Below are 51,360 nucleotides of genomic sequence, written 5' to 3' on the forward strand. Positions count from 1 at the left end.
GGCCTGACCCGCCGCGACCTCACCGAATTCCACTCGCGCTACAAATACCTGCTGATGGCGCATAACCCGGTGCAGTACAAAACCCTGGGCAATCTACTGGGCAACATGGGCCAGTCCGATCCTGAAGAACTCGGCCCGCGCTATTTCAGCGAACTGATGGCGGCCTTGAAAAAATGCGCCACGCGGCGCACCCATACCAACGTCCTGCAACACATCAGCGGCTACCTCAAGCAGGTCATCAGCCCTGAAGACAAACAGGAAATGCAGCACGTCATCGGCCAATACCGCCGAGGCATCGTGCCGCTGGTGGTGCCATTGACCCTGCTCAAGCACTACTTCCGCCAGTATCCGGATCCTTACATTGCGCAACAGGTTTACCTGCAACCGCATCCGGAAAACCTCAGCCTGCGAAACGCGATCTAAATGAAATCCAAACTCGACACCAGCGCCAGCGAAGACCTCGGCGACGACTTTAAAAAGGCGCTGGACGACGGCTGGCTGCCGATCCGTGAGGTGGCGCGTCAGACCGGTGTCAACGCCGTGACACTGCGCGCCTGGGAACGGCGCTATGGCCTGATCGTTCCGCATCGCACACCCAAGGGCCATCGGCTGTTCTCTGCCGAACACGTTCAACGCATCCTGACGATCCTCACGTGGCTCAACCGCGGCGTGGCCGTCAGCCAGGTCAAGCAACTGCTGGACACGCCGCAAGCGTTTAGCGAACCCGTTGAAAACGACTGGCAGGTGCTGCGCCAGTCGCTGCTGCACGCGGTGTCGCACCTGAACGAACGCACCCTCGATGACACCGTCAATCAAGCCATGGCGCTGTACCCACCGCGCACCTTGTGCGAGCTCCTGCTGATGCCATTGCTGGCAGAACTGGACCAGCGCTGGCAGGGCCAATTCGGCGCGCAGATGGAGCGGGCATTCTTTTATTCCTGGTTGCGCAGCAAATTCGGCGCGCGCATCTACCATAACAACCGTCAGTTGCGCGCCGCGCCACTGCTGTTGATCAATCACTCCGATGTGCCACTGGAACCTCAACTGTGGCTCACCGCCTGGCTGGTCAGCAGCGCCGATTGCCCGGTGGAGGTGTTCGACTGGCCGCTACCCGCCGGCGAACTCGCGTTGGCGGTCGATCACCTGCAAGCCCGCGGCGTACTGCTGTATTCCAGCAAAGCCATGAACCTTTCGCAGCTGCCGAAACTATTGAATGGTGTCAGTTGCCCAAAAATGATTGCCGGACCAACGGTATGCATCCACCACGCCGAGTTGTCCGTAAAAACTACCGACATCGTTGATTTGTCCTTCGCCGAAGACCCGTTATCGGCGCATCAGGACCTGGTTCAGCGTGGGCTAATTTAATGAAACGTGCGGACGCCACCATGCAATTGATCTGGCTGCGCAGCGACCTGCGCCTACACGACAACACCGCCCTCTCGGCCGCCGCAGCGCGCGGCCCGACGGTGGCGGTGTATCTGTTGAGTGCGCAGCAGTGGCTGGAACACGATGATGCACCGTGCAAAGTCGATTTCTGGCTACGCAATCTGGCCGAACTGAGCCGTGCCTTGGGCGAGTTGAACATTCCCTTGCTCATCCGCAAGGCATCGCGCTGGGATGAAGCGCCGCAAGCGTTGCTCGACCTGTGCCAGCAGCTGAAGATTGATGCCGTGCACGTCAACGAGGAATACGGTATTCACGAAAGCCGTCGTGACGCGGCGGTGGCCGAAACGCTGAAAGCCCAAGGCATCGATTTCTACAGCTACCTCGATCAACTGCTGTTCAAACCGAGCACCGTGCTGACCAAGACCGGCACCTATTTCCAGGTTTTCAGCCAGTTTCGCAAGGTCTGCTACGACCGATTGCGCGGGTCATTGCCGAGCCTGATCGCTGCACCGGCCATGCAGGCGCCATTGGCGGTCAGCAGCGACAGCATCCCATCAAGCGTTGATGGTTTCGAAACGCCGAGCGACAACTTGCGCAACCTCTGGCCCGCCGGTGAAACCGAAGCCCGACGGCGCCTCGACACCTTCGCCGACGCCCAGATCGACTACTACAAAGACGAACGCGACTTCCCGGCCAAGCCCGGCACCAGCCAGCTCTCGGCTTATCTCGCCGCCGGGGTGATTTCCCCGCGCCAATGCCTGCATGCCGCCCTGCAAACCAATCAGGGCGAATTCGAAAGCGGCAAGGTCGGCGCTGTCACCTGGATCAACGAATTGCTCTGGCGCGAGTTCTACAAACACATTCTGGTGGGTTATCCACGGGTCTCCCGCCATCGTGCCTTTCGCCCCGAAACCGAAGCCCTGGCCTGGCGCGCCGCCCCGGAAGAACTGTTGGCCTGGCAACAAGCGCGCACCGGCCTGCCAATCATCGACGCGGCCATGCGCCAACTGCTCGAAACCGGCTGGATGCACAACCGGCTGCGCATGGTGGTGGCGATGTTCCTGACCAAGAACCTGCTGATCGACTGGCGTGAAGGCGAGCGCTTTTTCATGCGGCATTTGATCGACGGCGATCTGGCGGCGAACAACGGTGGCTGGCAGTGGAGCTCGTCCACCGGCACCGATTCGGCGCCCTACTTCCGGATTTTCAACCCGTTGAGCCAGTCGGAGAAATTCGACGCCGAAGGCGTGTTCATCAAGCACTGGCTGCCAGAACTGGCCGGGCTCGATAAAAAGGAAGTTCACAACCCGGCCAACCTCAGCGGGCTGTTCGGCGTGGCGGATTATCCCTCGCCGATCGTCAATCTGAGTACGTCGCGGCAACGGGCGCTGGCCGCATTCAAGGACCTGCCATCGCGACAGCAAGCAGGTGGTTTCCATGAGTGATTTCCTGCGGCGTTTTGCCCAGCAGTTTGCGACCTTGGACAAGGACAATCTGCAGCACCTCAATCAGCTCTACAGCCATGACGTGCACTTCACCGATCCGCTGCATGAAGTACAGGGTCTGGTGCAACTGCGCAGCTACTTCACCGAGCTCTATAGCAATGTCTCTGAACTGCGCTTCGATTTTCACGGTTTCGACCAGATCCGTGAAGGCGAAGGGTATCTGCGCTGGGTCATGAGTTACCGCCACCCGCGCCTGGCCAACGGCCAGTTGATACGCGTGGACGGCTGTTCGCACCTGCTTTGGCGCGACAAGGTTTATCGCCATCGGGATTACTTCGATGCCGGGGCGCTGATTTACGAACATCTACCGGTTTTGGGTCGGGCAATTGCCTGGCTGAAAAGGAGAATGGGATGAGCCTTACGCCTCCGCGTCGCTATTGGTTAACCGGCGCCAGCAGCGGAATTGGCGCCTCGCTGGCCGAAGAAATACTGAAAACCGGCGCTCACTTGGCCGTCAGTTCTCGCTCGGCAGCGGTGCTGAAAGTCTTGTCCCTGCGCTATCCCGGACAAGTGCTGGTGGTGCCAGGGGACCTGACCAACAGCCAGCGCGTTCGCGAGATCGGCGAACAGATCGCTGCAGATTGGGGCTCGCTGGATACGGTGATTCTCAACGCGGGCACCTGCGAATACGTCGACGTCCAGCAATTTGATTCTTCGATTGTCGAGCACGTGGTGCGCACCAATTTGCTCGCCAGCGCCTACTGCATCGAGGCGGCGTTACCGCTGCTGCGCAAAGGCACCGCGCCACACCTTGTGGGCGTTGCCAGTACCGTGACGTACTTGCCGCTGCCGCGCGCCGAAGCCTATGGCGCGTCGAAGGCCGGGCTGCGTTACCTGTTTGAATCGCTGCGCATTGATCTCGCGCCGGAAGGCATCGAAGTCACTGTCGTCAGCCCGGGCTTCGTCGAAACACCGCTGACCGCCAAGAATGACTTCCCGATGCCGCTCAGTTGGCCGGTGGGTAAAGCGGCTCGGCACATCTTCGCCAAACTCAAGAACCGGCCATTGGAGATCGCTTTTCCGGGACTGTTCATGGCGGTGCTATGGCCGCTGTCGAAAATGCCCAACGCGGTCAAACTGGCCATCGGCAAACGCATGGTACGCAGCCCTGCGCCGATCCAGGATCGCCCATGAACATCGCCATCATCGGCAGTGGCATCTCGGGGCTGACCTGCGCCTACCTGCTCAATCGCAGGCATGAGATCACCCTGTTCGAGGCCAGCGACCGGGCGGGCGGTCACACCCACACGGTCGACGTGGCGGTCGATGGCCAGCGCTATTCGGTAGACACCGGTTTCATCGTATTCAACGACAGGACCTACCCGAATTTCATCCGCCTGCTGGGCCAGCTCGGGGTGGGTTTCAAACCGACTGAAATGAGTTTCTCGGTGACGGACCCGGACACCGGTCTTGAGTACAACGGCAATAACCTCAACAGCCTGTTCGCCCAACGCCGTAACCTGTTGTCGCCAGGATTCTGGGGCATGGTGCGCGACATTCTGCGCTTCAATAAAGAAGCCCAGAGCGACCTGGCCCAAGGGCGCATCACCGCCGACACCACGCTGGACGATTACTTGAAGGCCGGACACTACGGCGAGCGTTTTATCCTGCATTACATCGTGCCAATGGGTGCGGCGATCTGGTCGATGTCCATGGCGGACATGCTCGCTTTCCCGTTGCAGTTTTTTCTGCGGTTTTTCAAGAATCACGGGCTGCTGTCCATCAGCAATCGCCCGCAATGGTGCGTGATTGAAGGCGGATCCCATGCCTACGTCGGACCGCTGACCGCCTCGTTTCGCGAGAAAATTCGTCTCAACTGCCCCGTGACGCGCGTCGAGCGTGATGACGCCGGTGTGGTTATCCACAGCGCCGTGGGCAGCGAGCGCTTCGATAAAGTCGTGTTTGCCTGCCACAGCGATCAGGCGCTGAAACTGTTGGCCCGGCCGAGCGATGCCGAACAGTCGATCCTCGGCGCCCTGCCCTACGCCGATAACGAAGTCGTGCTGCACACTGATACGCGCTTGCTGCCCGTGCGCAAACGGGCCTGGGCCAGCTGGAATTATCGCCTCGGGGGCGCCGGTCACACACTGGCGGCAGTCACCTACGACATGAACATCCTGCAAGGTTTGCAGAGCGATACCACATTTTGCGTCAGCCTCAACCAGAGCGCCGGCATCCGCCCTGACAAAGTGCTCGGCACTTTTACCTACGCCCATCCGCAATACAGCCTGGCCGCCGTCGCTGCACAAGCGCGCTGGGGTGAACTGGATGGCATGCAGCACAGCCATTTTTGCGGCGCTTACTGGGCCAACGGTTTCCATGAGGACGGCGTGGTCAGCGCCTTGCGAGTTGCCCGCTCCTTTGGAGAAGTGTTGTGAACAGCGCCCTTTACAGTGGCTGGATTGCCCACCGGCGGTTTGCCCCAAGGCACCACCAATTCCGTTATCGGATCGGCCTGCTGTACCTCGACCTCGACGAGCAAGACACCGTGCTCGGCTTGTCGCCCCTGTCCGGCAACAGCCGCTTTGCGCCCTTCTCGTTTCGCGAAACGGACTACCTGAAAACCTTTACTGGCAAGGGCATGCGCTTGATCGATGCGGTTCGCCAGCAAGTCAGCGAAGCCATCGGTCACGCGCCACAAGGGCCGATCTGCCTGCTGACACAAGCCCGCAGTTGGGGCCTGTCGTTCAACCCGGTGAGTTTCTTCTATTGCCATGAAGCTGATGGGCAATTGGCGGCAATTGTCTGCGAAGTCACGAACACGCCATGGCGAGAACGTTTTCTCTATGTATTGCCGGCGAGGTCGCCGGAGAACCGGTTCGATTGCCATCAGCATTTCGTCGTGACCAAGGCTTTTGATGTGTCGCCATTTTTGCCGCGGGATATCGAATACCGCATGAGTTTCAGCCCTGTCGCCAAAACGCTCGGGGTGCACATGGCGGATTGGCAGGGCGAACTGAAACTGTTCGACGCCACGCTGAACCTGCATCGCGAAGCGTTAAACCGCAGCAGCCTGCACCGTTACCTGCGGCAGTTTCCGTGGATGACCGCGAAAACCTGCCTGGCGATTTACTGGCAGGCGCTGCGCCTTTTTCTCAAACGTGCCCCGGTCTTTGCACATCGGGTTGCCGTTGGCAGCTTTCAAACCGCCACAGCTTCCTCCAAGGATCGCCGTCATGAAATCCCCTAGCATTTTCGCCAAAGCCACTCTACCCGGCACCCACGGCTTGACCGGCGCGTTACTGCGCCGCGGCGTGCTACGGCAACTGGCTGCGCTCAAACACGGGCAATTGGTGGTTATAGAAGACAGCGAACGTCATGTCTTCGGCATGGCCGGCAGTCATTTGATCGGGGAGATTCATATCCTCGACACTGCGGCATGGGGACTGGTGGCGAGTGGCGGTTCAATTGGGGCCGGGGAGGCGTTTATCCACGGGTACTGGAGTTCGCCGGACCTGACGGCCGTGGTGCGCGTCTTCGTCAGCAACCTCGAGGTGCTGGATGCGCTGGAAGGCGGCCTGGCAAAACTCGGGCGGCCGTTCGTTCAAGGGTTGCACTGGCTCAATCGCAACACCCGCAAGGGCTCGCAAAAAAACATCGCCGCCCATTACGACCTGGGCAATGACCTGTTCGAGCAGTTTCTCGATCCGACCATGATGTATTCCGCCGCGCAGTTTCTCAGCCCCGAAGACAGCCTCGAACAGGCGCAATTGAACAAACTCGAACGGATCTGCCAGAAACTCGCGTTGCAACCCAGTGATCACCTGCTGGAAATCGGCACTGGCTGGGGCAGCATGGCGCTGTACGCCGCGCAGCATTACGGCTGCAAGGTCACCACCACCACGCTCTCGAAAGAGCAATTCGCGTTTACCGCTCAACGAATCGAAAACCTTGGCCTGCAAGACCAGGTCACGCTGCTGCTCAAGGATTACCGCGACCTCACCGGCCAGTACGACAAACTGGTGTCGATCGAAATGATCGAAGCGGTCGGTCACCGCTTTCTGCCGACTTACTTCAAGCAATGCGCGCACCTACTCAAGAGCAACGGATTGATGCTGCTGCAGGCCATCACCATTCGTGAACAACGCTACGAACAGGCCAAGGGCAATGTCGACTTCATCCAGCGTTACATCTTCCCCGGCGGTGCCCTGCCCTGCGTGCAGAAAATGCTCGAGATCGTCAGTCGCGACACCGACATGAACCTGCTGCACATGGAAGATTTCGGTTTGCACTACGCCCGGACCCTGCGCCTGTGGCATGAAAACTTTCGACGCGCCCAAGGCCGCTTGAGCGAGTTGGGCTACGACGACTATTTCCTGCGACTGTGGGAGTTTTACCTGTGCTACTGCGAAGGCGGCTTTCTGGAGCGCACCATCGGCACGGCGCAATTGCTGTTGGCCAAACCGTCGGCGATCACCGCGCCGCTGCTGGGTCGTTTCGATGCTTGAACGCGTGGCGAATGCCGTATTGTTTCAGTTCGGCTGGTTTGCCTGCGTGCTCGGCGGCAACAGCGCGTGGTTGCTGGTGGCACTCGCGGTACTGGTAATTCATCTGCTGTGGATAAGTCGCTGGACCGATGAAGGTCGATTGATCCTCAGCGTGATGCTGCTGGGCACCACCGTCGACAGTACCTTGCGCTGGCTGGGCGTATTCGATTTCAACGACGCCGCGCCATTGATTCCGTTGTGGCTAATGCTGTTGTGGGCACTGCTGGCAACCACGTTGCGCCATTGCCTGGCGTGGACCGCCAACCCCTGGTGGCTCGGCAGCGTGCTCGGTGCCGTCGGCGGGCCACTGTCGTATTACGCAGGCGGACAACTGGCGGGGGTGCAGTTTCCTTATGGACAATGGCTGACCCTGACCGGCATCGGACTACTCTGGGCGGCACTGTTTCCTGCACTTCACTTCATGGCCCAGCGGCTAGCCTCAGACACCCGCGACTGAGCGTCCGTCCGGCCTTTCACACAGCATCGACCCACTGCCTTACACTGCGCGCCATGAAAACCATTCCCCACACGCAAATCGCCGAACCGGCCGTGACGTGCTCAACCTGCGCGGCTTGCTGCTGTCAGCTTGAAGTGATGCTGATCACCGACACGGGCGTGCCCGAACGTTTTATCGATACCGATGATTGGGGCGGGGAAGTCATGCTGCGTCTGGACGACGGCTGGTGCGCGGCGCTGGATCGCAACAGCATGATGTGCACCATCTACGAAAAGCGCCCGCTGATCTGCCGGGAGTTCGAGATGGGCGCACCGGAGTGCATCGAAGAGCGCCAAGGGATCAGCACGGCGTATCGCTGAGTCCGAAGTCACCGAAGATCTAATGTGGGAGCGGGCTTGCTCGCGAATGCGGTGTGTCATTCAGCTAAATTGTTGACTGACACACCGCATTCGCGAGCAAGCCCGCTCCTACATTGACCGTGTTTACAACGGCATTGTGTAGTGCAGCGAGTAGCTTTCTACGCCGTCGTTGTGACTGCTCATACCGGCATTGGAATAGTGCGTCGCACGAATCCCGACTTCATGCCCACCGGTAAAGCGCAGGCCAAAGCCGAATCGGTCTTCAAACTGGAAGGCCTGGCCAAGGTTGTTGTCTTCAACTTCAGTGTGGGAGAACACCGCCACACCAATACCCGCCTCAAGGTAAGGTTTGACGGACTGGCCGGCAAACTCGTAAACGAACACCGGCGAGAATGACAGGCTGTTGTTGCCGGAGCTCTTGTCGCCATCCCAATAGGTATAGGCGCCACTCCAGTAACCGGTCAGGCGACCCACGTCGCTTTGCCACCAACTCTGATCCCAATCGAAGACCATGCCCAGTCGATAGGTCATGGTTGATTCGGTGGTCTGACCGACCCCGAACTCCACGCCTGCCGCCTGTGCGGTGAAACTTTGCCCCATCAAAGCGGCCGCAATCGCGGCCAAGCAGAATAGTCGCTTCACTAGAAACATCCTTTTCCGAACGATTTCGTATGGTTTTTTTGTTACGCAACGCTATAGAAGTCGACGCTTAATCAGAAGTTCACCCCAATTACCCGCACTGCCCCAACTTTTTGGTCAACGCTCGAAGCTTCTCACAACGCCGGACGTATTCCACAGTATCGGCAAGATATTTCTGAAATGAACCGGATCGGCACTCGTCCAGAACTCGGCAGCACGCGCCGGCCCGTCAGCGAAGAGTTCACGCTCGGCCAACAGACGCTGAAGTTGTCGCGCTACCGCCGCCCCGGTGTCGATCAGGCTGATGTCATCCGGGATCATCTGCTTAAGCATAGGCTTCAGGAAGGGATAATGGGTACAGCCGAGAATCAAGGTATCGCAGCCGGCGCCGAGCAGCGGCTCGACATAGCTGGCCAGCAACTGGCGCAAGGCCTCGCTGTGCAAATCGCCGTTTTCAATCAGCTCGACCAGGCCGGGACACGGCTGAGTGATGACGCGCACATCGGTGGCGAAACGGTCGAGCAAGGCGGCGAACTTGGCACTCTGCAAGGTGCCGGTGGTGGCGAGCACGCCGACCACGCCGCTGCGGGTCGCGGCGGCGGCCGGTTTGACCGCCGGCTCCATGCCGACGATGGGCCACTGCGGATAATCGCGACGCAAGTCGGCAACGCCGGCGACGGTCGCGGTGTTACACGCCAGCACCAGGGCTTTGGCGCCCTGCTGCTGGAAAAAGTCGGCCATGACGCTGCAGCGCTGGCGGATGAATTCCGGGGTTTTCTCGCCGTAGGGAATGTTCCCGCAGTCGGCGACGTACAGCAGTGACTCGTTGGGCAGCAACCGCTGGATCTCGGCCAGCACCGAGAGCCCACCGACGCCGGAGTCGAACATGCCAATCGGCGCTTCACGCATGTGTCGAACCACAGACGCTGCAACCCGGATCACGCTTGACCCGCAATTCACGGAAGCGCGAGCCCAACGCATCGATCAGCAACAGACGCCCCACCAGCGGCTCGCCGAAACCGACCAACAGTTTCAGGGCTTCCAGTGCCTGAAGGCTTCCGACCAGCCCCACCAACGGCCCGACCACGCCGGCCTCGCTGCACGTCAGTTCGGCTTCGCTGCCATGCCCGTATAAACAGTGGTAGCACGGGCTTTCCGGGCGGCGCGGGTCGAACACCGACAATTGCCCTTCGAGACGAATCGCCGCGCCACTGACCAGCGGTTTGCGGGCGACCACACAGGCCGCATTGACCGCTTCGCGGGTGGAGAAATTGTCGGAGCAGTCCAGCACCAGATCCACCGCGGCAACCGCTGCCGCGAGGGAGTCTTCGTCCAGCGCAGTGCGGTGGGCGATCAATTGAATCTCGGGATTGATGGCGGTCAAACGGCGAATCGCCGAATCAACCTTGCTCAGGCCGACGCTATCGGTGTCGTGAACGATCTGGCGTTGCAGGTTGGTCAGGTCGACCGTGTCGAAGTCGGCGAGGTGCAGCTCACCGACACCTGCCGCGGCCAGGTACAGCGCAACCGGCGAGCCGAGCCCGCCGAGGCCGACGATCAATACGCGGCTTTCCTTCAGTCGCAACTGGCCGTCGATGTCGACATGCTGCAACAGAATCTGCCGACTGTAACGCAACAATTCCTGATCATTCAGCACGGCAGGCGCCCCAGGCTGATACGTTCGTGCCCACCCAGATCAATTCGGCTGTGGACGTTTTCAAAGCCGCGGGTCAGCAACAAATCGCGCACGGCACTGGCTTGATCGTAGCCGTGTTCGAGCATCAGCCAGCCGCCCGCTTCCAGATAATCCGGCGCCTGGGCGACGATCAAGCGCAGATCGTCGAGCCCGTCGACCCCGGCCACCAAGGCACTGGCCGGCTCGAAGCGCACGTCACCCTCCACCAGATGCGGATCGGAAGAAGGGATGTAAGGCGGGTTGCTGATGATCAGTTGGAAACGCTGACCGGCCAGGGCGCTGAACCAATGACTACTCAGCACCGTGGCGTTATTGAGGTGCAGGCGCTGGCGATTGCGTTCGGCCAGGGCCACCGCTTCCAGCACGCGATCCACTGCCGTGACCTGCCAGGCCGGATGCTCGCTGGCCAGGGCCAGGGCGATGGCGCCACTGCCGGTGCCGAGGTCGAGGACCTTGGCGGGTGTGGCCGGCAACAGCTCAAGCGCGGCCTCCACCAGCAATTCAGTGTCCGGGCGCGGGATCAGCGTGTGCGGCGCCACTTCCAGGTCGAGCTTCCAGAACCCTTGCTGCCCCAGAATGTAGGCCACAGGCTCACCGCCGCGACGACGCTGCAAGTAGCTGGCAAACGTCAGCGCCGCTTCGCTGGGAACGATGCGCTCCGGCCAGGTATGGAGAAAACTGCGCGGCTTGCCCAATGCGGCAGCCAGCAACAACTCGGCATCCAGACGCGCAGTGGGCGAGTCGGGCAAGTCGGCGGCGCGCAGTAAACTGGCAATGATCGTCATTTACTCACCTATCGCTGCCAATTGATCGGCCTGGTATTCGGCCAGCAACGGCTCGATCACCGCATCGACGCCACCGGCAAGGATTTCGTCGAGCGAGTACAGCGTCAGGTTGACCCGATGGTCGGTAACCCGGCCCTGGGCAAAGTTATAGGTACGAATCCGCTCCGAGCGATCACCGGAACCGACCAGCAACTTACGCTCGCTGGCGATGGCATTGGCCGCGGCGCTGGTTTGCTGATCATTGAGTTTGGCCGACAGCCAGGACATCGCCCGGGCACGGTTCTTGTGCTGGGAGCGTTCTTCCTGGCACTCCACGACAATGCCGGACGGCAAGTGCGTGATGCGGATCGCCGAGTCGGTCTTGTTGACGTGCTGACCACCAGCGCCGGAAGAACGATAGGTATCGACCCGCAGGTCCGCCGGGTTGATCTCGATCGCTTCCTGCTCGTCCGGCTCGGGTAACACCGCCACGGTGCAGGCCGAGGTGTGGATGCGGCCCTGGGATTCAGTGGCCGGCACCCGTTGCACGCGGTGCGCGCCGGATTCGAATTTCAGCTTGCCGTAAACGTTGTCGCCTTCGACCCGGGCAATGACTTCTTTATAGCCACCGTGTTCGCCCTCGTTCTCGGAAAGGATTTCCACCCGCCAGCCACGACGCTCGGCGTAACGCGAATACATGCGGAACAGGTCGCCGGAGAAAATCGCCGCCTCGTCGCCGCCGGTGCCGGCACGGATTTCGAGGAACACGTTGCGCCCGTCGTTCGGGTCTTTCGGCAGCAGCATGCGTTGCAGGCTGGCTTCGAGTTCGATCAGTTGCTCCTTGGCTTCGCGGACTTCTTCCACGGCCATTTCGCGCATGTCCGGGTCGCTGTCCTTGAGCAGTGCCTGGGCGCCTTCGAGGTCGCCTTGCACTTTGAGCAACTGTTTATAGGTGCCGACAATCGGCTCGACTTCCGCGTATTCCTTGGAATAGGTGCGGAACTTGGCCTGATCGGAAATGACTTCGCCATCGCCAAGCAAGGCGGTCAATTCCTCGAAACGGTCCTGGAGGATGTCCAGCTTATTGAGCAGTGACGCTTTCATTGCGGTTTTTTATCCGAAAAGCTATCCGATGAGCCCTCATTCAGGGCAAAGAGCTCTTGAGCCATGGCCAGCGCATCGAGGCGGCCTTCGGCAGAGAGCTTTTTCAGTTGCACGCTGGGCGCGTGCAACAGTTTGTTGGTCAGGCCGCGCGCCAGTTGCACCAGCACGTCTTCGGCGCTGGTGCCGTTGGCCAGCAGGCGCTGGGCCTTTTGTAATTCTTCGTCGCGCATGCGCTCGCTTTGCTGACGATAAGCCTTGAGCACATCCACCGCCGCCAGTTCCCGCAGGCGCACCATGAAATCTTCGGCGCCGACCGAGACCATCTCTTCCGCCGCCTGGGCGGCGCCCTGGCGACTCTTGAGGTTCTCGGCGACCACTTCGTGGAGATCGTCGACGCTGTACAGGTAAACGTCGTCGAGTTCACCGACTTCCGGCTCGATATCGCGCGGAACGGCGATGTCCACCATGAAGATCGGCTTGTGCTTGCGCAGTTTCAGCGCGCTTTCCACCGCGCCTTTGCCCAGGATCGGCAACTGGCTCGCGGTGGAGCTGATGACGATGTCGCTGCGCACCAGTTCGGCCGGGATGTCCGAAAGCAACACGGCGTGAGCACCGAACTGCTCGGCCAGAATGCTCGCGCGCTCCAGCGTGCGGTTGGCGACGACGATGCGCTTCACACCCAATTCATGCAGATGACGGGCGACCAGGGTGATGGTTTCACCGGCGCCGATCAACAGGGCCTGGCTGCGTTGCAGGTCGCTGAAAATCTGTTTGGCCAGGCTGACCGCGGCAAACGCCACGGACACCGGGTTTTCGCCGATGGCGGTGTCGGTGCGCACTTGTTTGGCCGCGTTGAACGTCGCCTGAAACAAACGCCCGAGCAAAGGACCGATGGTGCCGGCCTCACGCGCCACGGCGTAAGCGGATTTCATCTGGCCGAGAATCTGCGGTTCGCCCAACACCAGCGAATCGAGCCCGGAGGCGACCCGCATCATGTGACGAACTGCCGCATCATCTTCGTGCACATAACTGCTCGCACGCAGCTCTTCGAGGCTCAAATGGTGATAATCGGCCAGCCAGCGCAACACGATGTCAGCCGAAAGGTGATCCTGTTCTATATAGAGCTCACTGCGATTGCAGGTGGAGAGGATCGCAGCTTCGCGGCTGTCGGTGAGGCGGCAGAGCTGCTGCAAGGCCTCCACCAGCTGCTCAGGGGTAAAGGCCACGCGCTCGCGGACGTCTACTGACGCAGTCTTGTGGTTGATACCGAGTGCAAGGAAGGCCATTCAAGGTCGCTGATGGTGACGTGAAGCCGGCAATTGTCCTACTTCGCCACAGACAGAACAACTACCGCTGACTATTGTCCCAATGTCCTGCCTCTATAAAGGCCTCGATTGAGACTCGGTTATGTTTGGCCGAAGGCTTGTGTCATGATGATCCGACCGCAGGTTAGTCGTCCTCTTCCTATATGAATAGATCTTCCGCGTTGCTCCTCGCTTTTGTCTTCCTCAGCGGCTGCCAGGCCTTGGCACCCTCGTCGCCGGACGGTACGTCGCCGGTTGAAGACAGCACTCCGGCCCCTGAAAAGCCCAAGGTTTACAGCTCATTCAGTGAAGAAACCGTCTTCAGTCTGTTGAGTGCCGAACTGGCTGGCCAACGCAATCGTTTCGACATTGCGCTGGACAACTACGTGACCCAGGCCATCAACACCCAGGATCCGGGCATCTCCGAGCGGGCATTTCGCATTGCCGAGTACCTGGGCGCCGATCAGGCCGCCCTGGACACCGCGCTGATCTGGGCAAAAAACGCCCCGAACGACCTCGAAGCGCAACGCGCAGCTGCCGTACAACTGGCGCGCGCCGGTCGTTATGACGACTCCATGGTCTACATGGAGAAAGTCCTGCAAGGCAAAGGCGACACACATTTCGACTTCCTTGCCCTGTCCGCCGCCGATACCGACCAGGACACGCGCAACGGCTTGATGAAAAGTTTCGACCGTTTGTTGCAGCGCCATCCGAAAAACAGCCAGCTGATTTTTGGCAAGGCCCTGTTGATGCAACAGGACGGCGACGCCAAAGGTGCGCTGACCCTGCTGGAAGACAACCCACCAGACGACGGCGAAATCGCCCCGATCCTTTTGCGCGCGCGCCTGTTACAGGTGCTCAACCGTGGCGACGAAGCCTTGCCGCTGCTGCAAAAAAGCATCAAGAAATACCCGGACGACAAGCGCCTGCGCCTGACTTACGCGCGGATGCTGGTTGAGCAGGACCGCATAGCAGACGCCAAAGCCGAGTTTTCCAGCCTGGTGCAGCAATACCCGGAAGACGACGAGTTGCGTTATTCCCTGGCACTGGTCTGCCTGGAAGCCAAGGACTGGGACGAGGCCAAGAATCTGCTTGAAGACCTGATCGCCCGCGAAAGCCACGTCGACTCTGCTCACCTGAACCTTGGCCGTATCGCCGAAGAACGCAACGACCCTCAAGGTGCGCTGATCGAGTACGCCAAAGTCGGGCCGGGTAACGACTACCTGCCGGCCCAATTGCGTCAGACCGACATTCTGATCAACAACGGCAAGACCGCCGAAGCTCAACGCCGCCTGGCCGCAGAGCGCGACGAGCAGCCGGATTACGCGATTCAGTTGTACCTGATCGAAGCCGAAACCCTGTCCGCCAATAATCAGGGCGACAAGGCCTGGGCTGTCCTGGACAAAGCCTTGCAGCAGTACCCGGACGATCTGAACCTGCTGTACACCCGCGCCATGCAGGCGGAAAAACGCAATGACCTGGCGCAGATGGAAAAAGACCTGCGCCTGATCATCAAGCGCGACCCGGACAACGCCATGGCACTCAATGCGCTCGGCTACACCCTGTCCGACCGCACCACGCGCTATGCCGAAGCCAAGGCCTTGATCGAACAGGCCCACCAGATCAATCCGGAAGACCCGGCGGTGCTCGACAGCCTCGGCTGGGTGAACTTCCGCCTGGGTAATCTCGATGAAGCCGAGCGCTATCTGCGCCAGGCACTGGAGCGTTTCCCCGATCAGGAAGTCGCCGCCCATCTGGGTGAAGTGCTGTGGGCCAATGGCAAACAGCGCGAAGCCAAACAAGTCTGGGGAAAATTCCTCAAGGAACAACCCGACAGCCCTACCCTGCGCGCTACCATCAAGCGCCTGACCGGATCAGAGACTCTTTAAGATTATGTTTTTGCGCCACGTTATCGTTTTCAGTTTCATCGCCCTGCTCGCCGGTTGCGCGGGTTTCGGCGCTCGCGAATCCGTCGAAGGCCACGGTAACCCGGCCCAATGGCGTGAACACAAACAGCAATTGACCGCCCTCGACGGCTGGCAGATCAACGGCAAGATCGGCATCCGCGCGCCCAAGGATTCGGGCAGCGGCACGTTGTTCTGGCTGCAACGTCAGGATTACTACGACATCCGCCTGTCCGGCCCGCTGGGTCGCGGCGCCGCACGCCTGACCGGCCGACCTGGCAAGGTTTCGCTGGAAGTGGCCAATCAGGGACGCTTTGACGCACCGAACCCGGAAATCCTGCTGGAAGAGCAACTGGGCTGGAAATTGCCAGTATCGAATCTGGCCTGGTGGGTCCGCGGGCTCCCGGCGCCAGACAGCAAAAGCAAGCTGAACCTGGATGCCGACAGCCGCCTGGCCAGCCTCGAACAGGACGGCTGGCAGGTCGAATACACCAGTTACACGCAACAAAACGGTTTTTGGCTGCCTGAGAAAATCAAGCTGCACGGCACCGACCTTGATGTCACGCTGGTGATCAAGGAATGGCAACCACGCAAGCTGGGGCAGTGAACATGACCACCCCTCGCTTGACGCTGCCCTCCCCGGCCAAACTCAATCTGATGCTGCACATCCTCGGTCGCCGTGAAGACGGTTACCACGAGTTGCAGACGATTTTTCAGTTCCTCGACTACGGCGATGAAATCTCCTTCGCCGTACGCGACGACGGCGTGATCCGGTTGCACACCGAATTCGACGGCGTTCCCCACGACAGCAATCTGATCGTCAAGGCTGCGAAGCAACTTCAGGAGCAATCCGGTTGTGCGCTCGGCATCGATATCTGGATTGATAAAATCCTGCCCATGGGCGGCGGTATCGGCGGCGGCAGTTCCAATGCCGCGACCACATTGCTCGGCCTGAATCATCTCTGGCAACTGGGCTGGGACGAGGATCGACTGGCTGCGCTGGGCCTCAAGCTGGGCGCTGACGTTCCGGTTTTCGTGCGTGGCCACGCCGCTTTTGCCGAAGGCGTAGGGGAGAAACTGACCCCTGTAGACCCCGAAGAACCGTGGTATGTCGTGCTGGTACCGCAAGTATCTGTAAGTACAGCAGAAATTTTTTCCGATCCGCTGTTGACACGTAACTCTCCTCCCATTAAAGTGCGCCCCGTTCCCAAGGGAAACAGTCGTAATGACTGCTTGCCAGTAGTAGCAAGGCGTTATCCAGAGGTACGTAACGCATTGAATTTGTTAGGTAAATTTACCGAAGCAAAACTCACTGGCACTGGAAGTTGTGTGTTTGGGGGCTTCCCAAGCAAAGCTGAAGCTGATAAAGTCTCGGCCCTTCTTACAGAGACCCTTACAGGGTTTGTAGCAAAAGGAAGCAACGTTTCGATGTTGCATCGCAAGCTGCAAAATCTGCTCTAAAGGAATCGATTACTGGGTAATCGTTGCAACAGATACAGGGGCGTCGCCAAGCGGTAAGGCAGCAGGTTTTGATCCTGCCATGCGTTGGTTCGAATCCAGCCGCCCCTGCCATTTTCCTATACTCATCCAGGTTACCCTCAGCCTTCAGGTACTGCGCGTGTCCAAGATGATGGTCTTTACGGGGAACGCCAACCCCGATCTGGCTCGACGTGTCGTACGTCAGCTGCATATCCCTCTCGGTGACATCTCTGTCGGCAAGTTTTCCGACGGCGAAATTACAGCCGAGATCAATGAAAACGTCCGCGGTAAAGATGTCTTCATTATTCAGCCGACTTGCGCTCCGACCAACGATAACCTGATGGAACTGGTAGTGATGGCTGATGCCTTCCGCCGCTCCTCGGCTACTCGTATCACTGCTGTTATTCCTTACTTTGGTTATGCCCGTCAGGATCGCCGTCCGCGTTCCGCACGTGTGGCTATCAGCGCGAAAGTCGTTGCTGACATGCTTACCGTAGTCGGCATCGACCGTGTTCTCACGGTTGATCTGCATGCTGACCAAATCCAGGGTTTCTTCGATATTCCGGTAGATAACATCTACGGCTCCCCTGTATTGGTGGATGACATTGAAGATCAGCGCTTCGAAAACCTGATGATCGTGTCCCCGGACATTGGTGGCGTCGTGCGTGCACGTGCTGTTGCCAAATCCCTGGGCGTGGATCTCGGGATCATCGACAAACGCCGTGAGAAAGCCAATCACTCTGAAGTGATGCATATCATCGGTGATGTCGAAGGGCGTACCTGTATTCTGGTCGATGACATGGTCGATACCGCCGGCACTCTGTGCCACGCGGCAAAGGCTTTGAAAGAGCATGGCGCTGCCAAGGTTTTCGCCTACTGCACACACCCTGTGCTGTCCGGTCGGGCGATCGAAAACATCGAAAATTCCATGCTGGACGAACTGGTGGTGACTAACACCATCCCGTTGTCCGCTGCTGCACAAGCCTGCTCGCGTATCCGTCAACTGGATATCGCGCCGGTAGTTGCCGAGGCGGTCCGCCGCATCAGCAATGAAGAATCGATCAGCGCGATGTTCCGCTAAGGGCCCTGCCCTTCTCGAATGTCTCGTTGACGAAAAGCGCCCCGCCCCGGCATTCCTGTCGGGGCGGGGCTTTTTTGCCCATATCGCCTTTAGCGCTGGTCGCAAACGCTGGGGCGAATGTGGTTATTTTGGAGATACAACATGAACGATTTTACTCTGAATGCTGAAGTGCGTTCCGACCTGGGGAAAGGTGCGAGCCGCCGCCTGCGTCGTCTCGCAAGCCTGGTACCAGCTGTAGTTTACGGTGGCGAAAAAGCCCCTGAATCCATCAGCATGCTGGCTAAAGAAGTTGCCAAACTGCTCGAAAACGAAGCGGCTTACAGCCACATCATCGAGCTGAACGTTGGCGGCACCAAGCAAAACGTAATCATCAAGGCTCTGCAACGTCACCCGGCCAAAGGCCACGTGCTGCACGCTGACTTCGTACGCGTAGTTGCCGGCCAAAAGCTGACCGCTATCGTTCCTGTGCACTTCATCAACGAAGCTGCTCCAGTGAAGAAAGGCGGCGAGATCTCGCACGTTGTTGCTGAAATCGAAGTGACCTGCCTGCCAAAAGACCTGCCTGAATTCATCGAAGTTGACCTGGCTAACGCCGAAGTCGGCTCGATCATTCACTTGTCCGACCTCAAAGCCCCTAAAGGCGTTGAGTTTGTTGCTCTGGCACACGGTGATGACAAGGCTGTTGCCAACGTCCACGCTCCACGTGTTGCTCCAGAAGCTACCGAAGAAGGCGCAGCAGAGTAATTTCACTCTGTTCGTCGGAGTGATTGGAACATCGCGGACTGGAACGTAGCGAGAAAGCGGGCGAGAACGCGGAGTTTACATAATGGTAAATGAGCAATTTTCGTCCACTTTCGCCGCACACACTGATTGCGGCGATGTTATCCACCACTCCAAGGAAGGGCCCCTATCGTGACTGCCATTAAACTGATCGTTGGCCTGGGAAATCCAGGCGCTGAATACGAACAGACCCGGCATAACGCAGGGGCCCTTTTTGTTGAGCGCATCGCGAACGCACAAGGGGTCAACCTTGTCGCCGATCGCAAATATTTTGGCCTGACCGGGCGCTATTCGCATCAGGGTCAGGATGTTCGTCTGCTGATTCCCACCACCTACATGAACCGTAGCGGCCAGGCCGTAGCAGCTCTGGCGGGTTTCTTCCGCATCAAGCCTGAAGAAATCCTCGTGGCGCACGACGAACTCGATCTGCCTCCGGGCGTTGCCAAGCTCAAGCAGGGCGGCGGCCATGGCGGTCACAACGGGTTGCGCGACATCATTGCGCAACTGGGCAATCAGAACACCTTTCACCGCTTGCGGCTTGGCATTGGCCACCCGGGCGTTGCCAGTATGGTTTCAAATTTCGTCCTGGGTCGTGCGCCACGCGCCGAACAGGAAAAACTCGATGCCAGCATCGACTTTGCCCTCGGCGTGCTGCCGGATATCCTCGCCGGTGAATGGAACCGCGCGATGAAAAACCTGCACAGCCAGAAGGCCTGACTCACTCCTCGGGGAAAACACCATGGGATTCAATTGCGGCATCGTCGGCCTGCCTAACGTCGGCAAGTCCACCCTATTCAACGCCCTGACCAAATCCGGGATCGCGGCCGAGAACTTCCCCTTCTGCACCATCGAGCCGAACACCGGTATCGTGCCGATGCCGGATCCGCGTCTGGACGCCCTGGCAGCCATCGTCAATCCAAAGCGCATCCTGCCGACCACCATGGAATTCGTCGACATCGCAGGCCTGGTTGCCGGCGCCTCGAAAGGTGAAGGCCTGGGCAACAAGTTCCTCGCTAACATCCGTGAAACCGATGCCATCGCCCACGTGGTCCGCTGCTTCGAAGACGAGAACGTGATTCACGTCTCCAACAGCGTCGACCCGAAACGCGACATCGAGATCATCGACCTGGAACTGATCTTCGCCGACCTCGACAGCTGCGAAAAGCAACTGCAGAAAGTCGCTCGCAACGCCAAGGGTGGCGACAAGGACGCCGTGGTCCAGAAAGGCCTGCTCGAGCAATTGATCGCTCACTTCACCCTCGGCAAGCCTGCGCGCACGCTGATGAAGAACATGGGCGCCGACGACAAGGCAGTGATTCGTGGCTTCCACCTGCTGACCACCAAGCCGGTCATGTACATCGCCAACGTCGCTGAAGACGGTTTCGAGAACAACCCGCTGCTGGACATCGTCAAGGCCATCGCCGACGAAGAAGGCGCCATGGTGGTTCCGGTCTGCAACAAGATCGAAGCCGAAATCGCCGAGCTGGAAGACGGCGAAGAGAAAGACATGTTCCTCGAAGCCCTGGGCCTCGAAGAACCTGGCCTGAACCGCGTGATCCGCGCTGGCTACGAAATGCTGCACCTGCAGACCTACTTCACCGCCGGAGTCGAAGAAGTCCGCGCCTGGACCGTCCGCGTCGGTGCCACCGCACCTCAAGCCGCTGGCGTGATCCACACCGACTTCGAAAAAGGCTTCATCCGTGCCGAAGTGATCGCGTACGACGACTTCATCCAGTACAAGGGCGAAGCCGGCACCAAAGAAGCCGGCAAATGGCGTCTGGAAGGCAAGGATTACATCGTTAAAGACGGCGACGTGATGCACTTCCGTTTCAACGTGTAAGACACACGCCCAAGAAAAAGCCGCGTTTGATACGCGGCTTTTTTGTGCCTGAAATAAATCCCACTAACAACGCAGAACCAATGTGGGAGCGGGCTTGCTCGCGAAGGCGGATTTTCAGTCGATATCGTTGTTGAATGTTAATCCGCTTTCGCGAGCAAGCCCGCTCCCACATTTGATTTGTGTGGGATCAGGCCTTTTTGGTTCTTGGCAGGAAGATCGCCAGCACACCCAACAACGGCAGGAACGAGCACAGGAAGTACACGTATTCAATGCCGTGTACATCCGCCAGATGCCCCAGCAACGCCGCACCAATCCCGCCAAAACCAAACATCAAGCCGAAGAACACCCCGGCAATCATCCCGACATTACCCGGCACCAATTCCTGCGCGTACACCACAATCGCAGAAAACGCCGAAGCGAGGATGAAGCCGATGATCACACTCAGGACGCTGGTCCAGAACAGGTCGACATGCGGCAGCAGCAACGTGAACGGCGCGACACCGAGGATCGAGAACCAGATCACCGCCTTACGCCCGATCTTGTCGCCGATCGGCCCACCGAAGAACGTCCCCGCCGCGACCGCGCCCAGAAACAGGAACAGGTGCAGCTGCGAACTGGCCACCGACAGGTCGAACTTTTCGATCAGGTAGAACGTGAAGTAGCTGGTGAGGCTGGACATGTAGAAGTACTTGGAGAACACCAGCAAGCCAAGTACCACCAGCGCACTGATCACCCTGCCCTTCGACAAACCGTGAGTCGCCGCCTGGCCTTGCTTGAGCTTGAACAGGTTCAAGTGATTGGCGTACCAGCGGCTGATCCGGTAGAGCACGAACAGCGCGAACACAGCGAATAGCCCGAACCAGGCCACATTGCCCTGACCATACGGGATGATGATCGCTGCGGCCAGCAACGGACCGAACGCCGACCCGGCATTACCGCCGACCTGAAAGGTCGATTGCGCCAGGCCAAATCGTCCGCCCGAGGCCAGTCGCGCCACGCGAGAGGCTTCCGGGTGAAAGGTCGACGAACCGATACCGATCAGCCCCGCCGCCAGCAGAATCAACGGAAAAGTGCCGACCATCGACATCATCACAATGCCAATCAGCGTGCACACCGTCCCGGCGGGAAGCAGCCAGGGTTTTGGATGTCTGTCGGTGTAGTAACCGACCCACGGCTGCAACAGCGAAGCGGTCAGTTGAAAGGTCAGCGTGATCAACCCGACCTGGGTAAAGGTCAGGCCATAGTTGGCCTTGAGCATCGGATAAATCGACGGCAGCACCGACTGGATCAAGTCGTTGATAAGGTGCGCCAGCGCCACTGCGCCGATGATGCGCATGACCAAAGGGCTGCTTTGTGAAGTCGCGGGTGCCGACGTCGCGCCGGTCTGAGCGTTGCTGATAGCCATGAGTATTTCCGTACAGCAGATGGGTGCACGCGGGCAGGTGCGTCAATGTGCCATTTTTCGGTGCGAGAGCGCCATCCCCTTAGCCAGCTAACGAACTAATCTTTCATCGCCCGACAGGTGATAGCGCAACGCCATGGTCTGAATCTTGCCTTGTTTAACTCTTTCAACGCGGGCCTCTTACAAAGGGGACCGAGAATGGGAAGTTTCGCTACAGAGTCGGCCTACAGAGCTGGCGAGGGTGAACTTTCGAGGCCTTTTAAAAGGGCACGAGTCGCGGTCGCAACGGCCTCGACGCACGCCGATGGTGCGTGGTGTCCAGAGGAGTCATGGGGCATGTCGTTTTTATCACCGGGGATCGGGTTGCTGGGGCGTTTTGGCTTCGCACGCAAATTTCAGCTGTTGTTCCTGCTGTTTATCCTGCCGCTCGCCGGCAGCCTGTTGATGATTGGTCAGGATTATCGCGCCAAACTCAGCCTCATCTCCGGCGAACGTGCCGGGGTCAGGCAGCTGCTTGCCCTGGATGCTCTGGATAACCTGCTCGCCGCCCAGCGTGATCGCGCTGCTCGCTGGCGCGCCACGGAAACCAATCGCCAACCGACGCCTGCGACCCTCGCCGCGATGGGCGCGTTTGATGCGGTGCAGCCGGCCGTCGCTCAAGCCACTTCAGACCTCGGCAACGCGCTGAAAGTCGAAGGCGCCGAGGGCGAAACGCTGACCCGCTATCAAGCCCTGCAAACCGCCCTCAATGGCCTGGATTCGAAAAGCCTGAGCGGCGTCGGCTGGTGGCCGGACGGTTACGACCGTTTCACCAATGCCTTGAGCGCCCTGCAAGCCCTGCGCGAACAGATCGCCATGGACAACCGCCTGACGCTCGCACCGTGGCTGGAAACTTACTTGCTGACGCAGATTTCCACCCAGCACGCGCCAGACCTGATTGAACGCGTCGGTCGCCTCGCCGCCGTCGGCCAAGCGTCCGTGGTGTCGGGCCAGTTCACCCTGCAAAGCCGCCTGCAACTGCGCGACCTGCGCAGCCGTATCGGCGATGCCCGGGAGCAACTGGTGAAAACCGCCACACTCCTGGAAGCGCGCCTACCCAGTGCATTGCAAAGCTGGGCCGGGCAATACCATGACAACCTGAAACACCTCGACGCGAGCCTGAAGGTGCTGGATGACGGCGTGTTCGGCGGCAGCATCAGCCTCAAGCCGGAAGAATTCGAACGCAACCTCGACGCCCTGCTCACGGACCTTGCGGCCCTGCGCCAGCAATCGTTGACGTCGCTGGATCAGCGTCTGGATTACTACCACGACTCGGCGATTCGCCAATTCATGCTGGTGGCGACAATCTTTGGTTGCCTCCTGCTGGCCGCGCTGTACCTGTTCATCTGCCTGCAAGCCTCGATCCGCCGCAGCGCCAGCGGCATTACGCTGCTGGCCGAAGCCCTGCGTGACGGCAATCTGAGCCTGCAAGCCCCCGTGCAGGGCCGTGACGAACTGGCGGCCATCAGCACCGCCCTGAACGTCGCCGTGGTGCAGTTGCGCAACAGCTTGCAGGGGGTCGATCACGAAACCTTGCAGGTGAGCAACGCGGTGCGCACGCTCAACCATCACTCCAGCGGCGCCCTCGGCGAAGTCGAAGCGCAACAGTTGCAAATCAGCCAGATCGCCGCGGCGGCCACGCAACTGGCGGCGACCTCTCAAGGGGTCGCCCAGAGTTGCGAGCAGGCCTCAGGCAGCGCTCAGCACACCCAACGCATTGCCGCCGACAGCAGCCGAGACAGTCAGCGCACCACGGCGAGCATTCAGCAACTGAATCAGCGCTTGAACGACACGGCTGCGGCGCTGGGCCGGGTCAGTGAGCAAGGGCAACAGATTCAGTTGGTGGTCGACACCATTCGCGGAGTCGCCGAGCAAACCAACCTGTTGGCGCTCAACGCGGCTATCGAGGCCGCTCGTGCCGGTGAACAAGGTCGCGGGTTTGCCGTGGTGGCTGACGAGGTGCGCAGTCTGTCGCAACGCACCCAGTCGTCTACCGCGCAAATTGCCGGCACGGTCGACAGCCTGCGCAACACCGTGAACGAAGCGGTCAGCCTGATGGAAGCGGCCTGTAGCCAGGCACAAAGTGATGCCCAATCCGTCACCGGCCTGGGCGAACGCCTGGGGGAAATTGCCCTCGCGGTGCAAGGCGTGACCGACACCCTGGCGCACATCGCGACCGCCGTGGAAGAACAGGCCAGTACCGCCGATGAAGTCAGCGGCAACATTCAGCAAGTCGATCAGGCGGCGGTCAGGTTGCTGGAAGGCGCGCGGGCAGTGAACCTGGCGGCGGACACCTTGAGCCAGGGCAGCAAGGCCCTGAGCGCGAATACCGGGAGATTTCAACTCAGTTGACGCCCTCCTCCGGCCCGTTTTTTCGGGTCAGGAGGATAAGCAGTTGAAAGCGTAGAGAAATATTTTATATTTACGCTTGACACATCATCGTTCCAAGCCAATAATGCGCGCCACTTGGCTACATAGCTCAGTTGGTTAGAGCATAGCATTCATAATGCTGGGGTCCGGGGTTCAAGTCCCTGTGTAGCCACCAAGTACTAAAAACGGCTTACCGAAAGGTAGGCCGTTTTTTTATGCCTCGAGAAAAGTACCCTGAACCCCATGGGTCCAGGGTGATCCGCCTCAGGTGCGAATCGTCGGTAATGCCGAGAGCGCCCGCTCCCAAATCTGCCACGTCCGCAACCACACCATGGCCTGCCAGTCGCTGTCGGCCGGATAGAACTGCTCCAGCAAATTCAGCTTGATCCCGCGCGCCAGCACCCCCGTCAGATCGCCATGCAGATGCAGCCAGTGGTCGTCGCGCAAATGACGATGCACGTCCGCCCCCGGGTACGTCCCGCACTCAATCACAAAGGGCATCAACCGAACCTGCGGCAACGCATCGATCAACGCCTGCGAGGTGTAACCAGTCGCCGTTGCTGCCACACCGGTTTCGCTTAATGTGTCGGCGCCGGTCAGCAGCGTGTACAGCCACGGGCCGTAAATGGCCTGGGCATCGTGCAGCGCCGGATAAGCCGCCTCAGTGATGGTCAGCAGCATCGGATGACCGTATTCGCCGGCCCCCGTGTGCAAATCAAAACACATGGCCACGTCGGCATGGGCGATGTGCTTTTGCAGGATGGTGTGCAATGTACGGTTCGACCAACTTGGCGCCCGCCCACCGTAAAACAGACCGTCGGGGTGACTGTGCTGGCCGCCCTCGACAATCGACATCACCGCCGGCCAGCCATGTTGGCGGATCTGCGCGTCGAGCAAGGCATCGGCGCGATCACGCTCAGGACCTTGCAGCTCGGTGCAGGCGTAGATGTCATGCAGCGTTGCGTAAGCCTGATTGTCCGGCAACGGCCGTTCGAAATTCAGGTGATTGCGGTTCAGGTCGATGTTGTCTTCGTTGACCCGCCGTAGCCACGCGGTGCCCCAGGGATTGATCAGGTGAATGAACACCACGGCCACATCCGCCGGCAGTGAGCGCTTGCCCAACTCCTGCATCCATTTGATCTGGCAACCCGAACCATAGAAGCCTTCGACGCCATGGGTGCCGCTCAGCGCGATCAGCAACCGCTTGGCGCCGGGATCGCCCAGCACTGCCACATCGGTACTCAAGGGCTCGCCGAAAGGCCCTTTCAGCGGATGCGGGTATTGGGTCAGCGTCGCACCGGCCTCGGTGGCGGCCGCGAGGAACAGCTCTCGCTGATGACGGTAACTGGGCTGGGTGGGAAACTCGGTCTGCATGTCTGCCTCTTGTTGATCTTCTGGCTCGTCTGATGCCCTCGACCCTACAGAAAATCCGTCGGCTCATGAAGGACAAAAGCAGCTTTACTGTTGGCCCTGGTTTGCGCCATGCCGAGTCGGCCGATAAAGTCCCGGTAACTTTTCCCACGGACGGAGTGCCCCAACGTGTTCCCAGCCTTCCACTTAAGCCGCTCAGCCCTGTCGCTGATCGTCGCGACGCTGACCCTCACCGCCTGCAACGCGCCACCGACCTCGACGTTGCCTGTGGCACCCGAAAGCGCTTCGGGCTATCGCACCGACCTGCAAACCCGGCACGCCTCCAGACACATGGCGGCAGCGGCCAACCCGCTGGCGGCCGAAGCCGGCCGGGAGATGCTGCGTCAGGGCGGCTCGGCGATTGATGCCGCCATCGCGATGCAAGCGGTGCTGACGCTGGTCGAGCCGCAATCCTCCGGCATTGGCGGCGGTGCTTTGATCGTGCTCTGGGATGGCAAGGCGGTGCGCACCTTTGACGGTCGCGAAACCGCGCCAGCCGGTGCCACGGAGAAGCTTTTCCTACAGGCCGACGGTAAACCGATGGCGTTCACCCCGGCGCAGATTGGCGGGCGTTCGGTGGGGACGCCGGGCGTGTTGCGAGCGCTTGAACTGGCCCATCGCAAACACGGCCGCCTGCCGTGGGCGAAGCTGTTCGAACCGGCCATCAAACTCGCGGAGCAAGGCTTCGCCATCTCTCCGCGCCTTCATCTGTTGATCGCCTCGGATTCGTCCATGCGCAGCTCGCCGGACATGGTCGCCTACTTCCTGAATGCGGACGGCAGCCCGAAAGCCGCTGGCACGTTGTTGAAGAATCCGGCACTGGCCGCTGTGTTGATACGCATCGCCAAAGAAGGGCCTGATGCGTTGTACAAAGGCGCCATCGCGCAAGAGATCGTCACCAAGGTTCAGGGCCATGCCAACCCCGGCAGCTTGTCCCTGAACGATCTGCAAGGCTATCAGGCCAAGGAACGCGCGCCGCTGTGCACCGATTACAAACGCTGGCAGGTGTGCGGCATGCCGCCGCCATCATCGGGCGGAATCGCCGTGGCGCAGATCCTCGGCACCTTGCAGGCCCTGGAAACCCGCGACCCGCGCTTCGCCCTCGCGCCGCTGAAACCGCTCAAGACCCAAAAACCCGCAGGCACCGAGCCCGCCCCGCAAGCCGTGCACCTGATCGCCGAAGCCGAACGCCTGGCTTATGCCGACCGCGCGCAGTACGTGGCCGACGCCGACTTCGTGCCCGTGCCGGTCAAAGGGCTGGTAGACCCGGCCTATCTGGCCAGCCGCGCTGCTTTGATCGGTGATCGCAGCATGGGCGTAGCCAAACCCGGCACCCCGCCGGGCATTCAGGTTGCCTACGCGCCGGACCGTTCGCCACTGCGTATCTCTACCTCTCAAGTGGTGGCGGTGGATGACCAAGGCGGGGCCGTGTCGATGACCACCACCATTGAGTCCGCCTTCGGCTCGCACGTGATGGTCCAGGGCTTCCTGCTCAATAACGAGATGACCGACTTTTCGTTCATCCCCGAAGAAAACGGGCAAAAAGTCGCCAACCGCGTCGAGCCCGGCAAGCGCCCACGCTCGTCCATGGCGCCGACCCTGATCTTCGACCGCCAGAGCGGCGAATTCCTCGCCACCCTCGGCTCCCCCGGCGGCTCGCAAATTATCGAGTACGTAGCCAAATCCACCATCGGCCTGCTCGACTGGAACCTCGACCCACAAACCGCCATCAACCTGCCCAACTTCGGCAGCCGCAACGGCCCGACTGAGCTGGAACAGGGCCAGTTCAGCGCGGAACTGATCCAGGCGTTGAAGGACAAGGGACACAGCGTCAGCGAAATCGACATGACCAGCGGCACCCAGGCGATTGTTCGGGTAAAGGATGCGCAAGGGAATGCGTCATTGGCCGGAGGGGCCGATCCTCGGCGTGAGGGGAAAGCGTTGGGGGATTGATTCGTACCCGGGAATGAAAAAGGGCTTACCGGGAGGTAGGCCCTTTTCGGTCCCGGATGTCACCACACGCAAACATGCCGCTTAGCGCGAGATCTTCAACCCCTGTCGCGTCTTGTGCTTGTCCAGGGCCAGATCGATCAAGCGGCTGACCAGTTCGCTGTAGGTCATGCCGGTGGCCTGCCAGAGTTTGGGGTACATGCTGATCCGGGTGAAACCGGGCAGCGAGTTGATCTCATTGATCAGCACTTCGCCGCTGTCGGTGAGAAACACATCGACCCGCGCCAGCCCGGAGCAGCCGAGCACCTGGAACGCCTCGACGGCCAGTGCCCGGATGCGTTCGCTGGCCTCGACACTGATGTTAGCCGGGACCACCACCTGCGCCGCTTGGGCGTCGATGTATTTGCTGTCGTAGGAATAGAAACCGCCACTCACGACGATTTCGCCACAACCACTGGCGATGGCGTCTTCGTTGCCGAGCACCGCGCATTCGATCTCACGGCCACTGACGGCGGATTCGATCAGCACTTTTTCGTCGAAACCCAGGGCCAGTTCCACGGCCGCCAGATACTCGACTTCGTCATTGACCTTGCTCACGCCCACGGATGAGCCCTGGTTCGCCGGTTTGACGAACAGCGGCAGGCCGAGTTTGCCCTGCACCTCTGCGAACCCGGTACGCGCTGCCGTGGCGCGGTTCAAGGTCACGAACGGCGTGACCGCCAACCCGGCGTCGCGCAGCAGGCGTTTGCTGATGTCCTTGTCCATGCACACCGCCGAACCGAGCACGTCGGAGCCGACAAAGGGCAGGTCGGCCATGCGCAACAGGCCTTGCAGGCAACCGTCTTCACCCAGGGTGCCGTGGACAATCGGGAAGATCACATCGACGTGCCCGAGCAAGTCCTGACCGGAGGTTTCCACCAATTGCTGACTGACTTTGCCCGGCACCACGGCCAGTTCACGGTTGGACTGGTTGAGGGCGATCAGGGCTGGATTTTCCTGATTGAGCAGGAAGTTCGAAGGGTCGTTGAGGTGCCAGTGACCCTGTTTGTCAATGCCGATCAGCACCGGCTCGAAGCGCGAGCGATCCAGCGCATCGACAATGTTCTTCGCCGATTGCAGCGACACTTCGTGCTCCGCCGAACGACCACCAAAAACAATCCCTACCCGCAGTTTGCTCATTCAAAACACCTCAACGATTGGCCACGCGCCGAACAGCAGAGAGAACCTTGCAACATTCGCCCACGGTTTTCCACCCGTCCAAAGGGTTTAATCGGCGAGCAGACAGCCAGTCGATCACTGGGGTAACGTGTTCTTCATCGCGTTCAAGACACCTACACCATGGCCAAGCAAACGCCTCCCATCGACTGGTTCCACCGCGCGCCCGACGTGGGCGGCCTGCAGCGTTTCGAAGCGTTTTTTGCGGGTCACGGCTACGACCTTCATCGTCACGACACCTACGCCATCGGTCGAACCCTGGCCGGCGTGCAGAGTTTTCAGTACCGCGGCGGATGGCGCCACAGCCTGCCGGGCGGGACCCTGGTGTTGCACCCGGACGAAGTCCACGATGGCGAGGCCGGCACCGAGGTCGGGTTCAAATACCGGATGATGTACATCGAACCGGCGCTGATCCAGCAGATGCTCGGCGGGCAGCCACTGCCGTTCATCAAGACCGGACTGTCGACCGACCCTCGCCTGTTCGCCGCCACCGACGTGCTGTTGCGCAGCCTGGATTGCCCCCTCGATCCTTTGGAGGAGCAGGACGCGCTGTACGATCTGGCGCAGGCCTTGAGCAGCGTTTCGGGAACAACTTCCGCCCGCCACCAGAGCTTCGACTACGTGGCTGCGGAGCGCGCGCGGGAGTTCATTCACTGTGCGCTGGATCGCACCGTGACGCTGGATGAGCTGGCGCACCACAGCGGTCGTGATCGCTGGAGCCTGTCACGGGACTTTCGCCTGTTGTTCGGCACCAGCCCTTATCGATACCTGACCATGCGGCGCCTGGACCTGGTGCGCTCGCTGCTGATCCAGGGCCAGTCGCTGGTCAGCGCCGCGTTGATTGCCGGCTTCACCGATCAGAGCCACATGACCCGGCAGTTCAGCAAAACCTACGGTCTGTCGCCGGCCCGCTGGATGAAAATGCACCGTCGCTGAGCCACGCACAATCGTACAAGAAGCAGACCTGAGTGCTGGTTATCGTGGGTTCACGATCAACCACGGGAGACGCTTCATGTCCGCTTACAAAAGCCTGAACTTCGCTGAAAAAATCGCCCGTATCGATGTGCACTGGGCGCCCCGAGTCATCGCCGAAATGAACGACTACCAGTTCAAGGTGGTGAAGTTGCTCGGGGATTTCATCTGGCATGACCATATTGAAACCGACGAAACCTTCATCGTGCTCGAAGGCCAGCTACGCCTCGATTTTCGTGACGGTTTCGTGTTGGTCAACGCCGGTGAAATGTATGTGGTGCCCAAAGGGGTCGAGCACAAACCGTCCGCCGAGCAGGAGGTGAAACTGCTGCTGATCGAACCCAAGGGCGTATTGAACACCGGCAGTGAAGGCGGTGAACGCACGGCGGTCAATGACGTGTGGGTGTGAGGTGTTACGCCAGTGTCTTGCCGTCCACCGGGTCGCCAATCATCAGGAAATGCCCGCCCGCCACATGGTGCAAGGTGCGCAAGGCGTCATGCCCTTCGAAGTGCCAACGGCCGTCGCTGAAGACCCGTTCATCCGCCTGGGCGGCAATCACCTCGGCCAGGAACAGATCGTATTGCTGATGATTGCTGGGCTCTGGCAGCAGTCGGCATTCGAGCCACGCCACGCAGCCCTCGAGCATAGGAGCCTCGATCAGCTCACCGCTGAAGGTCTGCAAACCGTAGGCCTGGAACTTGTCCTGACCTTGGCCCTGGGTCAATTCCAGGCCTGATGTCGAGCCAACGGTCTGGGTGATATCGGCCTGAGCCGCGCAGGGCACGTTCAGGACGAAGGTGCCCGAGGCTTCCAGCAGTTGCCGGGTCCAGGTGGACTTGTCCAGCACCACGGCAATTTTCGGCGGTTCGAAATCCAGCGGCATGGCCCAGGCCGCGGCCATGATATTGCGCTGGCCATTATGGGCGGCGCTCACCAGTACGGTCGGCCCGTGATTGAGCAAGCGATAAGCCTTGGACAAAGGAACCGGGCGGCGGTGGGAAACGCTCATGGTGTCTGCTCCTGGGAAAAGAGCCGATTGTAGCGATTTCCACCGCGAGGGCGGGTATCAAGTCGCCAGTTGATTGGCGAATTGGCCGACCGCGTTCACCACTTTCTGCGCACCGTCCTGAATCTCGACGATCACCGTACCGGCTTCCGCCGCCAGCGCCAGGCCTTGTTCTGCCTGAAGCTTGCCGTCGGTCATCAGGGCCACGGCATTGCGCGCCATTTCCTGGTTCTGCCGCACGACACCGACAATCTCATCGGTGGCCTGGCTGGTACGAGACGCCAACTGCCGGACCTCGTCCGCCACCACGGCAAAGCCCCTGCCCTGTTCGCCTGCACGAGCCGCTTCGATGGCCGCGTTGAGCGCCAGCAAGTTGGTCTGTTCAGCGATACCGCTGATGGTTTTGACGATGGTGCCAATCACCAGCGATTGCTCGTTCAAGGCCTCGATGCCATCGCCGGCGGTCTGCATGTGCTTGGCCAGGTCGCGCATCACGTCGACCGCCTGAGTCACCACGGCCGTACCGCGCTGGGCGCTTTGGTCGGTTTGCTGAGAGGTGCTGTAGGCAATGTTGGCCGCTTCGGCCACGGCGTTTTCCTGGTTGACCTGATCGGTGATCACGGTGGCGAACTTGACCACTTTGTAGAGCTTGTTGTTCGCGTCGACCACCGGGTTGTAGGACGCTTCCAGCCAGACCATACGTCCGTGGCTGTCGACGCGCTTGAAACGGCCGGCGACAAACTCACCGGCGTTCAGGCGTCGCCAGAAGTTCTGGTATTCGGCGCTGCCGGCCTCCTGCGGCTCACAGAACGTACGGTGATGTTTGCCCTTGATCTGCGCGAGGCTGTAACCCATGCCGCTGAGGAAGCGGTCGTTGGCCGCCAGTACATTGCCATCGAGGTCGAACTCGATCACCGCCGTCGAACGCACCAGCGCGCCGATCAGGTTCTCGTGTTCACGGGACGCTTCAATGGTGCGGGTCAGGTCGCTGGAGTAAATCGAGAAATGCTTGATCCGGCCGTCCGCCGAGCGCACCGGCTGCAAAATTGAACGCAACCAGGCTTCCTTGCCATTGCCACGCAGCAAACGCACAGCACCGGCGAAATGCTCGCCGCGGGTCAGCGCGTTCTGGAAGCGGCGGTGGAATTCATCGGATTTGACATGGGCCGGGACGATCTCGTCGATGTTGCGGCCGGTCAGGTCGCCGCTCTTGTAGAACATTTCACCCAGGAAGTTCTGGTTGGCCGATTGAATCCGGCCATCGGGATCAAGCGTCAGGACCAGCATCTCGCTTTCCAGACTGTCCTTCACTTGATGAAGGCTGGAGAGTTCTTCGCGAAGAGCCGACAGCTCCTGCTTCAAGCGTTTGTTGAACATGGGAAAGCACCGATGGACTGGGAGAGAAAGCGGCATGCAGCCTAGCCATCGGCGTTGCGGATGTTTTCTGAAGAGTGTTTCAGGGTTGTCCTACAAAAATAGTTGCCGTATCAACCTGCGCTTACATCGCGCCAGCGGCGGCGCAATGGCCGGCTCTGGGCAGGCGGGCGCCAAAGTACGCCGCGCTGCCTACACCCACCGCCCCCATGACCGCACAGAAGATCACGCAGATCCATGGGCTCCATGGCATCAAACCAATCAACAACAGCGGCGTGATGCTCGCCCACGCGGCGTAGGCAATGTTGTAGGTGAAGGAAATGCCCGAGACACGAACCCGCGCCGGGAACAGGCTCACCATCACTGACGGCACCGCGCCGACCACGCCGCAACTCAGACCGGCAATCGCATAGGCCAGACCGATCCAGTGGCCGCCGGTAATCAGGCAGGTATAGAGCACACCGATACCCAGCGGCAGCAGCAGGCTATAAAGCATGACCGTGCGCCAGCCGCCGATGCGGTCGACCAGCAACCCGGCGAGTACGCAGCCGATGTTCAGGAACACGATGCCCAGCGCACTCAGGGCGAAGGTATGGCTGGCGGTCATGCCGAAGGTTTTCTGCATCATGGTCGGAGTGATGACGACAAACACCACCACCGCCGAGGTCAGCACACAGGTGAGGATCATCGCCGGCAACATCGCCAGACGATGCTCACGCAGGACCGTGCGCAGCGGCAGTTCGACGGCGGCATCGCGCTGCGCCTGCATCGCCATGAACACCGGGGTTTCACTAAGCCAGCGACGCAGCCAGACGCCGATCACCCCGAACACACCGCCCAGGAGGAACGGGTAGCGCCAGGCGAAATCCAGAATCTCCGCCGGGGTGAACGCCTGTGCGAGGAAGGTCGCCGTCAGTGCGCCAATCAGGTAGCCAAAGGTCAGCCCGGCTTGCAGGAAACCGAGGGCATACCCGCGATGCCCGGCCGGCGCGTGTTCGGCGACGAACACCCAGGCGCTCGGCACTTCACCGCCCACCGCCGCGCCTTGCAGCACGCGTAACACCAACAGCAGCAGCGGCGCCCAATAGCCGATCTGCGCGTAGGTCGGCATGATCCCGATCAGCAGGCACGGGAGCGCCATCATCAGAATGCTCAGGCTGAAGACTTTCTTGCGCCCCAGCCGGTCGGCGAAATGCGCCATCAGAATCCCGCCCAATGGGCGCGCCAGATAACCGGTGACGAAAATCCCGAAGCTTTGCAGCAGGCGCAACCATTCGGGCATTTCCGGCGGGAAGAACAGTTGGCTGAGGGTCAGGGCGAAGAACACGAAAATGATGAAATCGTAGATTTCCAGCGCGCCGCCAAGGGCCGCAAGGCCGAGGGTCTTGTAATCCGAGCGGGTAAAAGGCGTCGGGCGCGAAGGGGTGTTGGCAGTCATGAAAAAGAACTCTGCAGCCGGTAAAAAACCAAGGCGCCCATGGTCTACGCAAATGCGCCCATGGACAAGCCGTTAGACCATAGTCCTGTTTTGGTAAAGTTTCGTCACAAATCAGGAGCAGTTGATTTACTGTTGGCGTCTGTCCAGACGGGCCTTTGCCGCCCGAAAGACCACAACAAACATAAAAATTCGAGGTACACCCGTGGCCGCTGATATCGAAGATACCCGCTCCGCCCGCTTTGCCCTGCGCTGCTCAAGTTTTGCCGAACGCTGGTTCCCCGATTCCTGGGTATTTGCCGCGCTGGCGGTGATCATCGTCGCCGTCGCCACGCTGATCATGGGCGCCAAACCGACTGACGCCGCCATGGCATTCGGTGACGGATTCTGGAGCCTGATCCCCTTCACCATGCAGATGGCGTTCGTGGTCATCGGTGGCTACGTCGTCGCCGCCTCGCCACCCGCCGTGAAACTCATCGATCGCCTGGCGCGCATCCCGAAAAACGGTCGCTCGGCCGTGGCGTGGGTCGCCTTGATTTCCATGACGGCCTCGCTGCTGAACTGGGGCCTGTCGCTGGTGTTCGGCGGTTTGCTGGTGCGCGCCCTCGCCCGCCGTGTCGATTTGAAAATGGACTACCGTGCCGCCGGTGCAGCCGTCTATCTGGGCCTCGGCGCTGTGTGGGCCCTTGGCCTGTCGTCGTCGGCTGCACAACTACAGGCCAACCCGGCCAGTCTGCCGCCGTCGATCCTGGCGATCACCGGGGTCATTCCCTTCACCCAAACCATCTTTCTGTGGCAGTCCGGCGTGATGCTGCTGACGCTGATCGTGGTCTCGTTGATCATCGCCTACGCCACCGCACCAGGTCCTAACACCGCCCGTGATGCCAAGGCCTGCGGCGTCGACCCGAGTTTCAATCTGCCGCCACTGCAACCACGCACTCGCCCCGGCGAATGGCTGGAGTACAGCCCGCTGCTGACCCTTTTGCTGGTGGCACTCGCGGCTGGCTGGCTGTTCCACGAGTTTTCGACCAAACCGGCGCTCACTGCCATCTCTGGACTGAACACCTACAACTTCCTGTTCCTGATGCTCGGCGCACTGCTGCACTGGCGCCCGCGCAGTTTCCTCGACGCCGTGGCCCGCGCAGTCCCGACCACCACCGGCGTGCTGATCCAGTTCCCGCTATATGGCTCGATCGCTGCGCTGATGACCACCGTCAAAGGCACTGACGCCCAGACCCTCGCGCACCACATCTCGACCTTCTTCGTCAGCATCGCCACCCACGATACCTACGCGCTGCTGATGGGCGTGTACTCGGCGATTCTCGGTTTCTTCATCCCGTCCGGCGGCGGCAAGTGGATCATCGAAGCGCCGTACGTCATGCAAGTCGCCACCGACCTGAACTACCACCTGGGCTGGGCCGTACAGATCTACAACGCTGCCGAAGCGCTGCCGAACCTGATCAACCCGTTCTACATGCTGCCGCTGCTGGGCGTGCTCGGGTTGAAGGCGCGGGACTTGATCGGGTTCTCGTTCGTGCAATTGCTGGTGCACACGCCGCTGGTGCTGTTTCTGCTGTGGGCGCTGGGGACGACGCTGACGTATACGGCGCCGGTAATGCCTTAACCCCCGATCCAACAATCACCACAAAACAACTGTAGGAGCGAGCCTGCTCGCGATAGCGGTAGTCCATCCAGGATTGATGCGACTGACAAACCGCATTCGCGAGCAGGCTCACTCCTACATTAAGAACTTCGCTGCACTCAAGATCGTAACCCTTCTGTCACATCCCGCTGCTAGCGTCCGCCGAAACATATTGCAACAAACTCGGCTAAACGGGACTTGGCATGACTGACGATAAAGACAACATCGACGCACCTTCTCCCGACGCAAACGCGCCCATCGACACCAGTCGCCGCCGCTTTCTGGGTGGTGTCGCAGTGCTGGGTGTCGGCGCAACGCTGAGTGCTTGTGGCAATCAGGGCGATGTGCCAGGCAAACCGGTCGAACATCCGTTATCCCCGACGGAATTGGACAAGGCCCTGCACGACCAGGTGAAAACCGTGGTGGTGATCTACGCCGAGAACCGCAGTTTCAACAATCTGTTCGGCGATTTCCCCGGCGTCGAAAAACCACTGTCGTCCCTCCAGCCTGCCGAGTATCAACAGCGTGATCGCGATGGCAGTCTGTTGCAGACATTGCCACCGGTGTGGGGTGGCGTTTTGCAGATCGGCCCGCAAACCCTGGATGGCGTGACGTACCCCAGTGAAACCCAGTTTCAGGAGCAACTGCCCAACGCGCCGTTTGCCCTCAAAGGCCCGAACGCTGAAGACCTGCCGTTTGGCCTGGTGACCCGTGATTTGTGGCACGTGTTCTATCAAAACCAGATGCAGATCAATGGCGGCAAGAATGACGGTTTTGTCGCCTGGGCCGACTCCGGCGGCCTGACCATGGGCCATTACGCGCAGAGTCGTTATTCCCTGCGCTTGTGGGACGTTGCCCAGGAGTTTGTGCTCTGCGATAACTTTTTCCAGGGCGCTTTCGGCGGTTCGTTTCTCAACCACCAATACCTGATCAGCGCCACCGCGCCGTTTTATCCCGACGTCGCCAACTCGGTGGCCAAGGCGCAGATCGCAGTGCTGCAAAGCGACGATCCGGCGGACCCACGGCTCAAGCCTTTGGACAAATCCCCGGCCAGCGCCATGACCGGTCCACCGCAGTTCGGCCCCAGCGCATTGACCCCGGATGGCTACGGCGTCAACACGCTCGCGCCGCCGTACTGGCCGACGTGGATTCGTGACCCGGACCGTCCGGCCTATGCCAAACCGGACCTGCCGAACGTGATGGTCCCGCAGACCCACGAGCATATCGGTGACAAGCTTTCGAAGAAGAACATCGACTGGGCCTGGTACGCCGGGGCCTGGCAGGCGACGCTGGATCAGTTCAAGGACTCCGGTGGCATCCCGAAAATCCCCAACTTCCAGTATCACCACCAGCCGTTCAACTACTTCAAACAGCTGGGTCCGGAAAACCCGGCCGAACGCAACAAACGTCTGCGCGATGCCGGCCTGGGCGACGAGTCGAGCACCAACAAATTCTTCGCTGATGCCGAGGCTGGCAAGCTGCCCGCCGTGAGCTTCTACAAACCCCAAGGCAACTTGAACATGCACGCCGGTTACGCTGATGTCGCGTCCGGCGACCGGCACATCGTGCGCGCCCTGAAAGTGCTGCGTGAAAGCCCGCAATGGAAAAACATGGTGGTCGTGGTCACGGTTGACGAGAACGGTGGCTGGTGGGATCACGTCGCACCGCCCAAAGGTGATCGCTGGGGACCGGGATCGCGGGTCCCGGCACTGGTGGCGTCGCCCTTCGCGCGCAAAGGCACGGTGGATCACACGGTCTATGACACCGCGTCGATTCTGCGTTTGATCACTCGGGTGTTCGGGCTGGAGAAGCTCGATGGGCTCAAGCAGCGAGACGATGCGATGGTCGCTCGGGGTCAGAAACCCATGGGCGATTTGACCAATGCGCTGAAATTCAACGCCTGAGGGCTTAAACACTTCGTGTGGCCCTCTATGAGTACCGTGACTTTTCCTACGTATTGGCTCGATTGCGCCTTACATGAAACCCGGTCAGTTCCTATCTCCAATCTGTATGTCGCTGAGTAAACTTCGTCAGCTCAAAACGTGTTGAATCAAGAACTGCACTGACCAAGGATGAACAAGCACATGTCGTTAATATCGAAAACGCTGGAAGAGATGATCAATGAAATTTACCAGGACGGTAGGGTTTCAGTCGTTGAATACACAAAACTGCGCGATGACGCAGACCGCCGGATGGACGCTGTCGTCCGTGAGTTCGGTCAGCACAACAATCTGACCGCTCTTCAAAAAGCGATGGATGTCGTGATGCAGCTAATGCAAACCTCCATCATAGATGCCAAAAAAGCCAAACTGACCGATACCGGAGAGGCCATCGTCAAAGATGCCGTATTTGCACAAGTCGAATACTTGCGCGCAGGCACTCATCTGGCATTGAAGTTGTTGTAACGCCTCTGCTTTTTTGCAGCTCGAATGACCTGTCCCGGGCCGGATCCTCTGTCCGGGAGTTCCTGTAAAAACATAACTCAGGTGCCGCGCAAAAAAGCCCGGCGTGCCCATTGTTCTGTGTAACGACGCTGATCCAGTATGTGTGCACCCAATCAATGGGCCCACGCTGAAAAGGATCTGAGCATGCTCAAACTCACAGGACTCACCTTCGCCGCCCTCGCCCTGAGTGCCACCGCCCACGCCGATGTCGATCTGAAACTGGGCAGCATCGAACGCGTCACCCGGCTCTTTGCCTATCCCAACAACTGCAATGTGATCTGCTTTCGCAACTGGACGCTTGAACAAACCGTCGAGCACTACCTGACCCAAAGCGTGCAGCGCGATGGCTACAGCGCTGCGAAAGTGCGCGTCAAAACGGATAACCATCAGCTCTACGCCGACATCAGCGGCGTGCCAAAGGGTTACGAAAAACCGCTGGCCACGCTGCTCGATGCCGGAGATCTGGCCTACACCGGCGCCAAAAAACTCAACGCGGACAGTAAATGGGCCTACAACTGGTACTTGTTCCTGCCGTTGGGCATGGCCCTGGAAAACCGCAAGAGTGTCGAGTTGCTGCACTTCCCACCGGATTACTCCCTGACCCAGGCTCAGGATTACCTGCGCTCCGCGACCACGGATCGCTGGGCCACGTTGCTGACGGATAACGGCATCCCCGCCGACCAGACGCCGGGCTATCAGACCATCATCGACATCGCTCCCATTGCCGCACCGGCCAGCGCGGGCAAGGATCTGGAGGGTGTCTACGGCTACTTCAAGGATTACCAGACCACCATGGTCAAGGACGTCAGCCAGAACGCCAAAGGTGCTGCGCTGCCGATGGTTGCCTTCGGTGCGCCGGTGCGTAACTGGCTCAAGCAGCAATATGGTGTGACCGTCGACGTGTTGGGCCTGGCTACCATCAGCCCGAAGAAAGGCCTGAACGTGCCGGTGTTGGGCTCGAACCATCCGAGCTACATCTGGTACGCCGCCAACCCGGACAGCTACACCGGCGACGATGCCCAGGCCAAAGCCGATGCGGCGGGCCTGACCGTCATGGGCCAGGATTTGAGCGCCGCGTGCTGGCAGGCCGGCATGGGCAGCAAACCGGGCAGCGACCCTGCTGCCCAGCTGAAAAGCTGCACACAAACCTGGCAAGTGACGCAGAAAGAAAAAACCTGCGAGTTGTTCTACACCTCGATCCGCAACCTGACCCCGGAACAAGCCGCGGCCAAGTGCGCGACAACGCCGATCAAGGCGCAGCTCCAGCAGCTGAAAGCCCCGGCGCCCGCAACAGCGATTCCGGCACCTGCGCTGTAATCACCTTGCGCGTCAGTCAAGGCTGACGCGCAAAAGCGCACATCGCCCCTGTCAGTTTTGACAGTAGACCCATCGTTTCATATGCGAGATCTTGAGGTATACCCGTGTTGCAGGGCTGACAGGCTCGTCAGTTTGGGAAGTCGCAACGCACTGCCGACAAGGATCGTTATGAAATCTCATCCCGTGCACCAAACTTCAGAGCACCCGCCGGATGGCGTTTATCCGTTTAAAGAGCTACCGGTCAGCCTTGGATTTCCATCGCTGGCCGATTTCAAAATCATCTACAACGCCGATGGCTCAGCGGTAGCCGTCGCAGCGCTGCGCGAATTTCCACGGATTAGCCGAATCTGCCGGGTGTCGGGGCATTTACTGCCTTATCGCACTCGACACACGCGGCAACTGGCGTCCGGGATTCACGTCTTTGACCCGCGCTTTAGCGGCCTGTTGCGGCATTCCTGCGACCCCAACGTGTTTTTCGACATGAGCGAACTGTGGTTGTGGGCGCTGAAGGACATCAAGAAAGGCGACAGCCTGACGATGGATTTCGCCGCAACTGAAGACAAACTGCTGCGCCAGTTCGCCTGCCAGTGCGCGTCGCCGGAGTGCCGAGGCTGGATCACCGGTTACGATGAACCGCCAAACGCCGACGGCCAGTTGTTTTATCACCACTTGCGTCGGCGGGGTCTTTGCTAAACGGTCTAAAGCTTCTCGACCGGGCGCAGACGGTATTGCGGCGGCAGTTGCTCAAATCCGCTGATGGTCGTGTTCAGGCTTTTCCAGCGACCGTCCTTGATCCCGTAGATGCAACCATGGATCGACAGCGGCTGCCCACGGTGCCAGGCGTTCTGCACGATGCTGGTGTGCCCGACGTTCGCCACTTGCTGGATCACGTTGAGCTCGCAGAGACGATCGACCTGTTCTTCTTCGGTCGCCAGTTCGGCCAGTTCTTCGCGCTTTTCGTAATAGAGGTCACGGATCGAGCGCAGCCAGCCGTCGATCAGGCCCAACTGACGATCCTGCATGGAGGCGCGCACGCCGCCACAGCCATAGTGGCCGGTGACCAGGATGTGTTTGACCTTGAGCACGTCCACCGCGTACTGAATCACCGACAGGCAGTTAAGGTCGGTGTGCAGCACCACGTTGGCCACGTTACGGTGTACGAACAGGTCGCCCGGCAACATGCCGACGATCTCGTTGGCCGGCACGCGGGCGTCGGAACAGCCAATCCACAAGTATTCCGGCGTCTGTTGGCGCGCCAGCTTGGAGAAGAAGTCCGGATCTTCCTGTTTGATCGCTTCAGCCCAGCGTTCGTTGTTATCAATCAGATCTTGTAATTCGTTCATGCTGTAAAGCCTCAAGAATGGTGCGCTGGTTTGACAGACAACCGCCCGTCGAGGTCACGCGCTTGATGCAAGTATGATCGGTGGAATTCTCAGGAGCCCAGTGGGTCCACCCTAGTAAGGCCCACAGTATGAGGAATTGCCATGACTGAATCACGACGTCCGTACGATGCGGCGCAACCTGAGCCGATCGACGACAACGAAGACCGCATGGGCTCGATGCAGGAGCTGGATTTCGACGAGGAGGAACCGAGCGCCAAAATCGGTGACGAACTGCCCGAGAACGAGCGCGAACGACTGATGCCCAATGAACGCGTACGTGAAGCCGGGATGACCGGTGCCTCGACCGATGATCACGAGTCTACCGATGATGACATGAGCCCGGAAACGTTGATCCATGAAGATGGTGCACGCGATGCTCATGAAGCGGGTGAAGGTGATCAGGCGGATTGGGATTTGAGCATTGTCGATGAAGATGACATTGGCGGGGGTAATGGGCTGGATGAGGCGGAGATGGCGCAGCGGGATCCGATGGATAAGGATCGGTGATTTGTAGCGCCTGTTAAGCCGCCTTCGCGAGCAAGCCCGCTCCCACAGGTTTTATGTTCGACACAAATCCATTGTGGGAGCGAGCCTGTTCGCGAAGCTTTTGAGGGAGCTTAGTCGACCAGGGTGCAGGCCATGACCACCGCATCTTCCCGACCACCCACCGCCGGATAATAATCCCGACGCCGGCCAATCTCGTTAAATCCGTACCGCTCATACAACCGAAACGCCGACTGATTACTGTCGCGAACTTCCAGAAAACACTCCCGCGCCTCAGCCTTGTAGGCGATCGACATCAAATGCTCCAGCAGCGTCAAACCCAGGCCACGGCCCTGATTTTCCGGTTTGACGGTGATATTGAGCAGATGCGCCTCATCCAGAATGATCTGCACCACCCCATGCCCGACCTGCTGCTGTCCTTCGAACATCAGCCAGATCTGGTACTTGCCCAGCCCGTCGAGAAAAATCCCGCGGGTCCAGGGATGGCTGTAGGCCGCGTATTCGATTTTCAGTACAGCGTCCAGGTCCGCCTCGGTCATCGGGCGGAACGATACAGCGTCACTCATTTGATTCTTTCCAGCGCGCCATCAGCCGACGCATGGCTTGCCAGACATCAGCCTTACGCTGTGGCTCTTCCATTAATAATTCCAGACCCGGCAGGGCCCAGACCGAGCCCAGGCCTTCGACCTGGAGTTCACGGTTGAACGATTCGGCATTGGCCTCACCGGCAAAACGCACCGCCGGCAGGCCGATCAGCCACACGCAGACGCATGGGGCGTCTTCGATGCGCGCCGAGAGAAAGCCTTGCACGAAGTCACGCGCCGCTTCCGGGCCTTGGTCCATGGTGCCGCGAGCCAGCAGCGGCCAGCGTACCGGCTCGCCGACAATCTGCGGGCTGTCCGGCAGACCGGCGGCGCGCAGCATGTCTTTGAGCAGTAAATAGGCGGGATCGCGGGTCTGGAACGTTTCGCCTGTGGGTAACTCCACCAGCAGCAGGCAGCGACCGGCGCGTAGCAATTGCAGGGCGAAACGCGGTGGCGGCACCTGTACAACCTTGGCGACGACCGGTGCAGCCTCTTCTTCGACCTTGGCGTTGGTGCGTGTGCTGGCCAACGACGGGCGCGGCACTTCGATCTTCACCCGTTCGGCCGGTTTGACCAACGGTTCCACGGGCGAATCAGCCACAGGCGCGGGCGCAACCGGTGCCATTGGCGCGACGACCAACGGCTCAGGCATCTCCAGCAGCTCGGGGCGCGACGGCGCGGCAAAGGGCAATTCGGTGCGCGGCAGCCAGTTGACCACCTGCATGGCGGTCAAATAAGCGCGGCGACGAGACTCGATAAGCAAAGGTCGGCCACTTGTGGATAACTAAAGTGCGGTGATTCTACCGCCCTTCGCTCAAGATCGCCTGCTGTTGATCGATAGAAAACCAACAGTCCGTCCCGAGAGTGAATTGCATCGCCCGCGATGCAGTACAATCGCCGCTTTTAATCGCCAACCAGCCGGCCATTCCGATGATCGAACCCAAGCGCGTCTTGCGCGCCCTCGCTGAACACTGGGCACTTCTGGAGCCACTGTGCGAGCACTTCGACCAAGGCACACTGAGCCTCAACGAACTGCGTTCACAGTTGGCCGCCCAGCAACTCGACAGTACGCCGCAGGACATCACCAGCCTGCTGGACGTGTGGATCCGCCTCGACATTCTGGTTCCGGTAGCGAAAAGCCCGAACCGGTTCGAGCTCAATGCGCAGATCCACGACTTCCTCGCTTACCTGCGCCGTGAGCACCGTCTGGGCCTGTGCCTGGAGATCGAAGCCTACTTGCGGCACCTCGAACGCCTGGCCGGTTACATTCAGGACGCGTTCGACATTCGCGATGGCCACGACCTGGCGCGGCAATTGCGTTTGCTCGATATGCGCGTACGCGACGTACTGAAAAAACTCGATAACGATGAACAAGCGCTGGTGGCCGTCGCCGAACGGGCGAAAACCAGCGATCGGCAGATTCCTTTGCGTCAGCGTTACGCTGAAGTACTGGCGACCTGGGACGAATACGTCGAGCCGATGATTGACCTGGTGAACGCCGACGGCGCCTTCGAACAAGGCGTACGCAAGGTCGAAACCGTGCTGCTGAAGATGCTCAGTGAGCAGCAGCGCCTCGGCCATCTGGTTGACGACGACATGCTGCTGCGCACCCACGCGCGCATCCTCGAAATGCAGACCAGCGCCCAATTGACCCTGCGTCATGCCCGCGAACTGCTGCTGCCGCTGCGGGAAGAAGCCCGCCGCCACAATGCCGTGACCCGTGGCGCGGCGCTGGCCCTGTCGGCCATTCGTCGCAAAGGCATCGATGCCGTCCCGCAAGCCGCGATGCCGATGTTCACCCGTCCGCAAAGCACGTTCCTCGGCAGCGCCAGCCAGGTCGAAGCCTACGTGTATGCGCTGGCCCGCTTCGAACCGAAACCGGCGCGCTTCCCCAAGGCCCACAAGACCCAGAAAGGCGAAGCCCCGCGCGCGCCACGTACCGTTCGCGAAATGCTCGAACGCTGCGAAGACGCCCTGCCGATGCCGGACCTGATGACCTGGCTGCTGGAGCAGGAACCGGACGGGGCGACCGACGAGTTGCTGTACTGGTTCTCGCGCCTGTCGCGGGAGAAACGCTTCAAGCGCGAGCGTCTGGAACGCCGCGATTACCACACTCATGAGCACCAGGTCAGCCTGCGCTCCTTCGCCCTGCTCTCGGCCGGCGACACCGCCGCCGAGGATTCTGCGAGCATTCCAAATGCATCTTGATCTAAACGAACTGTCCCAACTGGCGCCGATCTTTCGCGAGCTGTTCAAGGGCTACCACGTCAGCCGCCGCGACCCGGAGCTGTACGCGCAACTGTCGAACTTTCAGGACCAGTACCGCACGCTGTTCAAGGCGTTGGGCTTTGAATTGGTATGCGACACCCGTGGTTTCTACTACTTCGTGCCGGACCTCGCCGCTGCCGCAGTGAACAAGACCGCGCAACGACTGGCGCTGTTCACCTTTATCCTCGTCGAGCATCTGGCGGATCAGGGCCGTGACCCGGTTGCCGTGCTCGACGGTGGCAGCCTCGGCCGCGATGAATTGCCTTCCTTGCTGGAAAAGTACCGCGACCTGTTCATCCAGGCTGAAGTGCAGACCGTCGAAGAGCTCGAAGAAAAAATCATGCGCCGCATGACCCAGCTCGGTTTCGCCGGCGAAGAAAACGGCATCTACCGTTTCCTGCCGCCGATGCACCGTTTCCTCGATGTCTGCCTGTCGGTTCAGCAGGACCGTGATCTGGCGGCCAGCCTGCACAGCGTGTTGCCATTGCCGGTTCCCGTGCTGATCGATGACGACAGCGATGAAAAGCTGTTGGAAACCGACGATCCACTGGACTTAAGTGACTTCGAAGAAGAAAGCGAAGAAGACGCCATGGCCCGCGCCATCGCCGAAGAACAGGAGACCGACGCATGAGCAAGGAACGCTACGGCATTCGCCGCTTTGCCCTTTTGAACACCGCCGGTTACAGCCTCGGCCTGTTTCCGCTGGAAGAACCGCTGTCGGTTTACGGCGCAAACAACCTCGGTAAATCCGCCTCGATCAACGCCCTGCAGTTCCCGATCCTGGCGCGCATGTCGGACATGAGTTTCGGCAAGTACAGCCTGGAACAATCCCGGCGTTTCTACTTCGCCTCCGACACCAGCTACATCCTGGTTGAAGTGTCGCTGCCCCACGGCCCGCATGTGATCGGCGTGGTCGGTCGCGGCCCGGGCGGTGGTTTCGGTCACCAGTTCTTTGCCTATGCCGGCAAACTCGATCTGGCGCATTACCAGAAGAACGACACCTGCCTGCGCCAGAAAGAACTGTTCACCAACCTTGAACGCGAAGGCCTGAAAGCCTACGAGTTGAAGCCTGATGAACTGCGTCGCTTGCTGGTCGGCGGTCACACCTCGATTCCACTCGACCTGACGCTGATCCCGCTGCGCTCCACCAGCGAGCAGAGCCTGAAGACCTTCCGCGCACTGTTCATCAACCTGCTGCACATGCGCGAAATCACCGCAGCCAAACTCAAGCAGCTGTTCCTCGATGCGTTCGAGCACAGCCTGCGTTCCGGCAGCGTCGACTACATCGCCGCGTGCGAAGAAGCGTTCCGCGATGTACGGCGCATGGAGCAGGATTACAACTCGCTGGTCACTGCCGGCCCGCTGGTTGAAGCACTGGCTGCGGGCGTGGCCCAGCGCAATATCCTGCGCGGAAAATTGCACCGGATCTCGCCGCTGCTCGACTCCTTGCTCGGCACCTGGTCGGACTACGCCAGTGCGCGCAAGGAAGAGCTGACGATTCAGGCCGAGCATTACCGCAACGAGCAGGACGCGCTGCAAAACGATCAGCGTGGCGGTACGCAAGAACTGATGCGCCTGGAACGGGAAATCACCGGCATCCAGCGCTGGCTCGGCGAGTTGTCGGTGCTCAAGCATCGCTTCGCGTTGGTCGATGACGTCAAAGTGCTGGAGCAGCAACTGCTCGCGGCCAAGGACGCGCACGACGAACTGGCCGGTGCGCTGGCGCAGTCCCGGCAGTTCTCTGCCGAAGACCTCGAAGAGCGTCTGCGCGATCTGGAAAAACGCCTGAAGTCGGTCAAGCAGCAACTCGATCACGCTGACAACAACAGCTACGCCCGTCTGCGTGAAGAGTTCTCGCAGCAAGATGTCGAGCGCCTGATGCGTTTGTTCAACAGCGCGTTGTTCAGTCTGCCGTTGGGCGAACATGGCATCACGCTGGACGAGGACGGTCAGTGGGTCAAATCCATGGAATTGATCCTCGACGGTTTCAAAGGCGAGCGCTTCGAAGTGCCGGGCCTGTCCATCGACATCTCGAACATCGAGCCGCCAGCGCTGCAAGCCTTGGCGGACCGCGCCGCGTTGCGCGATCAGAAAGAGCGCCTGGACAAAGAACTCAAGCAACTCAAGACCCAACAAGCCGTGGCCGCCGACCGCGCCGCGAGCAAGACCCAGACCGAAGCGCTTTACCAGCAAGTGTTGGATGCGCAGAAAGCCCTGGAAGATTTCCGTCGCGCGCAAACCCTGAGCGCCGAGGAAGGCGACAAGCTTGAGCAACTGGCGCAGATGGAAGCGGCGCAGGACGAATTGAAGCGTTCCAGCGACGCCTTCACCGAACGCGTCCAGCAACTGTCGGCCAAGCTGCAACTGGTCGGCCGTCAGATCGGCGACATGGAAGCCAAGCAACGCACCCTCGACGACGCCCTGCGCCGCCGTCAGTTGTTGCCGGCAGACTTGCCGTTCGGCACACCGTTCATGGACCCGATCGACGACTCCATGGACAACCTGCTGCCGCTGCTCAATGACTATCAGGACAGCTGGCAAGGTTTGCTGCGCAGTGACGGTCAGATCGAGGCGCTGTACGCGCAGGTCCGCCTCAAGGGTGTGGCCAAGTTCGACAGCGAAGACGATATGGAACGTCGCCTGCAACTGCTGATCAACGCCTACGCGCACCGCACCGATGAAGCCCTGACGTTGGGCAAGGCACGCCGGGCAGCGGTCACCGATATCGCTCGGACCTTGCGCAACATCCGCAGCGACTACGACAGCCTCGAGCATCAACTGGCGCTGTTCAACCGCGAGATCAACAAGCGTCAGGTGTCCAACCTGCAAAGCTTCCGTATCGTGCTCGCGCCGAACAAGGAAGCGCTCAAGCACATCGACCAGATCATCCACAGCGCCGGCCAATACGAAGAAGGCGAAACCCTCTCCGTGTTCGACCTGAGCCAAAGTGCCGAGCAGGACAACAAGAACGAAGAAGCCAAGGAATACCTGGCGCGGTTGGTAGCGGCCAACCACAACCAGCTGGGCCTCAAGGACTTGTTCGAACTGGCTTTCGAGATCACCAAGGTGAATGGTCAGCCGGTCATCCATACCGACATCGACGGCGCCGCGTCAAACGGCACCACGATGACCATCAAGGCGCTGACCAACATGTACTTGTTACTGCACTTGATGGATCGCGACCAGGCCGGTCGCGTACGCCTGCCGTACTACCTCGACGAGGCGGCAGATATCGATGAGAAGAACCAGGCCGCATTGCTGGAAACCAGCCTGCAACTGGGCTTCGTGCCGATCCTGGCAAGTGTGAAACCGCAGGTTTGCGCCAGTGTCGCGATTGACCTGGAAGGTGGCAGCGGGCCGAACGGGATCTACATCGACGAGGCGGACTGGAAGTACATTCGCCGTCATGACGAGGTGAAGGCGAACGTTGTTGCACAGGCGGATGAGCCAGAGCTGGATGCGGTTTGAGTTGAACCGCTAGATACGAAAAAGGCCGCGATCCAATGGATCGCGGCCTTTTTTATGGGCGTTAGACTACTTGCCGATTGAGATCTTCGGCGCCCAGGTCAGCCATTCATCTTCAAACTTGTCGAACAACGGGAAGGTCTGTTCAGCTCGCGCCGGGCTGCCCATGCGATCGCCGTCCGGCGTGGCGAAGGCAATGCCGCCCTGAATCAGCGTCTCCAGCGATTCAGTGCGTACGGTTGCGCCCTTGAACAAGCCGTAGTCAAAACCAAAACCGCTGGTGTTCCAGAAACGTGTACCGCTGCGCACCAGCGGCGCGTATTTCGGTTCGATCAGAATGTGCACCAGCACACGATCTGCCGTCTGCCCAAGCTCGTAGCCCGTGACCTTGCCGACAGTGATTTCGCGATACGTCACCGGCACACCGGTTTTCAGCGAACCACGGCGCGCGGCGCTCAGGACCAGACTCAGACCGGCTTCCTGCCTGGCCGTCTCGGGCGGGTTGGCCAACGCTACAAAGTTCTTCTGCGGGCCGAGGTTCTTCGGGGCAGGTTGTACTTCGATGTATTGACCCGTCACCAGCGTTTCCAGATTGCGGGTCTTGATCAAACCCAATTCAGGTTTGACCACCCAGAACTGGCTACCCACACGGGCAATGCGCTCCGGCACTTCAGTGATCCGCGCGGTGAGCATCACCGATTGCAGATCATCGGTGAGGTCAACGTCTTCGATCTTGCCGACGTCCAGGCCTTTGAATCTCACCGGCGTGCCGTTACGCAAGCCATCGGCGCGTTCAACCTTGATGGTGACCACGGTGCCTTTCTGATTGGCTTCGTCGTGGTTGGCGAACAGACGGAAACGCGGGATCTTCTTTTGCAGCGGGGCTTTGGCTTCCGGTGTCTCAAAGGCGATGCCACCGGCCATCAGGCTTTGCAGCGATTCACTTTTGACTTGTATCCCGCCCGTCAGTCCGCCCGTGAGCGTGATGCCGCTGGCATTCCAGAATCGGGTAGAGGCGTTGACCAAGCCTTCGTATTCCTTCTCGATGTGAACGCCAATCACCAGTTGTTTCTTTTTCTTGGAGAATTGATAGCTCTGCACCGAACCGACTTTGACCTGTTTGTAGAGAATCGGGCTGCCGACTTCCAGCGAACCGAGGTTCTCGGTGAACAACACCAGGTGCAAGCCCGGTGAACGCAGGTCCAGCGGTGGCGCCTTGGGCCGCGCGACGAATTCGCGCTGTGGCGCGGAGCCTTTATCGCCAGGGCGCACGGCGATGTAGTTACCTTTGACCAACGCTTCCAGACCCGTGCTCCCCGCGAGGGAAATCGACGGTTTGACCACCCAGAACTGAGTACCGGTGACCAGGTAGTCTTCAGCCAAAGGATCGAGGGTCAGTTCGGCGGTGGCACCGGACAGGTCCGGATCGATCTTCAGCGCTTTCAGGTTGCCGACCTGGATGCCTTTGTACATGACCGGCGTACGGCCTGCCTGCAAGCCTTCGAAATCGGTGAGTTTGACCTTGACCCGAATACCGGCGGCAGCAGCGTCGAAGTCTTCGTAGAGACGGAACGGCAGGCTCGGGTCGGTGGGCGGACTGTCCTTGCGGTTCTCCGGAGTGGCGAACGCGATACCCCCGGCGACGATGCTGGCAAGCGACTCACTGCGAATTTTCACACCGGAGAGGTTGGCGTCGATGCTGATGCCGCTGGCGTTCCAGAAACGCGTGTGTTTGCGCACCAGATTGGCGTAGGTGGGCTCGATGAACACTTTGAGCTCGACCGTACTCTGGTCTTCCGAGAGCACATAGCTTTTGATCTGGCCGACTTTGATCTGCTTGTAGAACACAGGGCTGCCACGGTTCAGCGAGCCGAGGCGATCAGCCTTGATGGTCAGGTGCAAACCCGGCTTGGCGTCGGACAGGGGCGGCTCTTCTGCCAGCGCCTTGAATTTGCGAGTGGGCTCGCCTTCACCGGGGCTGATCGCCACATAATTACCCGAAACCAGGGTTTCCAGACCGGTGATACCGGCTAGCGTCACGCTCGGTTTTACCAGCCAGAAGCGAGTGCTGGTCCTGAGGTATTGCTCGACATCCTTGTTCATCTCTATGGTCGCGATCACGCCTTTGGAAGCGCCTTCGTCATCGAGCTTCAGAACTTTCACCTTACCGACGGACATACCTTTGTAGACGACTTCCGTCTTGTTGGCCTGAATGCCTTCGCCGCTTTCGAACCGCACCTGAACCTCGATGCCGGTCTCGTTATAGGCCCGCCAGCCGAGCCAGCCGCCAATGATCAAAGCGATCAGGGGCAGGATCCATATGGCTGACCAGTTCGAGGCCGGTCGGGTTTTCGCTGTAGGCAAATCAGTCATGGTCGTCGTCCGACTCCGTGTTATCCCAAATCAGTCGGGGATCGAAAGAAACGGCGGCAAGCATCGTCAAAATCACCACACTGGCGAAGGCGATGGCGCCAAGATTGGCTTCGATGCTGGCAAGCCGTCCGAAATTCACGACCGCCACCAGGATGGCGATCACAAAGATATCCAGCATCGACCAGCGGCCGATGAACTCGATAAAGCGGTACATCCAGATTCGTTGGCGAGCCGAGAGTGGCTGGCGGCGCTGTATCGAAAACAGCAGCAGGCCGATGCCCACCAGTTTGAACGTCGGCACTAGGATACTGGCAATGAACACCACCGCCGCGATGGGAAACATGCCGTAATGAACCAGGTCAATCACGCCGGACATGATGGTGCTGGGGGCGCCCTTGCCGAGTGAGTTGATGGTCATGATCGGCAGCACATTGGCCGGAATGTAGAGAATCGCCGCGGTAATCAACAGCGCCCAGGTGCGTACCAGGCTGTTCGGGCGACGGGCATGAACCAGCGCGCCACAACGGGTGCAGACTTGCTCGTCGGTGTCAGCTTCCTGCTTGTTCAACTCATGGCATTCCGCACAAATCAGAATGCCTGCATCAATCGCCCGCATGGGCATCCTCTCCTGATAAGGCCTGCCAGATCTGATGAGGCGACATCACAACCTCCAACCCGACCTGAACCAACAGCAAACTGATAAAGCACACCAGACCAAGACCTACGCTAATGGCTGCCATATCTGCCAGTTTTACAAACGCGACCAGTACGCCCATGAGGTAAACCTCGAGCATTCCCCAATCCCGTAGATGGTGATAAATGCGATAGAGCAACAAGCCGTAGCTGCGTCCGATATCAAAGCGAATACTCAACAAGACTGCCAATTGGCAGAGCAGTTTGAGCAACGGGATTCCCATGCTGCACAGGAACACAATCACCGAGACGCTTTGCATGCCGGTGTCGAACAAGGCCACAACGCCGCTCCAGACTGTGTCGTTTGACGATTGTCCGAGTAGATTGAGCTGCATGATGGGTAAAAAGTTCGCCGGCACGTACAACAATAAAGCGGCGATCACCAAAGCGAGACTGCGTTGTACGACGTTGTGCCGATGGGCATAGAGCTCATAGCCGCAGCGCGGACACAGCGCTTTCTCGCCATGGGCGAGTTCGGGTTTGCGCATCAGCAAATCGCACTCATGACACGCAACCAAATCGTCCAGCGGTAATTCTGACAGCCTTGCGGCGTCAACCGGATCTGACATAAAGGCTCTGTTCCGAAAAAGTTGGCCCTATTCTAGAGGCATGAGTCGAAAATAACTGCGCCAATTTGTGCGTTAAGGGGGAGTACTTTTTCGCTGCCAAAACAAAACCCCTACCTGCATACGCAGATAGGGGTTTCGGAATTTAATCTTGACGATGACC

48 protein-coding genes, 2 tRNA genes and 1 pseudogene (1 of these 51 cut by a window edge) are annotated in these 51,360 nt (G+C 59.8%); 32 read left to right on the plus strand and 19 right to left on the minus strand.

The window, feature by feature from the left end; translation table 11 throughout:
- The 10 genes in view from BK660_RS22330 to BK660_RS22375 are tightly spaced (at most 53 nt apart) and all read left to right on the plus strand, a layout consistent with a single transcriptional unit that may run on beyond the window.
- Positions 1-423, plus strand: partial view of a YbgA family protein gene (locus BK660_RS22330; RefSeq protein WP_123435115.1) — the 3' end only. Its footprint begins 540 nt before the window's first position; 423 of the gene's 963 nt are visible here — the last part of the coding sequence; its start codon lies off the left edge, out of view; it ends in the stop codon at positions 421-423.
- Positions 424-1,365 (plus strand): MerR family transcriptional regulator, encoded by a 942-nt coding sequence (locus BK660_RS22335; protein WP_123435116.1) that lies wholly within the window; start codon positions 424-426, stop codon positions 1,363-1,365.
- Positions 1,366-1,385: 20 nt separating this feature from the next.
- The gene (phrB, locus tag BK660_RS22340; protein WP_123435161.1) at positions 1,386-2,831 is read left to right on the plus strand and encodes a deoxyribodipyrimidine photo-lyase; all 1,446 of its coding nucleotides are present in this window, start codon (positions 1,386-1,388) and stop codon (positions 2,829-2,831) included.
- Complete coding sequence (locus tag BK660_RS22345; RefSeq protein WP_123435117.1) at positions 2,824-3,246, plus strand: nuclear transport factor 2 family protein; 423 nt, start codon at positions 2,824-2,826, stop codon at positions 3,244-3,246. The genes phrB and BK660_RS22345 overlap by 8 nt, the downstream gene beginning before the upstream one ends.
- Positions 3,243-4,025: an SDR family NAD(P)-dependent oxidoreductase gene (locus BK660_RS22350; RefSeq protein WP_123435118.1), complete on the plus strand. Its 783-nt coding sequence runs from the start codon at positions 3,243-3,245 to the stop codon at positions 4,023-4,025. The genes BK660_RS22345 and BK660_RS22350 overlap by 4 nt, the downstream gene beginning before the upstream one ends.
- Positions 4,022-5,269, plus strand: coding sequence for an NAD(P)/FAD-dependent oxidoreductase (locus BK660_RS22355; RefSeq protein WP_123435119.1), 1,248 nt, complete (start codon positions 4,022-4,024; stop codon positions 5,267-5,269). The genes BK660_RS22350 and BK660_RS22355 overlap by 4 nt, the downstream gene beginning before the upstream one ends.
- Entirely contained in the window at positions 5,266-6,081 is an 816-nt protein-coding gene (locus BK660_RS22360) for a DUF1365 domain-containing protein (RefSeq protein ID WP_123435120.1), read from the plus strand. The genes BK660_RS22355 and BK660_RS22360 overlap by 4 nt, the downstream gene beginning before the upstream one ends.
- Positions 6,068-7,339 carry an SAM-dependent methyltransferase gene (locus tag BK660_RS22365; protein ID WP_123435121.1) on the plus strand — a complete coding sequence of 424 codons (1,272 nt, stop codon included), beginning with the start codon at positions 6,068-6,070 and terminating at the stop codon, positions 7,337-7,339. Before BK660_RS22360 ends, BK660_RS22365 begins: the two co-directional genes overlap by 14 nt.
- Positions 7,332-7,835, plus strand: a complete 504-nt coding sequence (locus BK660_RS22370; protein ID WP_123435122.1) for a DUF2878 domain-containing protein — start codon at positions 7,332-7,334, stop codon at positions 7,833-7,835. The genes BK660_RS22365 and BK660_RS22370 overlap by 8 nt, the downstream gene beginning before the upstream one ends.
- A 53-nt stretch (positions 7,836-7,888) precedes the next feature.
- Positions 7,889-8,194, plus strand: a complete 306-nt coding sequence (locus tag BK660_RS22375; protein WP_007942663.1) for a YkgJ family cysteine cluster protein — start codon at positions 7,889-7,891, stop codon at positions 8,192-8,194.
- Positions 8,195-8,317: 123 nt separating this feature from the next.
- Here the strand turns inward: BK660_RS22375 and BK660_RS22380 are convergent, their stop codons facing one another.
- The 6 genes from BK660_RS22380 to hemA all read right to left on the minus strand — a co-directional run bounded on the left by BK660_RS22380 (position 8,318) and on the right by hemA (position 13,683).
- Positions 8,318-8,836, minus strand: coding sequence for an acyloxyacyl hydrolase (locus BK660_RS22380; RefSeq protein ID WP_123435123.1), 519 nt, complete (start codon positions 8,834-8,836; stop codon positions 8,318-8,320).
- A gap of 114 nt (positions 8,837-8,950) precedes the next feature.
- Entirely contained in the window at positions 8,951-9,742 is a 792-nt protein-coding gene (gene murI, locus BK660_RS22385) for a glutamate racemase (protein WP_123435124.1), read from the minus strand.
- Entirely contained in the window at positions 9,735-10,490 is a 756-nt protein-coding gene (locus tag BK660_RS22390) for a molybdopterin-synthase adenylyltransferase MoeB (protein WP_123435125.1), read from the minus strand. Before BK660_RS22390 ends, murI begins: the two co-directional genes overlap by 8 nt.
- Positions 10,484-11,314, minus strand: coding sequence for a peptide chain release factor N(5)-glutamine methyltransferase (gene prmC, locus BK660_RS22395; protein WP_123435126.1), 831 nt, complete (start codon positions 11,312-11,314; stop codon positions 10,484-10,486). The genes BK660_RS22390 and prmC overlap by 7 nt, the downstream gene beginning before the upstream one ends.
- Complete coding sequence (gene prfA / locus BK660_RS22400) at positions 11,315-12,397, minus strand: peptide chain release factor 1 (protein ID WP_123435127.1); 1,083 nt, start codon at positions 12,395-12,397, stop codon at positions 11,315-11,317.
- Complete coding sequence (gene hemA / locus BK660_RS22405; protein WP_123435128.1) at positions 12,394-13,683, minus strand: glutamyl-tRNA reductase; 1,290 nt, start codon at positions 13,681-13,683, stop codon at positions 12,394-12,396. The genes prfA and hemA overlap by 4 nt, the downstream gene beginning before the upstream one ends.
- A gap of 182 nt (positions 13,684-13,865) precedes the next feature.
- On the opposite strand from hemA, the gene BK660_RS22410 reads away from it, so the two are divergent.
- The 8 genes from BK660_RS22410 (at position 13,866) to ychF (ending at position 20,785) form a co-directional block, all read left to right on the plus strand.
- Positions 13,866-15,590: a tetratricopeptide repeat protein gene (locus BK660_RS22410; RefSeq protein ID WP_123435129.1), complete on the plus strand. Its 1,725-nt coding sequence runs from the start codon at positions 13,866-13,868 to the stop codon at positions 15,588-15,590.
- A 4-nt stretch (positions 15,591-15,594) separates the two neighbouring features.
- On the plus strand, positions 15,595-16,212 hold the full coding sequence (lolB, locus tag BK660_RS22415; RefSeq protein WP_123435130.1) for a lipoprotein insertase outer membrane protein LolB: 618 nt from the start codon (positions 15,595-15,597) through the stop codon (positions 16,210-16,212).
- Between the two features lie 2 nt (positions 16,213-16,214).
- Positions 16,215-17,066, plus strand: coding sequence for a 4-(cytidine 5'-diphospho)-2-C-methyl-D-erythritol kinase (ispE, locus tag BK660_RS22420; protein ID WP_123435131.1), 852 nt, complete (start codon positions 16,215-16,217; stop codon positions 17,064-17,066).
- A gap of 36 nt (positions 17,067-17,102) precedes the next feature.
- Positions 17,103-17,177: transfer RNA gene (locus BK660_RS22425), tRNA-Gln, on the plus strand.
- A gap of 46 nt (positions 17,178-17,223) precedes the next feature.
- On the plus strand, positions 17,224-18,165 hold the full coding sequence (locus tag BK660_RS22430) for a ribose-phosphate pyrophosphokinase (RefSeq protein ID WP_003208392.1): 942 nt from the start codon (positions 17,224-17,226) through the stop codon (positions 18,163-18,165).
- A 141-nt stretch (positions 18,166-18,306) separates the two neighbouring features.
- A complete protein-coding gene (locus BK660_RS22435) occupies positions 18,307-18,909 on the plus strand; it encodes a 50S ribosomal protein L25/general stress protein Ctc (RefSeq protein ID WP_123435132.1) in 603 nt (200 codons plus the stop codon).
- A gap of 168 nt (positions 18,910-19,077) precedes the next feature.
- Positions 19,078-19,662 carry an aminoacyl-tRNA hydrolase gene (pth, locus tag BK660_RS22440; RefSeq protein WP_046030136.1) on the plus strand — a complete coding sequence of 195 codons (585 nt, stop codon included), beginning with the start codon at positions 19,078-19,080 and terminating at the stop codon, positions 19,660-19,662.
- Between the two features lie 22 nt (positions 19,663-19,684).
- A complete protein-coding gene (ychF, locus tag BK660_RS22445; protein ID WP_077431265.1) occupies positions 19,685-20,785 on the plus strand; it encodes a redox-regulated ATPase YchF in 1,101 nt (366 codons plus the stop codon).
- 187 nt (positions 20,786-20,972) lie between these two features.
- Here ychF and BK660_RS22455 read toward each other — a convergent pair whose 3' ends face one another.
- Positions 20,973-22,190, minus strand: coding sequence for an MFS transporter (locus BK660_RS22455; RefSeq protein WP_123435133.1), 1,218 nt, complete (start codon positions 22,188-22,190; stop codon positions 20,973-20,975).
- Positions 22,191-22,523: 333 nt separating this feature from the next.
- On the opposite strand from BK660_RS22455, the gene BK660_RS22460 reads away from it, so the two are divergent.
- Both BK660_RS22460 and BK660_RS22465 read left to right on the plus strand, forming a co-directional pair.
- Positions 22,524-24,578: a methyl-accepting chemotaxis protein gene (locus tag BK660_RS22460; protein ID WP_123435134.1), complete on the plus strand. Its 2,055-nt coding sequence runs from the start codon at positions 22,524-22,526 to the stop codon at positions 24,576-24,578.
- Between the two features lie 116 nt (positions 24,579-24,694).
- A tRNA-Met gene (locus BK660_RS22465) sits at positions 24,695-24,771 on the plus strand.
- 89 nt (positions 24,772-24,860) lie between these two features.
- Here BK660_RS22465 and BK660_RS22470 read toward each other — a convergent pair.
- Positions 24,861-25,970, minus strand: a complete 1,110-nt coding sequence (locus tag BK660_RS22470; protein ID WP_123435135.1) for a DUF2817 domain-containing protein — start codon at positions 25,968-25,970, stop codon at positions 24,861-24,863.
- Positions 25,971-26,135: 165 nt separating this feature from the next.
- Between BK660_RS22470 and ggt the strand changes: the two genes are divergently transcribed.
- Complete coding sequence (gene ggt / locus BK660_RS22475; RefSeq protein WP_123435136.1) at positions 26,136-27,959, plus strand: gamma-glutamyltransferase; 1,824 nt, start codon at positions 26,136-26,138, stop codon at positions 27,957-27,959.
- 81 nt (positions 27,960-28,040) lie between these two features.
- On the opposite strand, the gene ddlA is transcribed toward ggt, so the two are convergent.
- On the minus strand, positions 28,041-29,135 hold the full coding sequence (gene ddlA, locus BK660_RS22480) for a D-alanine--D-alanine ligase (RefSeq protein WP_123435137.1): 1,095 nt from the start codon (positions 29,133-29,135) through the stop codon (positions 28,041-28,043).
- Positions 29,136-29,294: 159 nt separating this feature from the next.
- Between ddlA and BK660_RS22485 the strand changes: the two genes are divergently transcribed.
- Both BK660_RS22485 and BK660_RS22490 read left to right on the plus strand, forming a co-directional pair.
- A complete protein-coding gene (locus tag BK660_RS22485; protein WP_123435138.1) occupies positions 29,295-30,107 on the plus strand; it encodes an AraC family transcriptional regulator in 813 nt (270 codons plus the stop codon).
- 76 nt (positions 30,108-30,183) lie between these two features.
- The gene (locus tag BK660_RS22490; RefSeq protein WP_123435139.1) at positions 30,184-30,552 is read left to right on the plus strand and encodes a cupin domain-containing protein; all 369 of its coding nucleotides are present in this window, start codon (positions 30,184-30,186) and stop codon (positions 30,550-30,552) included.
- A 4-nt stretch (positions 30,553-30,556) separates the two neighbouring features.
- Here BK660_RS22490 and BK660_RS22495 read toward each other — a convergent pair whose 3' ends face one another.
- The 4 genes and pseudogenes from BK660_RS22495 to BK660_RS22505 all read right to left on the minus strand — a co-directional run bounded on the left by BK660_RS22495 (position 30,557) and on the right by BK660_RS22505 (position 33,962).
- The gene (locus BK660_RS22495) at positions 30,557-31,153 is read right to left on the minus strand and encodes a flavin reductase family protein (protein WP_123435140.1); all 597 of its coding nucleotides are present in this window, start codon (positions 31,151-31,153) and stop codon (positions 30,557-30,559) included.
- A gap of 57 nt (positions 31,154-31,210) precedes the next feature.
- A complete protein-coding gene (locus tag BK660_RS33660) occupies positions 31,211-31,819 on the minus strand; it encodes a methyl-accepting chemotaxis protein (RefSeq protein WP_259698524.1) in 609 nt (202 codons plus the stop codon).
- Positions 31,799-32,563, minus strand: a pseudogene (locus BK660_RS33665) (PAS domain-containing protein); the annotation flags it as partial. The gene BK660_RS33660 and the pseudogene BK660_RS33665, both read right to left, overlap by 21 nt.
- Before the next feature lie 85 nt (positions 32,564-32,648).
- Positions 32,649-33,962 carry an MFS transporter gene (locus BK660_RS22505; protein WP_123435142.1) on the minus strand — a complete coding sequence of 438 codons (1,314 nt, stop codon included), beginning with the start codon at positions 33,960-33,962 and terminating at the stop codon, positions 32,649-32,651.
- Positions 33,963-34,164: 202 nt separating this feature from the next.
- Between BK660_RS22505 and BK660_RS22510 the strand changes: the two genes are divergently transcribed.
- From BK660_RS22510 to BK660_RS22530, 5 genes are all read left to right on the plus strand, one after another.
- On the plus strand, positions 34,165-35,583 hold the full coding sequence (locus BK660_RS22510) for a short-chain fatty acid transporter (protein WP_123435143.1): 1,419 nt from the start codon (positions 34,165-34,167) through the stop codon (positions 35,581-35,583).
- 221 nt (positions 35,584-35,804) lie between these two features.
- The gene (locus BK660_RS22515) at positions 35,805-37,505 is read left to right on the plus strand and encodes an acid phosphatase (RefSeq protein WP_123435144.1); all 1,701 of its coding nucleotides are present in this window, start codon (positions 35,805-35,807) and stop codon (positions 37,503-37,505) included.
- Between the two features lie 180 nt (positions 37,506-37,685).
- Entirely contained in the window at positions 37,686-38,006 is a 321-nt protein-coding gene (locus tag BK660_RS22520; protein WP_123435145.1) for a hypothetical protein, read from the plus strand.
- A gap of 183 nt (positions 38,007-38,189) precedes the next feature.
- Positions 38,190-39,362, plus strand: coding sequence for a hypothetical protein (locus BK660_RS22525; RefSeq protein WP_123435146.1), 1,173 nt, complete (start codon positions 38,190-38,192; stop codon positions 39,360-39,362).
- Positions 39,363-39,530: 168 nt separating this feature from the next.
- Positions 39,531-40,055, plus strand: a complete 525-nt coding sequence (locus BK660_RS22530; protein ID WP_123435147.1) for an SET domain-containing protein-lysine N-methyltransferase — start codon at positions 39,531-39,533, stop codon at positions 40,053-40,055.
- A 5-nt stretch (positions 40,056-40,060) separates the two neighbouring features.
- Here BK660_RS22530 and can read toward each other — a convergent pair whose 3' ends face one another.
- Complete coding sequence (gene can, locus BK660_RS22535) at positions 40,061-40,705, minus strand: carbonate dehydratase (RefSeq protein ID WP_027925919.1); 645 nt, start codon at positions 40,703-40,705, stop codon at positions 40,061-40,063.
- Positions 40,706-40,846: 141 nt separating this feature from the next.
- Between can and BK660_RS22540 the strand changes: the two genes are divergently transcribed.
- Positions 40,847-41,251, plus strand: a complete 405-nt coding sequence (locus BK660_RS22540) for a serine kinase/phosphatase (RefSeq protein ID WP_123435148.1) — start codon at positions 40,847-40,849, stop codon at positions 41,249-41,251.
- A gap of 110 nt (positions 41,252-41,361) precedes the next feature.
- Here BK660_RS22540 and rimI read toward each other — a convergent pair whose 3' ends face one another.
- Positions 41,362-41,814 carry a ribosomal protein S18-alanine N-acetyltransferase gene (gene rimI, locus BK660_RS22545; protein ID WP_123435149.1) on the minus strand — a complete coding sequence of 151 codons (453 nt, stop codon included), beginning with the start codon at positions 41,812-41,814 and terminating at the stop codon, positions 41,362-41,364.
- Positions 41,807-42,556, minus strand: a complete 750-nt coding sequence (locus BK660_RS22550) for an energy transducer TonB (protein WP_123435150.1) — start codon at positions 42,554-42,556, stop codon at positions 41,807-41,809. Before BK660_RS22550 ends, rimI begins: the two co-directional genes overlap by 8 nt.
- A 206-nt stretch (positions 42,557-42,762) precedes the next feature.
- On the opposite strand from BK660_RS22550, the gene mksB reads away from it, so the two are divergent.
- Genes mksB through mksF form a run of 3 tightly spaced genes read left to right on the plus strand, consistent with a single transcriptional unit; the run spans position 42,763 to position 47,568 of the window.
- Entirely contained in the window at positions 42,763-44,040 is a 1,278-nt protein-coding gene (gene mksB / locus BK660_RS22555; protein ID WP_185045171.1) for an Mks condensin complex protein MksB, read from the plus strand.
- Positions 44,030-44,731 (plus strand): Mks condensin complex protein MksE, encoded by a 702-nt coding sequence (mksE, locus tag BK660_RS22560; RefSeq protein ID WP_027925914.1) that lies wholly within the window; start codon positions 44,030-44,032, stop codon positions 44,729-44,731. Before mksB ends, mksE begins: the two co-directional genes overlap by 11 nt.
- Positions 44,728-47,568 (plus strand): Mks condensin complex protein MksF, encoded by a 2,841-nt coding sequence (gene mksF, locus BK660_RS22565; RefSeq protein ID WP_123435152.1) that lies wholly within the window; start codon positions 44,728-44,730, stop codon positions 47,566-47,568. The genes mksE and mksF overlap by 4 nt, the downstream gene beginning before the upstream one ends.
- A gap of 66 nt (positions 47,569-47,634) precedes the next feature.
- On the opposite strand, the gene BK660_RS22570 is transcribed toward mksF, so the two are convergent.
- Genes BK660_RS22570 through BK660_RS22580 form a run of 3 tightly spaced genes read right to left on the minus strand, consistent with a single transcriptional unit; the run spans position 47,635 to position 51,200 of the window.
- Positions 47,635-49,938, minus strand: coding sequence for a PqiB family protein (locus BK660_RS22570; RefSeq protein WP_123435153.1), 2,304 nt, complete (start codon positions 49,936-49,938; stop codon positions 47,635-47,637).
- The gene (locus tag BK660_RS22575; RefSeq protein ID WP_123435154.1) at positions 49,931-50,554 is read right to left on the minus strand and encodes a paraquat-inducible protein A; all 624 of its coding nucleotides are present in this window, start codon (positions 50,552-50,554) and stop codon (positions 49,931-49,933) included. The genes BK660_RS22570 and BK660_RS22575 overlap by 8 nt, the downstream gene beginning before the upstream one ends.
- Entirely contained in the window at positions 50,541-51,200 is a 660-nt protein-coding gene (locus BK660_RS22580) for a paraquat-inducible protein A (protein ID WP_027925910.1), read from the minus strand. Before BK660_RS22580 ends, BK660_RS22575 begins: the two co-directional genes overlap by 14 nt.
- Between the last annotated feature and the right edge of the window lie 160 nt (positions 51,201-51,360).

The organism is Pseudomonas brassicacearum (assembly GCF_003732265.1).
GTDB classification, from domain to species: Bacteria; Pseudomonadota; Gammaproteobacteria; order Pseudomonadales; family Pseudomonadaceae; genus Aquipseudomonas; species Aquipseudomonas brassicacearum_D.

What these genes read in the sequence shown, in the direction of transcription:
- BK660_RS22335 (WP_123435116.1), top strand. Translation starts at nt 424, where the DNA reads ATGAAATCCAAACTCGACACCAGCGCCAGCGAAGACCTCGGCGACGAC.
- prfA (WP_123435127.1), bottom strand. Translation starts at nt 12,397, where the DNA reads ATGAAAGCGTCACTGCTCAATAAGCTGGACATCCTCCAGGACCGTTTC.
- BK660_RS22490 (WP_123435139.1), top strand. Translation starts at nt 30,184, where the DNA reads ATGTCCGCTTACAAAAGCCTGAACTTCGCTGAAAAAATCGCCCGTATC.
- BK660_RS22515 (WP_123435144.1), top strand. Translation starts at nt 35,805, where the DNA reads ATGACTGACGATAAAGACAACATCGACGCACCTTCTCCCGACGCAAAC.
- BK660_RS22365 (WP_123435121.1), top strand. Translation starts at nt 6,068, where the DNA reads ATGAAATCCCCTAGCATTTTCGCCAAAGCCACTCTACCCGGCACCCAC.
- BK660_RS22375 (WP_007942663.1), top strand. Translation starts at nt 7,889, where the DNA reads ATGAAAACCATTCCCCACACGCAAATCGCCGAACCGGCCGTGACGTGC.
- BK660_RS22580 (WP_027925910.1), bottom strand. Translation starts at nt 51,200, where the DNA reads ATGTCAGATCCGGTTGACGCCGCAAGGCTGTCAGAATTACCGCTGGAC.
- mksF (WP_123435152.1), top strand. Translation starts at nt 44,728, where the DNA reads ATGAGCAAGGAACGCTACGGCATTCGCCGCTTTGCCCTTTTGAACACC.
- BK660_RS22575 (WP_123435154.1), bottom strand. Translation starts at nt 50,554, where the DNA reads ATGCGGGCGATTGATGCAGGCATTCTGATTTGTGCGGAATGCCATGAG.
- phrB (WP_123435161.1), top strand. Translation starts at nt 1,386, where the DNA reads ATGCAATTGATCTGGCTGCGCAGCGACCTGCGCCTACACGACAACACC.
- BK660_RS22355 (WP_123435119.1), top strand. Translation starts at nt 4,022, where the DNA reads ATGAACATCGCCATCATCGGCAGTGGCATCTCGGGGCTGACCTGCGCC.
- BK660_RS22520 (WP_123435145.1), top strand. Translation starts at nt 37,686, where the DNA reads ATGTCGTTAATATCGAAAACGCTGGAAGAGATGATCAATGAAATTTAC.
- BK660_RS22350 (WP_123435118.1), top strand. Translation starts at nt 3,243, where the DNA reads ATGAGCCTTACGCCTCCGCGTCGCTATTGGTTAACCGGCGCCAGCAGC.
- prmC (WP_123435126.1), bottom strand. Translation starts at nt 11,314, where the DNA reads ATGACGATCATTGCCAGTTTACTGCGCGCCGCCGACTTGCCCGACTCG.
- BK660_RS22370 (WP_123435122.1), top strand. Translation starts at nt 7,332, where the DNA reads ATGCTTGAACGCGTGGCGAATGCCGTATTGTTTCAGTTCGGCTGGTTT.
- lolB (WP_123435130.1), top strand. Translation starts at nt 15,595, where the DNA reads ATGTTTTTGCGCCACGTTATCGTTTTCAGTTTCATCGCCCTGCTCGCC.
- BK660_RS22570 (WP_123435153.1), bottom strand. Translation starts at nt 49,938, where the DNA reads ATGACTGATTTGCCTACAGCGAAAACCCGACCGGCCTCGAACTGGTCA.
- BK660_RS22505 (WP_123435142.1), bottom strand. Translation starts at nt 33,962, where the DNA reads ATGACTGCCAACACCCCTTCGCGCCCGACGCCTTTTACCCGCTCGGAT.
- BK660_RS22470 (WP_123435135.1), bottom strand. Translation starts at nt 25,970, where the DNA reads ATGCAGACCGAGTTTCCCACCCAGCCCAGTTACCGTCATCAGCGAGAG.
- mksB (WP_185045171.1), top strand. Translation starts at nt 42,763, where the DNA reads ATGATCGAACCCAAGCGCGTCTTGCGCGCCCTCGCTGAACACTGGGCA.
- BK660_RS22460 (WP_123435134.1), top strand. Translation starts at nt 22,524, where the DNA reads ATGTCGTTTTTATCACCGGGGATCGGGTTGCTGGGGCGTTTTGGCTTC.
- BK660_RS22455 (WP_123435133.1), bottom strand. Translation starts at nt 22,190, where the DNA reads ATGGCTATCAGCAACGCTCAGACCGGCGCGACGTCGGCACCCGCGACT.
- ispE (WP_123435131.1), top strand. Translation starts at nt 16,215, where the DNA reads ATGACCACCCCTCGCTTGACGCTGCCCTCCCCGGCCAAACTCAATCTG.
- rimI (WP_123435149.1), bottom strand. Translation starts at nt 41,814, where the DNA reads ATGAGTGACGCTGTATCGTTCCGCCCGATGACCGAGGCGGACCTGGAC.
- murI (WP_123435124.1), bottom strand. Translation starts at nt 9,742, where the DNA reads ATGCGTGAAGCGCCGATTGGCATGTTCGACTCCGGCGTCGGTGGGCTC.
- can (WP_027925919.1), bottom strand. Translation starts at nt 40,705, where the DNA reads ATGAACGAATTACAAGATCTGATTGATAACAACGAACGCTGGGCTGAA.
- BK660_RS22525 (WP_123435146.1), top strand. Translation starts at nt 38,190, where the DNA reads ATGCTCAAACTCACAGGACTCACCTTCGCCGCCCTCGCCCTGAGTGCC.
- hemA (WP_123435128.1), bottom strand. Translation starts at nt 13,683, where the DNA reads ATGGCCTTCCTTGCACTCGGTATCAACCACAAGACTGCGTCAGTAGAC.
- BK660_RS22485 (WP_123435138.1), top strand. Translation starts at nt 29,295, where the DNA reads ATGGCCAAGCAAACGCCTCCCATCGACTGGTTCCACCGCGCGCCCGAC.
- mksE (WP_027925914.1), top strand. Translation starts at nt 44,030, where the DNA reads ATGCATCTTGATCTAAACGAACTGTCCCAACTGGCGCCGATCTTTCGC.
- ychF (WP_077431265.1), top strand. Translation starts at nt 19,685, where the DNA reads ATGGGATTCAATTGCGGCATCGTCGGCCTGCCTAACGTCGGCAAGTCC.
- BK660_RS22495 (WP_123435140.1), bottom strand. Translation starts at nt 31,153, where the DNA reads ATGAGCGTTTCCCACCGCCGCCCGGTTCCTTTGTCCAAGGCTTATCGC.
- ddlA (WP_123435137.1), bottom strand. Translation starts at nt 29,135, where the DNA reads ATGAGCAAACTGCGGGTAGGGATTGTTTTTGGTGGTCGTTCGGCGGAG.
- BK660_RS22540 (WP_123435148.1), top strand. Translation starts at nt 40,847, where the DNA reads ATGACTGAATCACGACGTCCGTACGATGCGGCGCAACCTGAGCCGATC.
- BK660_RS22410 (WP_123435129.1), top strand. Translation starts at nt 13,866, where the DNA reads ATGAATAGATCTTCCGCGTTGCTCCTCGCTTTTGTCTTCCTCAGCGGC.
- BK660_RS22435 (WP_123435132.1), top strand. Translation starts at nt 18,307, where the DNA reads ATGAACGATTTTACTCTGAATGCTGAAGTGCGTTCCGACCTGGGGAAA.
- BK660_RS22345 (WP_123435117.1), top strand. Translation starts at nt 2,824, where the DNA reads ATGAGTGATTTCCTGCGGCGTTTTGCCCAGCAGTTTGCGACCTTGGAC.
- BK660_RS22550 (WP_123435150.1), bottom strand. Translation starts at nt 42,556, where the DNA reads ATGCAGGTGGTCAACTGGCTGCCGCGCACCGAATTGCCCTTTGCCGCG.
- BK660_RS22530 (WP_123435147.1), top strand. Translation starts at nt 39,531, where the DNA reads ATGAAATCTCATCCCGTGCACCAAACTTCAGAGCACCCGCCGGATGGC.